The 57,671-nt window shown below is 73.6% G+C and carries 39 protein-coding genes (2 of these 39 cut by a window edge); 26 read left to right on the forward strand and 13 right to left on the reverse strand.

What is annotated here, in order from left to right; translation table 11 throughout:
* From CLV28_RS13145 to CLV28_RS13175, 7 genes are all read right to left on the reverse strand, one after another.
* Nucleotides 1–408, reverse strand: partial view of a CoA transferase subunit A gene (locus CLV28_RS13145; RefSeq protein WP_100423799.1) — the 5' portion only. It extends 339 nt beyond the left edge of the window; 408 of the gene's 747 nt are visible here — the first part of the coding sequence; its start codon is at nt 406–408; its stop codon lies off the left edge, out of view.
* A complete protein-coding gene (locus CLV28_RS13150; protein WP_100423800.1) occupies nt 405–1,424 on the reverse strand; it encodes a fumarylacetoacetate hydrolase family protein in 1,020 nt (339 codons plus the stop codon). The genes CLV28_RS13145 and CLV28_RS13150 overlap by 4 nt, the downstream gene beginning before the upstream one ends.
* Nucleotides 1,421–2,560, reverse strand: a complete 1,140-nt coding sequence (locus CLV28_RS13155) for an FAD-dependent monooxygenase (RefSeq protein WP_100423801.1) — start codon at nt 2,558–2,560, stop codon at nt 1,421–1,423. Before CLV28_RS13155 ends, CLV28_RS13150 begins: the two co-directional genes overlap by 4 nt.
* Nucleotides 2,561–2,634: 74 nt before the next feature.
* On the reverse strand, nt 2,635–3,630 hold the full coding sequence (locus CLV28_RS13160) for a cyclase family protein (protein ID WP_100423802.1): 996 nt from the start codon (nt 3,628–3,630) through the stop codon (nt 2,635–2,637).
* Entirely contained in the window at nt 3,627–4,799 is a 1,173-nt protein-coding gene (locus CLV28_RS13165; RefSeq protein WP_100423803.1) for an alpha/beta hydrolase family protein, read from the reverse strand. The genes CLV28_RS13160 and CLV28_RS13165 overlap by 4 nt, the downstream gene beginning before the upstream one ends.
* Before the next feature lie 5 nt (nt 4,800–4,804).
* The gene (locus CLV28_RS13170; RefSeq protein ID WP_100423804.1) at nt 4,805–5,830 is read right to left on the reverse strand and encodes a VOC family protein; all 1,026 of its coding nucleotides are present in this window, start codon (nt 5,828–5,830) and stop codon (nt 4,805–4,807) included.
* Between the two features lie 131 nt (nt 5,831–5,961).
* Nucleotides 5,962–6,774: an SDR family NAD(P)-dependent oxidoreductase gene (locus CLV28_RS13175; RefSeq protein ID WP_100423805.1), complete on the reverse strand. Its 813-nt coding sequence runs from the start codon at nt 6,772–6,774 to the stop codon at nt 5,962–5,964.
* Nucleotides 6,775–6,824: 50 nt separating this feature from the next.
* On the opposite strand from CLV28_RS13175, the gene CLV28_RS13180 reads away from it, so the two are divergent.
* Nucleotides 6,825–7,796: a LysR family transcriptional regulator gene (locus tag CLV28_RS13180; RefSeq protein WP_100423806.1), complete on the forward strand. Its 972-nt coding sequence runs from the start codon at nt 6,825–6,827 to the stop codon at nt 7,794–7,796.
* Here the strand turns inward: CLV28_RS13180 and CLV28_RS13185 are convergent.
* Nucleotides 7,793–8,584, reverse strand: a complete 792-nt coding sequence (locus CLV28_RS13185; protein WP_170062675.1) for an IclR family transcriptional regulator — start codon at nt 8,582–8,584, stop codon at nt 7,793–7,795. The two genes, CLV28_RS13180 and CLV28_RS13185, sit on opposite strands and share 4 nt — an antisense overlap.
* A gap of 49 nt (nt 8,585–8,633) precedes the next feature.
* Here CLV28_RS13185 and CLV28_RS13190 point away from each other — a divergent pair, with 49 nt between their 5' ends.
* Genes CLV28_RS13190 through CLV28_RS13205 form a run of 4 tightly spaced genes read left to right on the forward strand, consistent with a single transcriptional unit; the run spans nt 8,634 to nt 12,459 of the window.
* Nucleotides 8,634–9,872 (forward strand): FAD-dependent monooxygenase, encoded by a 1,239-nt coding sequence (locus CLV28_RS13190; RefSeq protein ID WP_100423808.1) that lies wholly within the window; start codon nt 8,634–8,636, stop codon nt 9,870–9,872.
* Nucleotides 9,873–9,903: 31 nt separating this feature from the next.
* Complete coding sequence (locus CLV28_RS13195; RefSeq protein ID WP_100423809.1) at nt 9,904–10,791, forward strand: fumarylacetoacetate hydrolase family protein; 888 nt, start codon at nt 9,904–9,906, stop codon at nt 10,789–10,791.
* On the forward strand, nt 10,788–11,915 hold the full coding sequence (locus CLV28_RS13200) for a cupin domain-containing protein (RefSeq protein WP_100423810.1): 1,128 nt from the start codon (nt 10,788–10,790) through the stop codon (nt 11,913–11,915). The genes CLV28_RS13195 and CLV28_RS13200 overlap by 4 nt, the downstream gene beginning before the upstream one ends.
* 40 nt (nt 11,916–11,955) lie before the next feature.
* A complete protein-coding gene (locus tag CLV28_RS13205; protein ID WP_239073169.1) occupies nt 11,956–12,459 on the forward strand; it encodes a maleylpyruvate isomerase N-terminal domain-containing protein in 504 nt (167 codons plus the stop codon).
* Here CLV28_RS13205 and CLV28_RS13210 read toward each other — a convergent pair.
* The gene (locus tag CLV28_RS13210) at nt 12,449–13,489 is read right to left on the reverse strand and encodes a LacI family DNA-binding transcriptional regulator (protein WP_100423812.1); all 1,041 of its coding nucleotides are present in this window, start codon (nt 13,487–13,489) and stop codon (nt 12,449–12,451) included. The two genes, CLV28_RS13205 and CLV28_RS13210, sit on opposite strands and share 11 nt — an antisense overlap.
* A 207-nt stretch (nt 13,490–13,696) precedes the next feature.
* On the opposite strand from CLV28_RS13210, the gene CLV28_RS13215 reads away from it, so the two are divergent.
* The 8 genes from CLV28_RS13215 (at nt 13,697) to CLV28_RS16230 (ending at nt 25,025) form a co-directional block, all read left to right on the forward strand.
* Nucleotides 13,697–14,998, forward strand: a complete 1,302-nt coding sequence (locus tag CLV28_RS13215; RefSeq protein ID WP_100423813.1) for an ABC transporter substrate-binding protein — start codon at nt 13,697–13,699, stop codon at nt 14,996–14,998.
* A 65-nt stretch (nt 14,999–15,063) separates the two neighbouring features.
* On the forward strand, nt 15,064–15,948 hold the full coding sequence (locus tag CLV28_RS13220) for a carbohydrate ABC transporter permease (protein WP_100423814.1): 885 nt from the start codon (nt 15,064–15,066) through the stop codon (nt 15,946–15,948).
* 3 nt (nt 15,949–15,951) lie between these two features.
* Nucleotides 15,952–16,863: a carbohydrate ABC transporter permease gene (locus CLV28_RS13225; protein ID WP_100423815.1), complete on the forward strand. Its 912-nt coding sequence runs from the start codon at nt 15,952–15,954 to the stop codon at nt 16,861–16,863.
* Entirely contained in the window at nt 16,863–19,520 is a 2,658-nt protein-coding gene (locus tag CLV28_RS13230; RefSeq protein ID WP_100423816.1) for a family 78 glycoside hydrolase catalytic domain, read from the forward strand. The genes CLV28_RS13225 and CLV28_RS13230 overlap by 1 nt, the downstream gene beginning before the upstream one ends.
* On the forward strand, nt 19,517–21,868 hold the full coding sequence (locus CLV28_RS13235) for a glycoside hydrolase family 3 C-terminal domain-containing protein (RefSeq protein ID WP_100423817.1): 2,352 nt from the start codon (nt 19,517–19,519) through the stop codon (nt 21,866–21,868). The genes CLV28_RS13230 and CLV28_RS13235 overlap by 4 nt, the downstream gene beginning before the upstream one ends.
* 2 nt (nt 21,869–21,870) lie before the next feature.
* Entirely contained in the window at nt 21,871–22,920 is a 1,050-nt protein-coding gene (locus CLV28_RS13240; RefSeq protein WP_100423818.1) for a LacI family DNA-binding transcriptional regulator, read from the forward strand.
* Nucleotides 22,917–24,035, forward strand: a complete 1,119-nt coding sequence (locus CLV28_RS13245) for an AI-2E family transporter (RefSeq protein WP_100423819.1) — start codon at nt 22,917–22,919, stop codon at nt 24,033–24,035. The genes CLV28_RS13240 and CLV28_RS13245 overlap by 4 nt, the downstream gene beginning before the upstream one ends.
* Before the next feature lie 33 nt (nt 24,036–24,068).
* Entirely contained in the window at nt 24,069–25,025 is a 957-nt protein-coding gene (locus CLV28_RS16230) for a diguanylate cyclase domain-containing protein (RefSeq protein WP_100423820.1), read from the forward strand.
* A gap of 13 nt (nt 25,026–25,038) precedes the next feature.
* On the opposite strand, the gene CLV28_RS13255 is transcribed toward CLV28_RS16230, so the two are convergent.
* Entirely contained in the window at nt 25,039–28,137 is a 3,099-nt protein-coding gene (locus tag CLV28_RS13255) for a DUF7927 domain-containing protein (RefSeq protein ID WP_170062676.1), read from the reverse strand.
* A gap of 141 nt (nt 28,138–28,278) precedes the next feature.
* Here CLV28_RS13255 and CLV28_RS13260 point away from each other — a divergent pair, with 141 nt between their 5' ends.
* The 8 genes from CLV28_RS13260 to CLV28_RS13295 all read left to right on the forward strand — a co-directional run bounded on the left by CLV28_RS13260 (nt 28,279) and on the right by CLV28_RS13295 (nt 35,448).
* On the forward strand, nt 28,279–28,656 hold the full coding sequence (locus tag CLV28_RS13260) for a PadR family transcriptional regulator (protein ID WP_100423907.1): 378 nt from the start codon (nt 28,279–28,281) through the stop codon (nt 28,654–28,656).
* Nucleotides 28,656–29,996, forward strand: a complete 1,341-nt coding sequence (locus CLV28_RS13265; RefSeq protein WP_100423822.1) for a permease prefix domain 1-containing protein — start codon at nt 28,656–28,658, stop codon at nt 29,994–29,996. Before CLV28_RS13260 ends, CLV28_RS13265 begins: the two co-directional genes overlap by 1 nt.
* Nucleotides 29,997–30,221: 225 nt before the next feature.
* Nucleotides 30,222–30,797: a SipW-dependent-type signal peptide-containing protein gene (locus CLV28_RS13270; protein WP_100423823.1), complete on the forward strand. Its 576-nt coding sequence runs from the start codon at nt 30,222–30,224 to the stop codon at nt 30,795–30,797.
* A 63-nt stretch (nt 30,798–30,860) separates the two neighbouring features.
* Nucleotides 30,861–31,367: a signal peptidase I gene (locus tag CLV28_RS13275; protein ID WP_100423824.1), complete on the forward strand. Its 507-nt coding sequence runs from the start codon at nt 30,861–30,863 to the stop codon at nt 31,365–31,367.
* Complete coding sequence (locus tag CLV28_RS13280) at nt 31,364–32,233, forward strand: hypothetical protein (protein ID WP_100423825.1); 870 nt, start codon at nt 31,364–31,366, stop codon at nt 32,231–32,233. Before CLV28_RS13275 ends, CLV28_RS13280 begins: the two co-directional genes overlap by 4 nt.
* A gap of 81 nt (nt 32,234–32,314) precedes the next feature.
* The gene (idi, locus tag CLV28_RS13285) at nt 32,315–32,917 is read left to right on the forward strand and encodes an isopentenyl-diphosphate Delta-isomerase (RefSeq protein WP_100423826.1); all 603 of its coding nucleotides are present in this window, start codon (nt 32,315–32,317) and stop codon (nt 32,915–32,917) included.
* A complete protein-coding gene (locus CLV28_RS13290) occupies nt 32,914–33,726 on the forward strand; it encodes a class I SAM-dependent methyltransferase (protein ID WP_100423827.1) in 813 nt (270 codons plus the stop codon). The genes idi and CLV28_RS13290 overlap by 4 nt, the downstream gene beginning before the upstream one ends.
* An 81-nt stretch (nt 33,727–33,807) precedes the next feature.
* Nucleotides 33,808–35,448, forward strand: a complete 1,641-nt coding sequence (locus CLV28_RS13295) for an HAD family hydrolase (protein ID WP_100423828.1) — start codon at nt 33,808–33,810, stop codon at nt 35,446–35,448.
* 317 nt (nt 35,449–35,765) lie between these two features.
* Here CLV28_RS13295 and CLV28_RS13300 read toward each other — a convergent pair whose 3' ends face one another.
* Complete coding sequence (locus CLV28_RS13300) at nt 35,766–36,038, reverse strand: DUF4190 domain-containing protein (protein WP_100423829.1); 273 nt, start codon at nt 36,036–36,038, stop codon at nt 35,766–35,768.
* 139 nt (nt 36,039–36,177) lie between these two features.
* Between CLV28_RS13300 and CLV28_RS13305 the strand changes: the two genes are divergently transcribed.
* Nucleotides 36,178–36,804 (forward strand): low molecular weight protein-tyrosine-phosphatase, encoded by a 627-nt coding sequence (locus tag CLV28_RS13305; RefSeq protein WP_308440379.1) that lies wholly within the window; start codon nt 36,178–36,180, stop codon nt 36,802–36,804.
* Here the strand turns inward: CLV28_RS13305 and CLV28_RS13310 are convergent.
* Nucleotides 36,762–38,186 carry a cation:proton antiporter gene (locus CLV28_RS13310; protein ID WP_100423830.1) on the reverse strand — a complete coding sequence of 475 codons (1,425 nt, stop codon included), beginning with the start codon at nt 38,184–38,186 and terminating at the stop codon, nt 36,762–36,764. The two genes, CLV28_RS13305 and CLV28_RS13310, sit on opposite strands and share 43 nt — an antisense overlap.
* Entirely contained in the window at nt 38,186–39,553 is a 1,368-nt protein-coding gene (locus CLV28_RS13315; protein ID WP_239073170.1) for an AI-2E family transporter, read from the reverse strand. Before CLV28_RS13315 ends, CLV28_RS13310 begins: the two co-directional genes overlap by 1 nt.
* Before the next feature lie 173 nt (nt 39,554–39,726).
* Here CLV28_RS13315 and CLV28_RS13320 point away from each other — a divergent pair, with 173 nt between their 5' ends.
* The 4 genes from CLV28_RS13320 to CLV28_RS15600 all read left to right on the forward strand — a co-directional run.
* Nucleotides 39,727–40,176: a DUF6325 family protein gene (locus CLV28_RS13320; protein ID WP_100423832.1), complete on the forward strand. Its 450-nt coding sequence runs from the start codon at nt 39,727–39,729 to the stop codon at nt 40,174–40,176.
* A complete protein-coding gene (locus CLV28_RS13325) occupies nt 40,173–40,547 on the forward strand; it encodes an SHOCT domain-containing protein (RefSeq protein WP_100423833.1) in 375 nt (124 codons plus the stop codon). Before CLV28_RS13320 ends, CLV28_RS13325 begins: the two co-directional genes overlap by 4 nt.
* A 424-nt stretch (nt 40,548–40,971) precedes the next feature.
* On the forward strand, nt 40,972–52,005 hold the full coding sequence (locus CLV28_RS13330; RefSeq protein ID WP_157802647.1) for a DUF7927 domain-containing protein: 11,034 nt from the start codon (nt 40,972–40,974) through the stop codon (nt 52,003–52,005).
* A 285-nt stretch (nt 52,006–52,290) separates the two neighbouring features.
* On the forward strand, nt 52,291–57,671 hold the 5' end (the start) of the coding sequence (locus CLV28_RS15600; protein WP_157802648.1) for a DUF7927 domain-containing protein. It continues 11,179 nt past the right edge of the window; 5,381 of the gene's 16,560 nt are visible here — the first part of the coding sequence; its start codon is at nt 52,291–52,293; its stop codon lies beyond the right edge, outside the window.

Here is a 57,671-nt window from a genome sequence, read left to right on the forward strand (position 1 = left end):
CGGCTTGCCGTCGGCGACGGGCGTGCCCACGCCGGTGGGCGTGCAGAACGCCGGGATCCCCGCGCCACCCGCCCGGAGCCGTTCGGCGAGCGTGCCCTGGGGGACGAGCTCGACCTCGAGGTCCCCGTCCAGGTATCGCCGGGCGAAGAGGCGGTTCTCCCCCACGTACGAGGCGACGACCTTGGCGACCTGGTCGTTCTCGAGCAGCAGGCCGAGGCCCTGGCCGTCGGTCCCCATGTTGTTCGACACCACGGTCAGACCGCGCACGCCCGTGTCCCGCAGCGCCTCGACGAGCGCGAAGGGCACGCCGCACAGGCCGAAGCCGCCGACGGCCACCGTCATGCCGTCGTGCACGACTCCTCGCAGCGCCTCGGCCGCCGTGTCGCGCAGCCGTCCCGCCGCGCTCATCGTCGGCTCCCGCCCGGCGTGCGGGGCTCGTCGACCGTCGCCCGGGCCCGGCGCCGGGCCGGAGGGACCACGGGGACGTCGGCGAGGGCCGGGCCGGCGACGACGCGGTTCTCGGTCGCCCCGATGCCCTCGACCGTGAGCCGCACGGTGCTCCCGGGGGTGAGCGGCGGCGGTTCGAGCGTGCCCGTGCGGCTCCAGATCTCGGCGAGGCAGCCGCCGTTGCCGCACGTGCCCGAGCCGAGCACGTCCCCGGGGCGCACCCAGGTGCCGCGCGACGCGTAGGCGATCATCTCCTCGAACGTCCAGGACGCGTTCGACAGCAGGTCGTGCCCGACGCGACGCCCGTCGACCTCGGCCGACAGCTCGAGCGCGAGGTGTCCGTCGGCGCCGCGGTGCTCCTCGAGCTCGTCCGCGGTCACGAGCCAGGGCCCGAGCGTCGTCGCGAAGTCCTTGCCCTTGGCGGGGCCCAGGTTGACCTGCATCTCGCGGGACTGGAGGTCGCGCGCCGACCAGTCGTTGAAGACCGTGTAGCCGAAGACGTGGTCGCGCGCCGCACGCGGGGAGAGGTTCGTCCCCGCCCCGGTCACCACCACGGCGACCTCGAGCTCGAAGTCGAGGCGCGACGACCCGGGCGGGACCGCGACGTCGTCGTGCGCACCGACGAGCGACGCCGGGTTCGTGAAGTAGAACGTCGGCGCCTCGTACCAGGCGTCGCCCACGCCGGCGTCGCCCACCATCGCCTCGACGTGCTCCTCGAACGCGACGAAGTCCCGGATCGAGCCGGGGAGCAGCGGCGGTGCGAGGCGGACGTCGGAGACGTCCGTGGCGGTGGACCATCGGCACGCCCAGTCCGCCGCCTCCCGGGCGGCGGCCAGCCCTGCGGCGGCGAGGCCGAGCACGGTCGTGCCGTCGCGCAGGTCGTGCAGCCGCTCCTGCCCGGGCGCGCCGACGACGACGGCGTCCCGGGCCTCGGCGTCGGTGCTCCCTGCGGCCGTGGTGTAGCGCGCGAACCTCATGCCCGCTCCGTGACGATGGTCGAGACGCGGCGCATGAGCCCGGGCACGTCCGCCTCGGCCGGCGGCGTGCGGTCGAGCATCCACTCCGCGATCTGCACCGACGCCTCGACGACCGCGCGGGCGCGCGGGGCGCGTCGCGTCGCGTACCGGGTCAGCAGCTCGTCGTCCAGGACGTCCGCCGCGACGAGGAGCTCGGCGAGCACGGCCGCGTCCTCGAGCGCGAGCGCGGCCCCCTGGGCGATGGTCGGCGGGCACGAGTGGGCGGCGTCGCCCACGAGGACGACGTTGCCGCGGTGCCAGGGGCCGTCGACGACGTGGTGCTCGAACCGGGCGTAGTTGACGTGCGTGTCGTCCCCGAGGCTCTCGCGGATCTCGTCCCACGGGCCGTGGTACGAGCTCGCGAGGTCGCGGAACGTCGCGACCTGCTCGCTCCGGGCGAGCCCGGACCGGTCCTGCGCGTCCTCGACGAGGTAGGCGTACATCTCGTCGGGGCCGGTGGGGCAGTACCCCGCGATGTAGCAGCGTCCTCCGTAGGTGAGGTCGGTGCGGACGACGTCGGCCGGGCGCGGGACGTAGGCGCGCCAGATGCCCATGCCGACGCTCCGGGGCTCGGTGTCGACGTCGATCGCGCGACGGGTCCACGAGTGGATGCCGTCCGCTCCGACCACGAGGTCGAACCGCCGGTCGGCCGCGCTCGAGAACGACACCACGACGCCGTCGGCGTCCTGCGTCAGGTGCGTCGGGCTCGTGTCGAAGGAGACCTTCGCGCCGACCGCGGTCGCCCTGTCGAGCAGGAGGCGGGCAAGGACGGGGCGGGGCACGCCGAGCGTGGCCGGCAGGTCGGGGCCGCCCGTGCGCACGTCGGGGATCTCGGCCACCACGGGTGCGTGCGGGCCCGGGGCGCGGATCCCGACCGAGTCGAAGGCGTACCCCGCCGCCTGGAGCGGTTCCCACACGCCGAGCTCGCGCAGCACGCGCAACGCGTTGCCCTGGAGCGTGATGCCGGACCCGGTCTCGGGGAACTCCGGGCGGGACTCGACGATCTCGACGTCGACACCTGCCTGGGCGAGCAGGATCGCGGTCGCGCAACCGGCAGCGCCGGCTCCGACGACGAGGACTGAACGGACTGCGGGCATCGTTGCCACACCTCCATGTCGGGCTGAAGAACGGACGGTCGATCTGTTGGTGGAACGGTCGGGCGGTCGGCGGGCTACTTCAGCGCGACCGGGTTGAGCGGCGCGCCGACGGCCCCCGTGACGGGCAGCGGTGCGGCGACGAGGAGGAACTCGTAGCGGCGGTCGGCGGCGCAGTCGGCCGCGAGCTCCTCGAGGTCCCACATCTCGCCGACGAACAGCCCCATGTTGGGGATGACCACCTGGTGCAGCGGCTGGAAGGCGACGTCGAACTCGTTGGGACGCACCTCGAAGCCCCACGTGTCCGTCGCGACGGCCGCGACGTCGTGCTCGTGCAGCCAGTCGGCGGTCGTGAATGACAGACCGGGGGCGGGTCCGCCGGCGTACTCGCCCCACCCCTCCCGCAGGGTCCGCCCGTACTGGCCCGTCCGGACGACGAGGATGTCCCCGGGGCCGACCGACGACGTCGGGCCCTGGGCCTCGACGGTCGCGTCGAGGTGCTCGGGGGTGATCGCGAAGCCGTCGGGCAGCTCGCCACCCTGCCCGGCGACGTCGACCCCGAGGGCCCTGCCGACGTCCAGGAGCACGGCGCGACCCACGAGGTCGGCGGCGACGGTCTCGATCCCCGTGACGCCGTCACCTGCGGACGTCACGACCTGTCCGGCCGGCCGGCCGTTCCAGGCGCGCCCGTGGTCGAAGATGTGCCCGAGCCCGTCCCACTGGGTCGAGCACTGCAGCGGCATGGCGATCACGTCGTCCGCGCCGCCGAGGCCGTGCGGGAACCCCTGGATGCCGAGCTCGGCCTCGGTCCCCGTGTCGAGCATGGTGTGCACCGGGTTGGTGCGACGCCGCCAGCCGCGCTGCGGCCCGTCCATGTCGAACGGTTGCGCCAGCGAGAACGTGGCGCCGCGGCGCACGAGCGCGGCGGCACGTCGTCGGTGCTCGTCCGTGATCAGGTTGAGCGTCCCCTTGACGTCGTCGGGGCCCCACCGGTCCCAGTTCGAGCAGCGGGCGGCGGCTGCGGCGATGGCGCCCTCCGGGTCCGACCGGTCGAGCGCGGCGGCCGCGCTCACGCGACCACCCCGCCGAGGCGTTCCGCGACCCAGTCCGCGATCAGGTCGGTCGCGACGGACCCGTTGTCGACGCTCGAGTGGGCCGACCCGCCGGTGCGCTCGGTGAAGACGACGAGCTCGCGGTCGGGCGACGCCGTGAGCTGGTCGTACGTGCGGTGGGCGTACTCGAGCGGGATCTGCCGGTCGTTCTCGCCGTGGGTCACGAGGAACGGCACCGTGATGCGGTCGAGGACGCCGTCGAGGTGGACGTGCTCGGCGATCTCGAAGAACTCCTCGACGTCGCCGGCGCCCCACACCCACTGCACGTGCTCCCAGTAGTGCGGGACGGGTCGCTCGCCCTCGCGGGCTCGCCGTGCCTTCTGGACGGCGCGCCAGTCGTGGTTCGCGCCCCAGGCGACGCCCAGGGCGAAGCGCGGCTCGAACGCCACGGCTCGCGGGGCGAAGTAGCCACCGAGGGACACGCCGAGCAGCCCGACCCGTTCCGCGTCGACGTCCTCGCGGGCGGCCATGTGCTCGTAGACGACCGAGGCCCACCGTTCGGCGTCCGCGACCGCATGGAGGTCGTGGAGGCGCAACGCCTCGCCCGTGCCGGGCTGGTCGATGCACAGGCTCGACACCCCGCGGGCGGCGAGCTTCGCCCCCGGACCGGTGCGGTAGAGCATCTCCTTGGTGCTGTCGAGGCCGTTGACCTGGACGAGCAGGGGCGCGGGCCCGTCGTGGCGCGACCCGTCGGGATCGAGCGCTCGGGTCAGGATCCCGGACAGGTGCCCGCCCTCATAGGGGATCTCGACGCGCTCGGCGTTCTCCTCGGCGAGCGCCACGCCCTGCGCGAACGTCGCGAGGAACTTGGCGTACAGCGCGACGCGGGGTGCGTGCCCGGCCGCCTGCATGCGTTCCGCCGTGAGGAAGTAGGTCGCGGCACGACCGAGCTTCTCGCCGGCCGAGAGCCTCCGCCCGCGGGACTCGTCCTCGGCCGCGAGCTCGACGAGGGTGTCGCCCTGACGCTCCCACGCCTCCATGAGCGCCGGGGTCCCGGCGTCGTCACCCTGCGCGGCGGCGTCGAGGAGGGGCCGGCAGACGGCGTCCACCTCGCCGATGCGGGCACCCATCTCCATCGCGAGGTTCACGGACAGGTTCCACACGTAGTTGCCGGGGAAGTACGCGAACACCGGGATCAGCCCTGTCCGTGGCGCGCGTAGGGGTTCACCAGGGCGTCCTCCGTGCCGGGCAGGATCCCCTCCTCGGTCGCCGAGGGCTTGCCCGCGTCGGGCGGGAAGCACTCGGTCATGGACATGGGCATGGCCGAGTTGCGGTAGATGCTGTTGGACCCGGTCGAGGGCTTCCAGGTGTTCGCCTGCCAGTCGGGCACGTAGTTGCGGTAGCCGCCGGTGTTGAGCTCGACGCGCATGCCGCCGGGCTCGCGGAAGTAGAGGAAGGACTGCTCGCCGATCCCGTGGATGGACGGGCCGTACTCGATCGCGGCGCCGTTCTCCATCAGGACGTCGGCCGAGACGAGGAGCTCCTGCACCGAGTCGGTCCAGAACGCGATGTGGTTGACGCGTCCGCCGAGCGTCGACGAGTCGAGGACCACGCCGAGGTCGTGCGACTTCTCGTTCGTGGTGAGCACGCTGAACACGGTGACCTCGGCGTGGTCGAGCTCGGTGAACGCCATGACGCGGAACCCGAGGACCTCGCTGTACCAGGCGGCGAACGCGCGGACGTCGGACGCCGCGATCGTGACGTGGTCGAGGAACCGCGGGGCGGCGGCGTGCGAGCTGCGACGCTCGGGGCGGTCGGGGAACACCGACGCGAGCTCGGCGGGGGCGGAGTGCCGGGGCAGGTCCCAGCAGAGCTCCATGGTGTGGCCGAACGGCCCGGTGAACTGGAACGACCGACCGTGGCCCTGGCGCTCGTCGTGCCAGACGCCCTCGACGCCCTTCGCCCGGACGCGGGTGGCGGCCTCGTCGAGCGCGTCCTCGCTCGCGGCGCGCCAGGCCATGTTGACCAGGGCGGGCTGCTCGCCCGGGGACACGACGAGGCTGTACGGGTAGTAGTCGCCCCAGCAGCGCAGGTACGTCGTGCCGTCGTCGTCGCGCCCGACGGGGCGCAGGCCGAACTGCTTCTCGAAGAACGCGGCGGTCGCGTCCACGTCGGGGGAGGCGATCTCCAGGTGGGAAAGGTGGGCCAGAAGGTTCGTCATTGAACTGTCCTCTCGGATCGGGTGCGTGCCCGCGCGACGCGTCCCGGAGGAGGTGCGCTGCGCCGCGCGGCCTGAGACCACTCTGGAACGCGGGCAAGCATCAGGGAAGACGGAGTTGCCTATGCACCGGATCAGTCCCGTGGATGACCGTCCGGCTGCTGCTGCACGGGCTCCCGCAGCGCGTCGGCGATCGACCTCACCCCGCCGTGGGACGTCATGCCGCCGTCCACGGTGATCTCCGCGCCGTCGACGAACGACGCCCCGTCGCTCAGCAGGAACGTGACGAGCGCTGCGACCTCGTCCGCCGTGCCCGTCCGGCCGAGAGGGGTCTCGGCGATGTTCGCGTCCCGGAACGAGGCCGGTGCCGACGCCGTCATCGGCGTCTCGACGTACCCCGGGTGGATCGTGTTGACGCGGATCCCGGCCGGCCCGAGCTCGAGGCAGGCGACCTTCGCGAGACCGCGCAGCGCCCACTTGCTGGTCGTGTACGCCACGGGGACGTGCCCGGTGAGGGCGGCGACGGACCCCACCATGACGATGGACGACCCGGGGGGCATGAGCGGCACGCAGTGCTGGATCCCGAGCAGCGGTCCCACGACGTTCACCTCGTGGACCTGCAGGAGGTCCCGGGGAGTGACGTCGAGGAGCCTGGCGCGCCAGGTGATCCCGGCGTTGTTGACCAGCCCGTCCACGCGCCCGTGGGTCGTCTCCAGGTCGGCCGCGAGCACTTCCCACGCGCCCGCGTCCGTGACGTCGTGACGACGATAGTCGGAGTTCCCGAGGTCCTCCGCGGGCGTGGCGGGCAGGTCGAGCGCGATCACGTCGGCCCCGGCGCGATCGAGTGCGCGTGCTGCCGCGGCGCCCTGGCCGCGCGAGGCTCCGGTCACGACGACGACCTTGTGCCGGAGGTCCGCCCCGGGGTTCCGTGCTGTCCGTGTGGTCATGCACCGACCTTCGGTGTCGGTGGCGTGGCATGACAATGCATGATGTCGATATGACATCCATCAGTCGCAATGATGCGGCCGCCTCGGATCCCCTCGGACGCGCACCGCGGACGGCGGCGCTCACCAACCTCGACCTGAACCTGCTCGTCGCCCTCGACGCGCTGCTGCAGAACCGCAGCGTCACCCGGGCCGCCGCCCAGATGGGTCTGAGCCAGCCGGCGCTGTCCGCCTCGCTCGCACGGCTCCGCCGGCACTTCGACGACCCGCTCCTGAGCCGTCGCGGGAACGAGTACCACCTCACGCCGCTCGCGCTGCTGCTCCGGGACCGGGCCCGCACCGTCCTGGCCGGCGTCGAGCGGGTGTTCGCCGCCGAGCCCGTGTTCGACCCGGCGACCTCGACCCGCGAGTTCACCGTCGTGGCGAGCGACTACAGCGTCGCGACGCTCGGGCCGCCGCTCGCCGCGCTGCTCGAGCGCGAGGCGCCGGGGGTCCGGCTGCGGTTCGTCGGCAACACGCCGTCGCTCATCGACGACGCCGCCCACGCGCTGCTCGGGTACGACCTCATCCTGCTTCCGCACGGCTTCATCGGCGAGCTGCCCCACGCCGACCTCCACGAGGACCGCTGGGTCTGCCTGGTCGCGACCGGCAACACCGCCGTCGGCGCCGCGCTGAGCGTCGACCAGCTGCGCGCGATGCCGTGGGTCATGACGTTCCACAGCCCGACCGCCTCGACCCCCGCGGCCCGCAGGTTGCGGATGGCCGGGATCGAGCCGCGGATCGAGGTCGTGACGGAGCAGTTCCTGACCGTCCCCGCCCTGGTCGCGGGGAGCGGACGCGTCGCGGTGCTCCAGGAGCGTCTCGCGGTCTCGCTGCCCGCCGACGTCGGCGTGCGGGTCGTCGAGGTGCCGGTGGACCTCGGCTCGCTCGTCGAGGCGATGTGGTGGCACCCGGTGAACGACCGTGACCCGGAGCACGAGTACCTGCGGGACGTCGTGCGCCGGGCCGCCGCCGTGGTGCGCTAGCCGAGGTCGGCGTCCGCGAGGTCGCGCTCGACCTGCGCCCGCGTCTCGAGCAGCAGCGGGAGCAGCACCGGGGTCAGGCGGCGGACGAACGTGTCGGCCCGGGTCGAGACCGTCACCGCCCCGACCGCCCGGCCCCACCGGTCGTGGACCGCGGTCCCGACGGCGGCGACGCCGCGCTCCGTCTCCTCGACGTTCACGGCGTACCCGAGCGTGCGTGCCGCGCGCACGTCCACCAGCAGTTTCGCCAGCGACTCCGCACCCGGCCCGGGGGGAGACCCGGCCGGGTAGAGCTGCCGGACCTCGTCGTCGGGGAGAGCGGCGAGCAGGGCCTTGCCGCCCGACGCCTCGTGGGCGGGCATCACGACCCCGTCCCGGTCGTGGGTCGCGTCCTGCGTGCTCGCCCGGACCGTCACGAGGAACCGGACGTTGCGGCCGACACGGATCATGAGGTTCGCGGACTCGCCGCTGCGACGCGACAGGACCTCGAGGTGCGGGAGGCACAGGCGTCGCAGGTCACGCGCCCGGTCGGCGCCCGCGGGCGCCGCACCCAGCGACGGCCCGGGGAGATAGGCGCGCGCGTCGTCCTGCACCGCGAAGCCCCGGAACACCAGGGTCTGCAGGAGGCGGTGCGCGCTCGAGCGCGAGACGCCGAGCTGCTCGGCGGCGTCGACCACACGGAGGCTGCCGTAGTCACGCAGCATCTGGAGCAGGCGCAGCCCACGGTCGAGCGACTCCACGGCGGTCGGCGGACGCTCCGGGAGCGGGGGATGGCGGCGATCGTTCCTCACAGCAGAACATCCTCGCTCATCGACCATCGGCCCTCCTAACGTCCCCGCCATGGTTCACGACGTGGTGGCACATCCAGAGGCAGTGGTCGTCGGCGGAGGCATCGGAGGGCTCGCGACAGCACTCGCGCTGCGGCGCCGCGGGAGAGCGGTGCGCCTCCTCGAGCAGGCGGACGAGTTTGGCGAGGTCGGCGCCGGCCTGCAGCTCGGCCCGAACGCGACACGGATCCTCGACTCGTGGGGACTGCTCGACGCGGTGCGCGCCGCGGGCGTCGAACCCGGGCGTCTCGTCCTGCGGGACGCGACGACCGACGCCGAGCTCGCCGCGCTCGACCTCCGGGGGACGTTCCGCGAGCGCTACGGCGCACCGTACGTCGTGATCCACCGCACCGACCTGCACCGGATCCTGCTCGAGGCGTGCGCCGACGCCGGCGTCGAGCTCGTGACCGGCGCGCAGGTCACGCACGCCACCCAGGACGCTCACGGGACGCGTGTGAGCACCGCCGACGGCCGCACCGTCGACGCCGACGTGACGTTCGGTGCCGACGGCCTGCGGTCGGCGCTGCGCGACTCGATCGTCGGCGACGACGTCGTCGCGTCCGGCTTCGTCGCGTTCCGCGGCACCGTCCCGATCGACGAGGCCCGCAGCGAGAGCGCGCTCGACGACGTCGTGTGCTGGGTCGCGCCGGACGCCCACGTGGTCCAGTACCGGCTTCGCGGCGGGAGCGTCCTGAACGTCGTCGCGACGTTCCGGTCACCCGGCTTCGACCGCGGGGACGCGGACTACGGGACGACCGCCGAGCTCGAGGACGCGTTCGCCGCGTGCCACCCTCGCGTCCGGGCGGCGGTCGCGCACGTGGGCCGGCAGCGGCGCTGGCCGCTGTTCGACCGCGAACCCGCCGACCGCTGGGGATCGGGGCGCACGGTCCTCGTCGGCGACGCAGCGCACCCGATGCTGCAGTACCTCGCCCAGGGCTGCTGCCAGGCGCTCGAGGACGCTCGGACGCTCGAGCTGATCCTCGGCGAGCAGGACGCCGCGGGCCCGACGACCGACTGGCCCGAGGTCGTCCGTCGACTCACGCAGGCCCGCATCCCGCGGGCCGCTCAGGTCCAGCGGCGTGCCCGCACGTTCGGGGAGGTCTGCCACGCCGGCGGTGCGGCGCGGCTGCTGCGCAACGAGCTCCTCGCCCTCGCACCGGACCTGACCGGCTACACGGACTGGCTCTACGCCGGGACGGTGGCCGACCGGCTCGGCGACCGCGCCCCGGCCGAACCCGCCCTGAACGCCTGAGCACCCGACCCTTCGACCGACGGAGAGACCCATGAGACTTGCAGTGCTGGACGAGAGGATCCCGGTCGTCGTCCGCCCGGGACGCGTGATCGACGTCAGCGACGTCGTCGGGACGACGACGAGCGTGGCGGGCCCCTGGGGCGCCTGGCTCGAGGCCGGGCACGGCCTCGCCGAGCTCCTGGCGCTCGACCTCGACGACCGACCGGGCGCACCGCTGGAGACGGCGCGCCTGTCCGCGCCCCTGGCCCGTCCCCGCAAGATCGTCGCCGCACCCGTCAACTACCTCGACCACAAGGTCGAGATGTCGGAGCAGCGGTCGATCGCCGACTACGGGGTGTTCCTCAAGGCGGGCACCTCGGTGGTGGGCCCGGGGGGCACCGTCGAGCTGCCGTACGACGACGTGCGCACGGACCAGGAGGGCGAGCTCGCGCTCGTGATCGGTCGGACGGCGCGCCACGTCGCTCCCGAGGACGCGCTCGGTCACGTCTTCGCGTACACGTGCGGGCTCGACGTCAGCCTGCGCTCGACCGAGGACCGCTCGACCAGGAAGTCCTTCGACACGTTCACGCCGCTGGGCCCGTGGCTCGTCACGGCGGACGAGGTGCCGGACCCGGACGACCTCGAGCTCCGGTGCTGGGTCGGCGACGTGCTCCGGCAGAGCACCAGCACCGCCGAGCTGATCTTCCCCGTCGCGGACCTCGTGGCGTACGCGTCCTCGGTCATGACCCTCGAGCCGGGGGACGTGGTCCTCACGGGGACCCCGGCGGGGGTCGGGGCGCTTGCGGACGGCGACCGGGTCCGGCTCGAGATCTCGTCGATCGGGACGCTCGAGGTGGGTGTCACGGCGGCGGCGGCGACCCCGTACGCGTCGCGTCCCCAGGGCCGCAGGCCCGTGGCGGGCGGGGGGAGCGGGCGATGAGCCACGACGACGGGACGGTCACGCCCGCGGCATCCGGGCAGCCCGAGCCGAGCCCCGCGCTCGACCGGTTGTACGAGGACTTCGCGCGCAACAGCACGGCACCCCTGTGGACGCAGACGAACGACCTCATGCCGCTCGTGCCGACGCCGGCCGCGATCCCGTTCGTCTGGCAATGGCGCGAGCTGGTCGACATCGCGCGGCGCGCGGGCGACCTCGTCCCCGTCGGGCGTGGTGGGGAGCGGCGAGCGATCGGTCTCGCGAACCCCGGTCTCGCGCCGACGGCGTACGCGACGCCAACCCTGTGGTGCGCGATCCAGTGGCTGGGGCCGTACGAGACGGCCCCCGAGCACCGCCACGCCCAGAACGCCTTCCGGTTCGTGGTCGAGGGCGAGGGCGTCTGGACGGTCGTGAACGGCGACCCGGTGCGCATGAGCCGTGGCGACCTGCTCCTCACCCCGGGGTGGAACTTCCACGGTCACCACAACGACACGGACAGCCCCATGGCCTGGATCGACGGCCTCGACGTCCCGTTCGCGCACGACATGGACCTGGGGTTCTTCGAGTTCGGGTCCGAGCGAGTCACGGACGAGGCGTCGCCGCCGTTCTCCCGGTCGGAGCGGCTCTGGGCCCACCCCGGCCTGACGCCCCTCTCCGCGCCCGGACCGCAGCACTCCACGCCGATCGCCGCCTACCGGTGGGAGCACACGGACGCCGCGCTGCGCGAGCAGCTCGCGCTCGAGGACGAGGGCCACCCGGCCACGGTCGACCAGGGGCACGCCGCGGTCCGCTACACGAACCCCACCAACGGTGGCGACGTGCTGCCCACGATCCGGTGCGAGTTCCACCGGCTGCGGGCGGGCGCCCGGACCCCGACGCGTCGCGAGGTCGGCTCGTCCGTGTGGCAGGTCTTCGACGGGTCGGGCACGGTCGTCCTCGACGGCGAGCGACGAGACCTCGTCAAGGGCGACCTCTTCGTCCTCCCCTCCTGGACGGCCTGGTCGCTCGAGGCCGAGGCCGAGTTCGACCTCTTCCGGTTCTCGGACGCCCCGATCGTCGAACGCCTCCACTTCCAGCGGGTGCACCTGCCCGACACGGACGGGCGCGTGCCCGGCCCGAGGGCCTGACGGCGTGGCCGCGCGGACGGTCCGGGCGACCGATCCCCGGGTGCTGGACGACCTCCTGCTGGCCCGGCGGGGGACGGCCTACTTCTCGCGCGTGCTCGGGAGGCTGAGCGACGCCGACCTCGAGGAGCCGTCGCTCGTGGACGGGTGGCGACGGCGGCACGTCGTCGCCCACGTCGGCTACCACGCCCGGGCGCTCGCGCGCGCGGTCGAGGAGCTTCGGACGGGCTCCCCGGCTCCGTCGGCGGAGGCGGACGAGGCGCGGGAGGTCGAGGTCGACCTCGGTGCGTCGCTCCCCGCGGTCGCGCTGCGGCACCTGCACGCGCACGCCGCGGTCCACCTGGACGTCGAGTGGCGCGACCTGGACGCCGACCGGTGGGGCGACGTGCTGACGCTCGGCGACGGGCGCCAGGTCCCCGTGGCACGGACCCCGCGCGAGCGCGCCGAGGTCGTCTGGCTCGGCGCCCTGCGGCTGGGGTCCGGGGCGCGGGCGGTGGACCTTCCCCCGGAGATCGCGCAGCGCGCGTCGACGTCGTTCAGCGCATGAGCGCCGTGGGTCCTGCGGTGCTCGCCCGGACGACCAGCGTGGGCTCGAGCACGACCGCCCGGTGCACGTGGTCGGCACCGGCCCGCGCCTCGGCGAGCACGAGCTCCGCCCCGGCGCGTCCCATGGCCTCGCCGGGCTGCGCGACCGTGCTGATCGGGATGGGGGAGTCCCACGCCGCCTGGTTGTTGTCGTAGCCGACGACCGAGACCTGGCCGGGCACCTCGACGTCCGCCGCGGTCAGCGCGTGGACGATCCCCGCCGCAAGGAGGTCGGTGGCCGCGACGACGCCGTCGACCCGACCCGCGCGCACGTCCTCGACGAGACCCGTGCCGACCGCCCACCCGTCGGACCTGTTGACCCCGTCGGGCGTGATCGTGCGCACGTGGGTCGCGCCCGACGCGCTGACGACGTCGGTGAAGCCCCGCTCGCGGTGCCGGATCGGGTCGAGCGTCGTGGGCCCGCCGACGAACACGAGACGGCGTCGGCCCGTGTCGACGAGGTGCTGGGTCGCGAGGCGTCCGCCGAGGGCGTTGTCGACCGACACGCTGCACGAGCGGGCGACGGGCACCGCGAGGTTGAGCATGACGGTCGGCGCCGACCGGGGCGTCCCGCCGGCGATGGCCGCGTAGTGCTCCTCGTCGTTGAGCGTCAGCAGGATGCCGGCGACGCGGGCCTGCGTGAACGTGCGCAGGTAGCGCGACTCGCGCTCGAGCCGGGTGTCGCTGTTCGCGATCATGAGCGTGTGGTCCGCCTCCTCGGCCGCGGCCTCGGCGCCGCGGGCGACGTCGACGAAGAGCGAGTTGGCGAGGTCGGGCAGGATGATCCCGACGGTCCGGCTCGACCCGGCGGCGAGGGTCCGGGCGTTGCCGTCGGGCAGGTACTCGAGCATCGCCATCGCGCGCGCGACCTTCTCGGCCGTCGCCGCGGAGACCCGGTCGGGGTGGTTGAGCACGTTCGAGACCGTGCCGAGCGACACGCCCGCGAGCGCGGCGACGTCACCGATCGATGGTCGGGACCGGGGGTTGCCCATGGCTGCACGCTCCTTCTCGCTGCGCTGGGCAGCATAACGCTGATTGATCCGCTTCATACGACGGTCGAATAGACCCACGTCAGCGAGCATCCCCGGCCATCGGCCGGATGTCGGGCGCCAGACCCGCTTGCCATCGACGTGTGCTGCACCATAGCCTCTCGGATTGAAGCGCTTCAATGGCGGAGCGACGACTTCAAGGAGGAAGTGATGAACTCTCAGACCCAGCGTCGCTCGACGCTCGCAGTCACGGCGGTCGCAGCACTCGTGCTCAGCCTCACCGCCTGCTCGTCCGGCGGATCGGACGAGGCCGGATCGAAGGCCTCGGGGGACTTCGAGTACCTGTCCCTCGCCGAGAACACCTCGGTCAAGGACGCGCTCACGACGCTCAGCACGGGGGCCTGCGCGGCGCCCGAGGCGACGTCGGCGCTCACCGTCACGACGCAGCCCCAGGCGAGCTTCGACCAGCAGCTCCAGCTCCTCGCCGGTCAGGGCGCGTTGCCGACCATCTTCGCCACGGGCAACTCGCCCGAGGTCATCAAGGACATCCACGGCGCCGGCCAGCTCGTCGACATCGGCGCCGAGCTCGACGAGCTCGGCAAGTCGGACGCGATCATCCCCGCGGCGCGCTCGACCATCGAGGCGCTCTACGACGGCGAGGACTACGTCCTGCCGACCGAGTTCAACGTCGAGGGCATCTGGTACAACAAGACGATCTTCGCCGACCAGGGCCTCACCGCCCCGACCACGTGGGACGAGCTCGTGTCCGACGCCGCGGCGCTCGCCGACGCCGGCGTGACGCCGCTCGCCGCGGCCGGCAAGGACGGCTGGCCGCTCACGCGTCTCGTCGGCAACTACATCTACCGCGAGCTCGGGCCGGACGCGCTGCAGAAGGTCGCCGACGGCGACGCGAAGCTCACCGACCCCGAGTACGTCGAGGCCGCGGCGAAGGTCGCCGAGCTCGGTGCCGCGGGCGGGTTCGGCCCGTCGGTCGGCTCGATCGACTACACGACCGCCATGAACCAGTTCCTCACCGGCAAGGCCGGCATGTACTACATGGGCAGCTGGGCGCTCGCGAACTTCAACGACGAGGCCCAGAACACGGTCGGCGCCGACAACATCGGCTTCGTGCCGTTCCCCGACGTCGAGGGCGGGGTCGGCGACTCGACCCAGCTCGCGGCGAACATCGGCGTGCCGCTCGCGATGTCCGAGAGCACGTTCGACGACGGCGCGGCCGACTGGCTCGGCTGCATCGCGGACAACTTCGGCACGACCTCCCTGCAGGACCAGGGCGTCGTGACCGGGTTCGCCGCCGAGAAGGGCGACGACCTGCCGGCGCTGACCTCGACGGTGCTCGACCAGATCGACCAGGCCGACACGACCGTCCTGTGGTTCGAGGCCCTGTTCAACCCCAAGGCGACCACGACGTCGACGTCGAACGCCCAGCTGCTCGTCACGGGGCAGATGAGCCCCGAGGACTTCATGGCGGCCGTCCAGGCCGACCTCGGCTGACCTGATCCACCGCGCGGGCGCCCGTCGGCGACGGGCGCCCGCGTACCCCGGAAAGTAGAGAACCCATGCGACACGTCCTCGGCGACAAGCGCGCCATCGCACTCCTGCTCGGCCCCGCGCTCCTGGTCTACACGCTGGTCATGCTCGTCCCCGTCGTGTGGTCGTTCGGCTACACGTTCTTCGAGGGCAACGCGATCACCGGGTTCGAGCCGGTCGGCCTGGACAACTTCACGCGCCTCCTGCACGACCCCGACGTCCGCACCGCGACGTGGTTCACGGTCCGGTTCGCCGTGCTGCTGACCCTCGTCCAGGTGATCGTCGGCTACCTGCTCGCGCTGTTCTACGTCTTCGTGCTGCGCAGGTCGTCGGGCATCGTGCGCACGCTCGTGTTCTTCCCCGTCGTGCTGCCCACGGTCGCGGTCGCGCTGCTGTTCCAGCAGCTCTTCGAGTCCGCCCCGCGCACGGGGCCGGTGAACGCGCTCCTCGAGGCGGTCGGCATCGGCAGCGTCGACTGGTTCGCGAGCGGGACGACGGCCTTCTGGGTCATCATCGCGATGGAGACCTGGCGCTCGATGGGCTTCTACGCCGTGCTGCTCTACGCCGGCCTCGTGGACATCCCCGAGGAGACGCTCGAGTCGGCCCGCCTCGACGGCGCCTCCGGGTTCCGCCTCGTGCGCCACATCGTCGTGCCGCTCTCGCTCCCCGTGCTGCTGTCCGCCGTGATCTTCTCGATCAACGGCACGCTCAAGGTCTTCGACTCCGTGCTCGCGCTGACCAACGGCGGCCCCGGCAACCAGACCACCCCGCTGACGCTGTACATGTACCAGACGTCGTTCACCTACGGCGAGTACGGCTACGGCAGCTCGATCGCGCTGCTGCTCACGATGTTCTGCCTCGTGGTGACCCTCGTGATCTTCCGTTCGAGCCGCCGCGACCTCACGAAGGCCTGACCCATGTCCCAGACCATGACCCCCGCCCGCGTCACCCCGCCCCCGGCGCCCACCGACCGTCGTCAGCGTCGTCGCCGCCCGCCGCACGTCGTCCGACGCTCGATCTGGACCGGCGCGCTGACGGCCTTCGTGCTCGTGATCGTCGTGTACCCGCTCGTGTGGCTCGTGCTCGGCTCGCTCAAGACCCAGTCGGAGTTCCTGAACAACCCGACGTTCGCGCTGCCCGAGAGCTGGACGAACTTCTCCAACTACGTCACCGCCGTGACGGACGGCAACCTCGGCACGTACGCCCGCAACAGCGTCCTCGCGGTGTTCCCGTCGCTCGCCATCACGATCCTGCTGGGCGTCGCCGCCGGCTTCGCGCTCGAGGTCATGGTCTGGAAGGGGCGCGGCACGACGCTGCTGCTGTTCCTCGCCGGGATCATGGTGCCCGGGCAGATGATCCTGCTCCCGCTGTTCACGATGTACTTCGAGGTCGGGATCACCGGCACGCTGTGGCCGCTGATCATCACCTACTCGGCGATCGGGCTGCCCCTGACGGTCTTCATGATGGCGACGTTCTTCCGCAACGTCCCGCGCGAGATCTTCGAGGCCGCGACGCTCGACGGCGCGAACATCTTCAGGACCTTCTTCTCGATCGGGCTGCCGCTCGTGCGCAACGCGATCTTCACGGTCGCGCTCGTGCAGTTCTTCTTCATCTGGAACGACCTGCTGATCGCCCTCACGTTCACCAACCGCGACGACCTGCGCACGATCCAGGTCGGTCTGCTGAACTTCCGCGGACAGTTCGGTCAGGTGGACTACGGGCCCACGTTCGCGGCGATCTGCCTCAACGTGTTCGGCACGCTCGCGATCTACCTGTTCCTCAACCAGCGGGTCATGAAGGGCATGACCGCCGGATCGGTGAAGGGCTGATGCCCGGCGCCGTCGACCTGCGCGTCGAGCACCGGCCCGACGGCCTCGGCGTCGGGGACCGCAGCCCGCGGCTGAGCTGGCGGCTCGAGGGCCTCCCGCACGGCGTCGAGCAGGTCGCGCACGAGATCGAGGTCGCCCGCGACGGGGACGAGACGTCCCGCACCACGGGGCACGGGTCCGGCACGTCGCTCGTGGACTGGCCCGGGGCGCCCCTGCGCAGCCGCGAGCGGTCGCACGTGCGCGTGCGCTCGACGCTCTCGGACGGCACGACGACGCCGTGGACCCCGCCGCTCGTGGTCGAGGCCGGACTCGACCCGCAGGACTGGGCCGAGCCGTTCGTCTCGCCCTCGACCGAGGCGTCGGCCGACGGTCCGCGGCCCGCGCACCTGCTGCGCGCCCGGCTCGACGTGCCCGCCTGGGCCGTCCGGGTGCGCGCCTACGTGACCGCGCACGGCGTGCACGAGCTCGAGGTCGACGGCGAGCGCCTGGGCGACGACGAGCTCGCACCGGGGTGGAGCAGCTTCGAGCACCGGCTGCGCTACCGGACGATCGACCTCGACGACGTCGTGCGTCCCGGCACCGGGTCGGTGCTCGGGGTGTGGCTCGCGGACGGCTGGTACCGCGGCCGCCTCGGGTTCAACGGCGGCCTGTGGGACGTCTACGGGCGCGACGTCGCCGTCCTCGTCCAGGTCGAGGCGCACCGGGCGGACGGCCGGGTCGAGCGGCTGCCGCTCGAGTGGCGCACCGCGCCGGCCCCGGTCGTGGCGACCGGGCTCTACGAGGGCGAGACGCACGACGCGCGGCTCGAGCAGCCCGGGTGGTCGCTCCCCGGGTTCGACGACTCGGCGTGGGAGGTACCCACGACCCTCCCGCGCGAGCTGTTCACGCACGCGCTCGAGGAGCCGCCCGGGCCGCCCGTGCGGGTCACCGAGGTGCTGCGCCCGGTCGCGGTCGAACGCCGCCCCGACGGCCGCGTGCGGCTCGACTTCGGCCAGAACGTCTCGGGCCGGCTGCGCGTGAGCGCCGCCGCGCCGCGGGGGCACGTGCTGCGCCTGCACCACGCCGAGGTGCTCGAGGGCGACGCGCTGGGAGTGCGTCCGCTGCGCTCGGCGACCTCGGTCGACACGTACGTGTTCGCCGGGACCGGCGAGGAGACCTGGACCCCGCGGTTCACGCTGCACGGGTTCCGGTACGCCGAGCTCGAGGGGTGGCCCGACGGCGCGGACCCCTCGACCGTCGAGGCGCTCGTCGTGCACTCCGCGATGACCCGCACCGGCTGGTTCGCGTCGTCCGACCCGCTGCTCGACCGGTTCCACGAGAACGTCGTGTGGAGCATGCGCGACAACTTCGTCGACCTGCCGACCGACTGCCCGCAGCGCGACGAGCGTCTCGGCTGGACCGGGGACATCCAGGTGTTCGCCCCCGCGGCGGCGTTCCTGCACGACAGCACGGGCGTGCTGCTGAGCTGGTTGCGTGACCTCGGGGCCGAGCAGCGCGCGCAGGGGACCGTGCGCAACTTCCACCCGTGGCTCGAGTGCGGGTTCCCGGCGGAGCCCGCGGCGGCCTGGGGGGACGCCGCGGTGATCGTCCCGTGGACGCTGTACGAGCGCACGGGCGACCTGCGGATCCTGCGCGACCACGTCGCCAGCATGGCCGCATGGGTCGACCAGGTGGACGCCCTCACGGGCGGCACGGGCCTGTGGGACTCGGGCTTCCAGCTCGGGGACTGGCTCGACCCGGCCGCCCCGCCCACGCGTCCCGGCGACTCCGCGACCGACGCGCACCTCGTCGCGACGGCGTACCACGCGCGGTCCGCCGCGCTCGTGGCCCGCACGTACGAGCTCCTCGACGAGCCCGCGCAGGCCGACCGGTGCGCCGCGATCGCGGACCGTGCGCGGGCCGCCTTCCGGTCGACGTTCGTCTCGCCCGCGGGCCGCGTGGTGAGCGACACGGTCACCGCGCTGTCGGTCGCGATCTGCTTCGACCTCCTCGACGAGCGGCAGCTCGCCGTCGCCGGGGCGCGGCTCGTCGAGAAGGTCGTCGAGAGCGACCACCGGATCAGCACGGGGTTCGTCGGGACGCCGCTCGTGTGCGACGCGCTCGCCCGCACCGGTTCCCCCGACACGGCCTACCACCTGCTCCTGCAGACGGCGTGCCCGTCGTGGCTGTACCCGGTCACCATGGGCGCGACCACCGTGTGGGAGCGCTGGGACTCGATGCTGCCGGACGGCACGATCAACCCCGGCGAGATGACGTCGTTCAACCACTACGCGCTCGGGGCCGTCGTCGACCACCTGCACCGCGTCGTGGGCGGCCTCGCGCCGGCCGCGCCCGGCTACCGGCACGTGCTGTTCGCGCCGGTCCCGGGGGGCGGGCTGACGCACGCGTCGGCCGAGCACCTCTCGCCCCAGGGGATGGTCCGCTCGGCCTGGCGCCGCGAGGGCGACGTCCTGCACCTGACCGTCGAGGTCCCGCCCGGGGCACGGGGAACGGTGCGCCTGCCCGACGGCTCGGCGCCCGTCGAGGTCGGCCCGGGGACCAGCACGCACGCGTGCCGCGTGCGGCCCGCGGTCGACGACCCGGTCGCGCCCCGGCGCTGGAACGTCCACGATCCGCAGGAGAGGCAGCAGATGATCCGCGAGGGGGTCGCGTCATGACCGCACAGGTGCCCGCCCCGGTGCCGGACGACGTCGCGGACGTCGCGCGGCCCGGCGACGTCCGCCCGGCCGCGGTCGCGCTGGTCGGTGCCGCGATGGCGAGCACCGTGCCGGGGGCCGACCGGCCGGAGCTCGTGCTCGCGGACGGACCGAGCGGCCTCGCGATGAACCTGCCCGACTTCTCGGGCAAGGTGCCGGCGACGAGCTTCCCCGCGCCCGTCGCGCTCGCCTCGACCTGGGACGTCGACCTCGTCCAGGAGGTCGCCGCGGCGATCGGCACCGAGGCGCGCGCCGCGGGCGCGCACGTGCTGCTCGGACCGTCGGTCAACATCAAGCGGTCGCCGCTCGGCGGGCGCAACTTCGAGTACTACGCGGAGGACCCGCACCTCGCGGGGCGCGTCGGCGCGGCGTTCGTGCGCGGCGTCCAGTCGGCCGGCGTCGGCGCGTGCGTCAAGCACTTCGCCGTCAACAGCCAGGAGACGGACCGCATGCGCGTGAGCGCCGAGCTCTCCGAGCGGGCGCTGCGCGAGATCTACCTGCCGGCGTTCGAGCAGGTCGTGACGACGTCGGCACCGGCCATGGTCATGGCCTCGTACAACCGGGTGGGGGGCGTGCACGCCGCCCAGCACCCCGGCCTGCTGACGGGCGTGCTGCGCGACGAGTGGGGCTTCGACGGCGTCGTCGTCTCCGACTGGGGCGCGGTCGACGACCCGGTCGCGGCCGTCGCCGCCGGCTGCGACCTGCAGATGCCCGGCCCCGCGCCCGCCGCCGTCGACGCGATCGTCACCGCGGTCGCCGACGGGGACCTCCCGCGCTCCGCGGTCGACACGGCCGTCGCGCGTCTCGACGCGGTCGCGCGCCGCTGGGGCGCCGGGTCCGCGCCCGCGGACGACGACGGGGACCGCGCGGCGCGGCACGTGGCACTCGCCCGCCGTGCGGCCGCCGCGTCGTTCGTGCTCCTGCGCAACGAGGGCGAGACGCTGCCGCTCACCGGGCAGGGCGAGCTGCTCGTCGTCGGCGCCCTGGCGCGCGCGCCGCGCCGCGAGGGCGGCGGCAGCGCCGAGGTCGTGGGCACGAGCGCCGACACCCCGTGGGACGCTCTCGAGGCGGCCTGGCCCGGACCGAGCGCGTTCGCGCCGGGCTACGGTCCCGCTGACGGCGCTGACGGCGCTGACGGCGCCGGTGGTCCGAAGACGGACGAGGACGCGGGCACGAACAGCGACACGAGCACCGACACCGCCGCACGGGCCGCACGGTTGCGCGACGAGGCCGTCGCGCGGGCGCGCGGGGCGAGCGCGGTCGTGCTCGTGGTCGGCACGCCGTCGGGCGAGGACAGCGAGGGCTCCGACCGCACGACGATCGACCTCCCGGCCGATCAGGTCGCGCTGATCGAGGCGCTCGCGGCGACCGGTACGCCGATGACGGTCGTGGTCAACGCGGGCGGCGTCGTCGCGATGCCGTGGCGCGAGAGCGTCGGCGCGGTCCTCGCCGCGTGGCTCCCGGGCTGCGCGGGCGGGGCGGCGCTCGCGGACGTCCTGCTCGGCGTGGTCGGCCCCTCGGGGCGCCTCGCGGAGACGGTGCCGCTCGCGATCGAGGACACGCCCGCCTGGCCGGGGTTCCCCGCGAGCGACGGGCGCGCGCTGCACGGCGAGGGGGTCCTCGTCGGGTACCGCTGGTACGACCGGGCCGACCGTGCCGTCGCCTACCCGTTCGGGCACGGGCTGACGTACACCCGGTTCGGGTACGGCGCACCGACCGTGACGGCGGCGGACGACGCGCACGTCGTCCTCGCGTTCGACCTGACCAACCGCGGCGACCGGGCCGGTGCCGAGGTCTGGCAGGTCTACGTGAGCGACCCCCAGGACGTCGCGGACCGTGAGGTCCGGCGCCTGGCGGCGTTCGGGCGCGTCGAGCTCGCACCCGGCGCGTCGCGCACGGTCGAGGTCGTGCTCGACCGGCGGGCGTTCGCGCGCTGGGACGACCGGACGCACGGCTGGGCGGTATCGGCGGGCGAGCACGTCGTCGCGGTCGGGGCGTCGTCGCGAGACCTGCGCGGCGAGGTGGGCGTCCACCGCGAGGGCGACCACGCGCGCCCCACGCTCACGGAGGGCTCGACGCTGCGGGAGTGGCTGACCGACGACCTCGCCGGGCCGCTGCTCCTCGCCGAGGCGGGCCGCCGCGACCCGAGCGGCGCGTCGGTCGGGTTCCTGAGCGACCCGACGGTGCGCCAGATGATCGGCGACATGCCCGTGCACCGGCTGTTCGACGGCCCGGCCCCCGCGCTGGGGCCCGCGCTGCTCGACGCGGTGCGCGACGGGATCGCCGCGGAGCCTCGCCCCGGGGGCTGAGCATGGTCTCGATCTCGGACGTCGCGCGCGCCTCGGGCGTCTCGGTCTCGACGGTGTCGAACTACCTGAACCAGCCGACCAAGGTCTCGCCGTCCACCGCGTCGCGGATCGCGCGCGCGGTGGACACGCTCGGCTACGTACCGCGGCTCTCGGCGCGCCAGCTGCGCTGGGGGCGGTCCGGGATCGTCGGCATCAGCGTCGTGAACGCGTCCAACCCGTGGTTCGCGCAGGTCGTCGAGGCCGCGGAGGCCGTCCTGGTCGAGGCGGGGCTCGCGGTCGTCGTCGGCAGCTCGCGCGAGTCCGCGAGCCGCCAGGAGAACCTCGTCGGGCTGTTCGAGCAGCTGCGGTTCGACGGCGTGCTCGTCGCACCCTCGGACGAGGACGTCGCGGGGCTCCAGGGCGTCGACCGTCGCGGGACCCCCGTGGTCCTGGTCGACCACGGCGACCCCGACGGGGTGCTGCGCGGCGTCGAGGTCGACCACCTCGCGGGCGGTCGTGCCGCGGCGGAGCACCTCGTGGGCCTCGGGCGCCGCCGGTTCGTGCTCGCCACCGGACCGACGGGCGTGCAGCAGACCGCACGACGCGAGCGCGGGTTCCGCGCCGTCGTCGAGGGCGTCGAGGGGGCGACGCTCCGCGTCGACCGGTCCGCCGACCTCGGGCTCGACGAGGGTGCGGCCGTCGCGCGGCACCTCCTCGCGCAGGGTGACCCGCCCGACGCGATCTTCGCGACCAACGACGTGCACGCGCTCGGGATCCAGCGCGCGCTCCTCGACGCAAGCGTGCGGGTGCCCGAGGACGTCGCGCTCGTGGGGTACGACGACGTCCCGTTCGCGCGCTACGCGGCCGTCCCGCTCACGTCGGTGCGCCAGCCGGCGGCCGAGATCGGCGGCACCGCGGCCCGTGCGCTCCTCGCGCGGCTCGACGCGCACCCGCCCGCCGAGGTGCCCGGGCCCGGGTCGGTGATCGCCCCGCACCTCGTGGCGCGCGCGAGCACGCTCGGGGGCGCCCCCGGTTCGCGCCCGCCCGCGATCGGTGGTCCTCTGGACCCGTGAGCAGCAGCGACGACGACCGACCCGTCCTCCGCGCCGGCCGAACCGCGTGGGCGGTCGTCGGCATCATCGTGGTCGGGCTGATCGCGTGGACGGCGCTCGCGGCGGTCTCGGGCCTCGTGATCCCGCTCGTCGTGGCGACCGTCATCGGGGTGCTGCTGCACCCGCTCGTCGACCGCATGGCGGGGTGGGGCGTACCGCGCGCGGTGGGTGCGGTGCTCGTGCTGCTGGGCCTCGGGGCGATCCTCGTCGGGGCGGTGTGGCTCACGGTCGTGGGCGTGATCGACCAGGGTTCGGAGATCGCCGCGAAGATCACGGCGGCGTTCGGCGTGCTGGAGGACCAGTTCGCGAGCCTCGACCTCGCGTCGGTCGACCTCGACGAGACGAGCCTGGGCGACGGCGTGACGCAGATGCTCGGCGGGCTCGCCGGGTTCTTCGGGTCCGCGTTCTCGAGCGTCGCGGCGTTCCTCGCGGGCACGCTCGTCGCGGTGTTCTTCCTGTACTTCCTGCTCGTCGACTGGGCCCGGTTCGAGTCGTGGGTCGCGACCAAGTCCGCGGTCGGCAGGACGTCGGGCGAGGCGGTCGTCGAGGAGTCGGTGACGACGCTGCGCCGGTACTTCGGGGCGTTGACGACGACGAGCGCGCTGACCGCCGTCATCATCGGGATCGGTGCGGCCGTGCTCGACGTGCCGCTCGTCATGGCGATCGCGCTCGTGACGTTCGTGACCTCGTACATCCCGTACCTCGGGGCGATCTTCTCGGGCGCGTTCGCGGTGCTCATCGCGCTCGGCTCGCAGGGCACCACGGCGGCGATCGTGCTGCTCGTGATCATCCTGGTCGCGCAGAACGTGGTGCAGACGCTGCTGCTGACCAAGCTCACGAGCGACCGCCTGCGGCTGCACCCGATCGTGAGCCTCGGCTCGACGATCGTGGGCGCGGCGGTCGCGGGCGTGCTCGGCGCGATGCTCTCGGCGCCCGTCACGGTGATCGTGCTCGACCTCGTCGCCCACCTGCGTGGACGGCCCACGCGGGCGGCGTCCGAGGCCCTGGACGAACTGCCGGGGGACGGCGGGCGACCGTCCGACGAACCCCCGGGGAACATCGTCGCGGAACCCTGACGAGAGGGCCGAACCGGCGCAAGACTGCGGTTCGTGTACGACGACATCGCGACCATGGCCCGCTACGTCACCCCGCGCGGGGGCCCGCGCACGGGCACCGTCGCCGACCTCGCGCACCCGGTGGTCGTGGTCGGGGCGGCCATGCCCGTGGGCGAGCTCGAGGTCCTGTTCCGGGCCCCCGAGGTGCGCTGCGTCGCGGTCCAGGAGGAGGACGGCCCGCGCACGGGCGTCGTGTCGCGCGCGGGGCTCGCGACCGCGCTCACGGGGCGGCTCGGGTACGGGCGCGCGGTGCTCGAGCGCAAGCCCACGGGCAGCGTGACGCACTGGTCGCCGCTCGTGGTGCGGCCCGGGACGCCGGTCGCGGAGGTCGCGACGCTCGCGATGGCGCGCGGTGACCAGCACCGGTACGAGGACGTGCTGGTCGCGGGGTCGTCGTGGGCGTCGGCGAGCACGTCCGACGTGATGCGTTCGCTCGTCGCGTCGCTCGCGGAGCGCACGACGCACGACCCCGCGACGCGGCTCGCGACGCGCGGCGCGACGTGGCAGGCGCTCGCGCACCGGTGCTCGATGGTCGGCGCGAGCGGCACGCGCGTCGTGCTCGTGCTTCTCGACGTGCAGGGCATGGCGCACGTCAACGCGGCCCACGGCGAGCGCACGGGCGACGCGGTGCTCGCCGAGGTGGCCGCGCGGCTCACCGCCGCGCTGCCCCGCGGCTGCGAGGCCGGCCGCGTCGACGGCGACCGGTTCGCGGTGCTCGCGACCCTCCCGGCGATGGACGACGTCCAGGCCGCGGCGTCGGCCGAGAGCCTGCGCCGGCACCTCGTGGCCGGGGCGCAGGGTGCGGTGCGGTGCGCCCCCGGGCTCGTGGTCGCGCTGCACTCGTCGGTCGTGTGGTCGGTCGCCGCGGGCGCGAGCGCCGAGGACCTCATCCACGAGGGCGAGCGGCGCCTCGTGCTCGGTGCGCGCCCCGCGGGGCTCGCGGCGTCCTGACGCGCGGCGCGCCTCAGGACCGCCGGCGCCTGCGGGCCACGACCGCGAGCAGTGCCCCGCCCGCGAGCAGCGCGGCGGCCACGGCTGCGAGCGCCTCGGTGTCGCTCCCCGTGCGGGGGAGTCCGCCGCCGGTGCCGCTCGGCGGCGGAGCGTCCGTCCCGGGGACGGACGTCGGGGGGACGTCCGTCGGAGGAACTGTGGTCGGCGGGGCCGGGGTGGGAGGCATCGTGGTCGGGTCGTCCGTGGGCGTGGGCGTGGGCGTGGGCGTGGGGGTGGGCGTGGGCGTGGGGGTCACGACGGGCGTGTCGGTCGTGCACGCGTCGTCCGCGACGCACGAGCCGCCGGACCCGGGCGTCACGACGTTCACGAGGGTCCCGTCCCCGCCGTCGGGGTCGTCGACCACGGCCGTGTAGGTCACGGTCGCGGTGCCGCCCACGTCGAGCGGCCCGTCCCAGCGCAGCACGGGGGCGGCGTAGGACGTCGTCCCCGCGGTCGTGTCGACCGCGCCGAGGGTCGCGTCGTCGAGGACGTCGGTCAGGTCGTCCTCGAACGACGCCGGGTCGTCCGCGGTGTACGGGGCGTCGCCCGCGTTGGTCACGGTCACGGTGTAGGTGACCGTCCCGCCGGGCTCGACCTGCGCGGGGGCGGCGGTCTTCTCGACCGTGAAGCCGCGCACGGGCGTGACCGTGGCGCACGACGGCTGGTCGTCGGGCACGCAGCGCGACTCGGGCGGTCCCGCGGCCGTGTTGACGAGGTTCCCGTCCCCGGCGTCCGGGTCGCCGACGACCACCTGGTACGTGATCGTCGCGGACGCACCGACGTCGAGCGGTCCGGTCCAGCGCAGCTCGGGCGCCTCGTAGCCGACGGCCCCGCTGGTCGCGTCCGCGCCCGCGTACGTCGCGTCGTCGAGCACGTCGCTCAGGTCGTCCGTCACGACGGCGGGCCGTGCGGGCCCGTAGGCGACCAGGCCGGTGTTGGTCACGGTCAGGGTGTACGTCACGGTGTCGCCCGGGTCGGCGTAGGCCACGTCGGCGACCTTGGTGAGCTCGAGCGCGCGGGGCGGGATCGCGACCCGGCAGCCGTCCTCGAGGCCCGTGCGGCAGGTCGACCCGGCGGGCCCCGTCACGGTGTTGACGGCCGTGCCGTCGCCGTCGCCCGGGTCGTCGACGACGACCGTGTACGTGACGGTCGCGGTCGCCCCCACGGCGAGCGCGCCCTCCCAGTGCAGCACGGGCGCCGCGTAGGTCGCGGTGCCGGAGGTCGCGGTCGCGGTGCCGTCGAACGTCGCGTCGTCGAGCACGTCGCCCAGGTCGTCGTCGAACGTCGCGGGGTCGTCGGCGGTGTAGGCGGCCGTCCCCGTGTTCTCGACGGTCACGGTGTACGTGACCTCCTCGCCCGGCACGAGGTCCTGCGTCGGCCCGGCCGACTTGAGGATGCGGAGCGAGCGCACGAGCGTGGTCGTGGTGCAGCGGTCGTCGTCGCCCCCGGCCGCGCAGTTCGACTCGTCGGGGCCGGTGACGACGTTGGTGAGCGTCGCGTCACCGCCCGGCGGGTCGTCGACCGTGACCGAGTACGTGACGGTCGCGGTCGCGCCCACGGCGAGCGGGCCCGACCACGCGAGCTCGGGCAGCCCGGTGACGTCGACCGTGCCGGCGTCCGCGGTCGCGCCGTCGAACGTCGCGTCGTCGAGCACCGCGCCCAGGTCGTCGGTGAAGGTCGCGGGGTCGTCGTCGGTGTACGGGACGGTCCCGGTGTTCTCGACGGTCACGACGTAGTCGACCGTGCCGCCGGGGACGACCGTCGCGGGGGACGACGACTTGGTGATCTCGAGCGCGCGCACGTCGCTGCCGTCGGTGAACTCGACGGTCGCGTCGGCGGGGGGCAGCAGGCCCGTGAGGTCGCTGATCTGCCCGGGGCCGTTGGTGTAGCCGGCCGCGGTCGCGGAGGTGACGTCGACCGTGAGGGTGCACGAGACGAACCCGTCGTCGAGCCCGGGCCCGGAGACGGTGAGCGACGTCGCGCCGGGCGACGGTCCCCAGAAGAACGTGCCGCACGTGTCGCTCGCGTTCGCCGGGTCGGCGACGACGAGCCCGTCGGGCAGGGTGTCGGTGAACGAGTAGGGGGGCTTCGCGCCGAGGTCCGACGTGTTGGTGATCGTGAACGTCAGCGTCGAGGAGGTCCCGACCGGCGTCACGGTCGGCGAGAACGCCTTGTCGAGCTGGGGCGTGACCTCCTCGACCACGATGTCGTCGATCGCGAAGTCGTTGCCCTGGCTCGCACCGACGCCGTCGCGCAGGCGCAGCGAGTAGGTCTCGCCGGGGACGAGCGTGCCGATCAGCGCCGACGTGAACGTCGCGACGGCGACGGTGATCTCCTCGCCGTCGGGCGTCGTGACCGTCCGGGTCGGCCCGTCGCACGGTGTCACGGTCGGCACGTACGACGCGTCGGGCACCACGGTCTCGGTGCCGGACGAGTCGACGAGCGAGACCTGGAGCTCGGCGGTCGACGACCCGCAGTTCATGCCGGCGGCCACGGCCGAGATCCGCACCAGGCCGCCTTCGGGGGGCATCGTGAAGATCGGCGCGGTCTCGGAGACCACGAGGTTCGGGTCGGCGACCGTCGCGGCCGTGTAGCTCGCCTGGACGGCGTTGGTCGTCGGGTCGGCGACGCCCTGGCTCTCGCCGATCGCGATGGCCATGCCCTGCATGTGGTCGAAGCTCTGCTCGGGGGTCTCGACCACGGGGCTCGCCTCGGAGCAGTCCTCCGCGCCCTGCACCGTGGTCGCGTCGAGCACGAACCCGTTGCAGTTGGCGCGGTCGGCCCAGGCGGGGTCGGCCGCGTAGGTCGTCGCCCCCACGTAGTCGGGCAGCAGGAGGTTCGGCCCGTCGCCCGCGGCCTCGAAGTCCTCGCCGAACAGCAGGATCGGGTCGTCGGGGGTGCCGGGGCTCCCGGCGGCCGCGAGCGCTGGCAGGGGGGTGGTGGCGCCGAGCGTGCCGGCGAGGAGCGTGCCGGCCAGCACGGTCAGCGCGGTGGCGGCGGCCGTCGTGCGGCGGGCGGCGGAGGGCTGGGGCGCGGTCGGGCGGGGCCCGGGGGTGCGTCGCAGGACGGACATCGTCACCTCGTTCGTTCGGTCTGCTCGCACCCACCCTGGCACCGACCGCGGTTCGCGCCACCGGAAGCCGTTCCGACGACGCCCCATACCTTGTGCTGCTAGGGTAGTGATCCCTAGCAGCACAAGGTATGGGAGTGCGTGGTGCACATCGACAAGGACCTCGTCGCCGCCTCGGCGACGCCGCTCGTGCTCGGCATCCTCGCCGACGGCGAGTCGTACGGCTACGCGATCGTCAAGCGCGTGCACGAGCTCTCGGGCGGCCGCATGCAGTGGACCGACGGCATGCTCTACCCCCTGCTCCACCGCCTCGAAAGGCTGGGCCTGGTCGAGGCGACGTGGGGGGTGTCGGACGTCGGTCGGCGGCGCAAGCACTACGCGATCACGCCCGCGGGGCGGGCCGCGCTCGTCGAGCGCCAGGAGCAGTGGGCCGTCGTCGCCGACGCGCTGCGCCAGGTGTGGGACGCGACCGTCGCGGCGCCCGTGCGCCCCTCGGCCCGGACCGCGCAGGGACTCGCCTGATGGACGCCGGCCTCGAGGCGCAGATCGACCAGTGGCGCGGCTACGTGCGGCGGCACCGCGCGATCGCGGCGTCCGACGTCGACGAGATGGAGGACCACCTGCGGGGCCAGGTCGACGACCTGCGGGCCACGGGCCTCGACGACGACGAGGCGTTCCTCGTCGCGGTGCGCCGCATGGGCGCGCTCGACGCGGTCTCGCGCGAGTTCGCGCGCGAGCACTCGGAGCGGCTGTGGAAGCAGCTCGTCCTGGTCCCGGGGGCGGACGACGCGGGCGACGGCCCGCGGTGGCGTGAGCTCGCGGTCGTGCTGGGGTTCGCGGTCGGGGCGGGCGTCGCGGTGCGCCTCGGCCTGACGCTGCTGCCCGAGGACGTGCTCGCGCGGTTCGTCACGTTCCTCGTGCTGCCGTTCCTCGGCGGCTACCTGGGCTGGAAGCGGCGGATCGGCGTGCGCACGGTGCTCGCGGTCGTCGCGCCCGCCGTGGTGCTCGCGCTCGTGCTCGCGCTGTACCCCTTCGCGGCGGGCGGCTCGACCGAGGTGATCGCGGCGCTGCACGCGCCCGTGGTGCTGTGGGGGCTGCTCGGCGTGGTCTACGTGGGCGGGCGCTGGAGGTCGCACCCGGGACGCATGGACTTCGTGCGGTTCACGGGCGAGCTCGCGGTGTACGTCGCGCTGCTCGCGCTCGGCGGGGGAGTGCTCGTGGGGCTCACGGCCGCGACGGTCTCGCTCGCGGGCGGCGACCTCGAGACCGTGATGGGCGAGTGGATCATGCCGTTCGCCGTCCCGGGGGCCGTGGTCGTCGCGGCCTGGCTCGTCGAGGCCAAGCAGGCGGTCGTCGAGAACATCGCGCCCGTGCTCACCCGCGTCTTCACGCCGCTGACGATCGTGATGCTCGTCGGCCTGGCCGTGGTGCTGCTCGGCGCGGGCGACCTCGCGGACGTCGAGCGCGAGCTGCTGATCCTGCTCGACGCGATCCTCGTGCTCGTGCTGTGCCTGCTGCTGTACTCGATCTCGGCGCGCGACCCGCTCGCCCCGCCCGGCGTCTCGGACCGCCTGCAGCTCGTGCTCGTGGGCGTCGCGCTCGTGGTCGACGCGGTCGCGCTGACCGCGATGGCGAGCCGCATCGCGGAGTTCGGCGCGAGCCCCAACAAGGTCGTCGCGCTCGGCCTCAACCTCCTGCTGCTCGTGCACCTCGTGCGCGCGGGATGGCTCGGCCTCGGGTTCGTGCGCGGCCGGCGCCCGTTCGACGACGCGTCGCGCTGGCAGACGACGTACCTACCCGTGTACGCGGTGTGGGCCGCGGGCGTGGTGCTGGTGCTGCCGCCGGTGGTCGGATTCGTCTGAGCCAGGCTCGTCTGATCCCCACGATCTCGCGGCTCCGGCGGTGCGCGGGGTGGTGAGCGCCACAGGGTTGTGCATTGATTCACAAACTCTGTTGCCATATCGTTATCTCCATAGCCCGACGAATGGCCGGCCGCTCCATGGCCGTGTGCTAATGGGCACGAGGTGCGGAATGCGGTGTCGGCCCCCGCCTCGACAGCTTGCCGAACCCCCGAGACTCCGGGCGGCGTGACGGACACCCTCGCCGCGCCCGGCCACGAGAGCGAGAGCACCATGACTGCTGAGACCCCGACCGTCGAGACCACCCAGGACCGCCGCCGCAAGGCCGCCAAGATCTCCCTCGCCGCGATCGCCCTGCTGGGCATCGGCGCCGCCGCGACGTCGGCCGCGTGGAGCGACGACGTGTGGTTCGGCGGCACCGCGAACGCCGGCACCTTCGAGGTGCAGGGCTCGCTCGACGGCACCACCTGGACCGACGCCGACGACGAGGCGACCTCGATCGCGATCCCCGACAGCGAGCTCGAGGGCCTCGTGCCGGGCGAGACCCGCACCGTGACCCTGTACCTGAAGAACGCGAGCGACGTGACCGCGACCCTCGCCCCCGACGCGGCCGTGACCACCGCGGGCGACGTCTTCGCCGGCAGCAACCCCGCGCTCGTCGACGTCGAGACGATCGCCGACCCGGAGCTCGACGCCGACGAGGAGACCTCGGTCGACCTCACCGTCACGACCCCCGAGAACTGGGGCGACACCTACCAGGGCACCGACGGCACGATCGTCGTGACCTTCCAGGCCCAGTCCTGACCCCGGCCCTCGGCCGGACGGCGCCCCGCGCCGTCGTGAACCCCCGGCCGTAGGCTCGCACCGATGCGCAGAGCACTCCGAGTCGTCGGCAACGTGACCCTCTGGGTCGTGGCCGTCCTCGGGGTGCTCTCGGGCGTGGTGTGGGCCGCGACCGCGGCCGGCTGGATCCAGCCCCTCGTCGTGATCTCCGGCTCGATGGAACCCACGATCAGCACGGGCGACCTGCTGATCGACCGCCCCACCGACACCGACGGCGTCGAGGTCGGCGACGTCGTCTCGCTCCCGAGCGACCTCACCGGCGAGATCGTCACGCACCGCGTCGTCGAGATCGACCACCACGACGACGGCGGCGCCGAGATCCGCATGCAGGGCGACGCCAACCCGGCCGAGGACATCGCCCCGTACGAGGTCGGCGACGAGGTGCTGCACCCCGTGTGGCAGATCGACGGCGCAGGCTACTGGGTCGTGCGCATCCAGCAGCCGTCCGTCGCGATCCCGCTGCTCGTGACCGTGCTCGCGCTCGTCGGCCTGTCCCTGATCGGCCCCGCCCGGAAGGAGGACCCCGCATGACCGACCGCACCGCGCGTCGTCCCGCGTTCGTCGCGGCCCTCCTCGCCTTGCTCGCGCTCCTGGGCCTCGCCGTGGCGCAGCCCATCGCGACCACGGACGCCGCATGGAGCGACGACGCGGTCGTCGCTGGCGCGGCGAGCGCCGGCACGTGGGGCGGCGGGGGCGGTGAGGGGCCGATCACCCCCGGCGACGACGCCACGATCGTCTCGAACGAGGCGTGGACGGTGTCGTCGGAGCAGCAGTTCTGCGTCGCCTTCGACGTCACGACCGAGAGCACCACGCCCGTCGAGTGGAGCGTGCTGCTCGCCACGTCGCTCGCACCGTTCAACGGCGCGCACCAGGGCGACCTCACCGGGGCCACGCTCGCGTCCGAGCCCGACGCCGAGGGCGTCGCTCGTCTCGTCGGGACCGTGGGCTGGGAGGGCCAGGCCTGGCACGCCGTCCAGAACAACCACAGCATCGTCGCGGGACAGACGGCCTCCGTGAAGGTGTGCGTCTACGACGCGGGCACCCCGGAGATCGTGCAGCCCGGCGACGACACCTACACGTACACGACCGTCCTCCAGGAGAACGGCGTCAACAACCAGGCGTGCGCCGTGACCACCGTGACGGGGCACTCGCAGTTCTACGTGGGCGTCGAGGTCGTCGTCGACTGGTCCGACCTGCTCGACGCGGCGCTCGCGGCCGGGCAGATCACGCCGGCCGAGTACGAGTACCTCCTCCCGCTCGATCTCACCGTCTGGGACTCGGGCGGCATCTGGGACGCGACCGTCGACGGCGACACCTACACCGCACGCCCCGAGACCGGGTCGGCGGGCTCGGTCATGGACGGGAAGACGCTCACCGTCAAGGGCTGCACGGGCTGACGCGTCCGGGCCACCCGAGGCCTGTGGAACGATGGGACCCCGACGTGCGGCGTCCGCCGCAGGACCGACCCCGAGGACCCGATGACCGAGCACGAGCCCGTGACGGGCGACCACGTCGTGACCGTCGACGACGCCGGCCACCGGACCGGCACGTTCGCGCGCTCCGCGGTCCACACGACCGAGACCCCGCTGCACCTCGCGTTCTCGTGCTACCTGCTCGACGACGCCGACCGCGTGCTCATGACGCGCCGCGCGCTCGTCAAGCGCACCTGGCCGGGCGTGTGGACCAACTCGTTCTGCGGCCACCCCCGGTGGACCGAGACGACCGCCGAGTCGATCGACCGGCACGCGAGCCACGAGCTCGGCGTCGCGGTGCGCGACGTCCAGGTCGCGCTGCCCGACTTCCGGTACCGCGCGGTCGACGCCTCGGGCGTCGTCGAGAACGAGGTCTGCCCGGTCTACGTCGCGCGCGTCGTCGGCGACGTCGCCGCGAACCCGGACGAGGTCGCCGAGCACCACTGGGTCGACGCGCGCGACCTCGCCGCCGCGACGGCCGCGACCCCGTGGGCGTTCAGCCCCTGGATGATCTGGCAGCTCGACGCGCTCCGTGCTGCGGTCGCCGACGCCCCCCTCACGGCCCCCGCGCCGGGCGCGCGGACGCTCGCCCGGGTGCTCGGCCTGTGACCGAGGAGCTCCCCCTCCCCGATCGCGACGCCCCGTTCGAGGACCACCTGGCCTGGGCGCGCGCGACCCCCGCGGACGTCGCCCCCGACCTCGTCGCCCGACGCTGCACCACGTCGTCCACCCGCTGGGACTACGCGGACGTCGCGGCCGACGCGGTCCGGTACGCGACCGGGCCCGTGCTCGACCTCGGCACCGGCACGGGCGACCTCTTCTCGACGCTCGCACCGTTCCCCGAGGGCTCGGCCGCGACCGAGGCGTGGCACCCGCACCTCGCGCTCGCCCGACGCCGGCTCGAACCCCTCGGCGTCGAGGTGCGTCCCGTCGGCCCCGGCGTCGACGACGGCCTCATGCTGCCGTTCCTCAGCGCCCGGTTCTCGGTCGTGCTCGACCGGCACGAGGCGTTCGACCCCGACGAGGTCGCGCGCGTGCTCGCGCCCGGCGGCACGTTCGTGACCGAGCAGGTCGACTCGCGCGACGGGATCCGCATCAACACCGCGCTCGGGGCGCCCCTGCCCTGGGGGCCCGACGACGTGACCCTCGAGGGCGTGGTCGCCGACGTCGAGAGCGCCGGCCTCGTGGTCGACGACGTCGACGAGCACGACGGCACCCGCACGTTCCGCGACCTCGCGACGTTCTGCTGGTACCTGCGCGCGGCCCCCTGGCAGGTGCCGGCGCTCGCGGACCTCTCGCCCGCGGGCGTGGCCCGGTTCGAGGCGCCGCTGCGCGCGCTGCACCTGCACTTCGCCTCGGGCCGGGACTTCGTCGACGAGGCGCCCCGGTTCGTGGTGCGCGCCCACCGGCGCGGCTGACCCGGCCGTTCGGCCAGCGTTCACCCGGTCGTCGTTCGGGCGTCCGCGCCCGGTCGCGCCCGCTGCCTAGCGTGGGGTCCCATGACCACCACGGACCCGCGGCGGGTCGTCGACGCCGCGGGACCGGGCGTCGGCGCGGTCGGGACGCGCCCCGCCGCGCTCGTGCTCGACGCGCTCGGCGTCGTGCTGCACCCCACGCCCCGCCCCGACGCGCTCGACGCGCTGACCCCCGTGGTGCGCGACGTGCTCGACCGGGCCGGGCACCGGATCGACCCGGCCGTGCTCGCGGGGGTGCTCGCCGAGGGCCTGCACGCGCTCGACCAGTGGGAGGCCGCCGCGGGCCACGCGCCGACGCCGCCCGCGCTCGGTGCGCGCGGGACCGTCGAGCTGCTCTCCGGGCCGCTGCCGCCCGGCGCGCGGGCCGCGCTCGTCGCGGCGTCCGACGACCTGCTCGCCGCACTCGTGCCGATCCTGCACGACCACGCGCCCGACCCGGGCGCGCACGCGCTGCTCGACCTCGCGGGCACGCTCGACGTGCGCGTGGGCCTCGTCGCTGGCACCCGCTCGGGGCGGGCGCTGCGCGCGGTGCTCGGCGCGCACGGGCTGTCGGGCGCGCACGTCGCGGTCGAGGTCTGCTCGGACGAGACGGGCCTGCACCCCGCCGACCCGGCCGCGCTGCGGCTCGCGACGCAGGCGCTGGGCGCCGCGCCCCGGCGCACCTGGTACGTCGGGGGAGCGGGACGCGCGTCGGTGCGCGCCGGCCGTGGCGCCGAGATGGGCGCGGTGCTCCTGCTCGGCGTCCAGGAGGGCCCGCTCGCCGGCGTCCGCCCGGCCGACCTGCGGGTCGCGTCGCTCGCGGACGTCGCGCTGGCCCTCGACCGGGCGCTGCCCCCCGTGAGCGCCCCGGGACGCGCCGTGCCGGGCGTGCCGCGCGGACGGCGCGCGCCGCTGCGGGTCGAGCACCCGCCGTCGGCCGTGGTGCTCGACCACGTCGGCGTGACCGTGACGACCGTGCCCGACCGTGGCGCGGCGCAGGAGCGGGCGCGGTGCGTCGCGGACCGGCTCGCGGCCGTGGGCGTCGTGGTCGACGGCCCCGCGGTCGCCCGGGCCGTCGCGCGCGCGACCGAGGCCGCAGGGTCCGCGCCCTACGACGGGGCCGTGACGCCCGTCGAGTTCTGGAGCGAGCTCGTCGCCGACGAGCTCGACGCGTGCGTCGCACCCCCCGCGCGCGAGACCGTGCGGGCGTGGCTGCGCGCCGAGGCCGTGGCGCTCACGGCCGAGCACGAGAGCACCGCGCTGCGCGCCGAGCTGCGCCCCGGGGTACGCGCCGTGCTGCAGCACGCGCGCGACGTCGGCGTGCCCGTCGCGGTCGTCTCGGGGACGCTCGGCGCGTCCGCGCTGCGGGCCCAGCTCGCCGACCTGGGCGTCGACCACCTCGTCGCGACGGTCGCGTGCGCGCGCGAGCTCGCACGCCGCAAGCCCGACCCGGCGGTCGTCGTCGAGGTGCTGCGCGTCATGGGCGCCGACCCGGCGACCGCCTGGTTCGTCGGGGACGAGCCCGCCCGTGACGTGCCCGCCGCGCGCGGGGCCGGGGTGCGCAACGTCGTCCTCGTCCGGGGCGGGGAGACGGCCGACCTCGCGCTCGGGGCTGCGCGGGGCGCGCATGCGCCCGACCACGTGCTGACCGAGGTCAGCGAGCTCATCGACCTCTGGCCGCGGTGACACGACCGTTACGGCACGACCGCTATGGCACGACCGGTACGACATGGCCGCGGGCAGGGAAGAGCCCGCGGGTCGGTGGTCTCCCACCTGTCGTGCTGGACGAGTGCACGACCCCCGCGGGCCCCGGTGGCTGCGTCGGTCTCGCCGGTCAGGGGTCCGGCTGGACCGGCTCAGCGGCCGTCCTGCGGACTGCGACTAGCGCGCAGCCACCTCGAAAGTCCCGAGCTTGATCATTCCTCGGACCACCTCCTTTCCTTCGTGACGACGACGCTACGCCGCGTCCCGGAGGGGCACCAGGGAATTTCCGCGCGGCGTCGTCAGCCCAGGCGGGAGAACACGCCGCCGACGATGACGACCGCGGAGATCACGATGCCGGCGACCGCGAGACCGTTCGAGTAGCCCGCCGCGCGCGACTTGTTGAGCGCGACGATCGACAGGATCAGGCCCACGAGGGCGAACAGGAACGAGAACACGAACCCGACGATGCCGAGGGTCTTGCCGGGGTTCTTCTCGGGGGCGCCCTGGGGCCCCGGGTATGCGACGGGCGCCTGCGGTGCGGCGCCGTAGGGGGACTTCTGGTCGTAGCTCATGAGTGCTCCATCGTCGACTCGGTGCGCCGACCGGGCGTCGCCGCGCGCGTAGTCTCTCGACGATCGGGCGCGACGTCACGGCCGTCCTGTGGGCGAGACGCCCCGCGCGCCCCGGGGCCGCCCACGAGACAATGGCGCGATGTTCCGCATCATGACCGTCTGCACGGGCAACATCTGCCGCTCCCCGATGGCCGAGGTCGTGCTGCGCGCACGCTTCGCCGAGGCCGGGCTCGGCGACGTCGTCGTGGTCGACTCGACGGGGGTCAGCGACGAGGAGGCCGGGAACCCGATCGACCCGCGCGCCCGGGCAGTGCTCGCCGAGCGCGGGTACGCCGTGCCCGAGCACACCGCGCGGCAGGTGCTCTCGACGGACCTGCCGGCGCGCGACCTCGTGCTGCCCATGACGGCCCGCCACGCACGCGCCCTCGACCGGCTCGTGCGCGCGGCGGGCAACGACGGCGCGCACGTGCGCATGTACCGGACGTTCGACCCGACCGCGCCGCGCCTCGGCCCGGACGACCCCGCCGACCTGCTCGACATCGAGGACCCGTGGTTCGGGGGCGTCGAGGACTTCGTGACGTGCCTCGACCAGGTCGAGGCGGGCGCCGAGGGCGTCGTCGCCGCCGTGGTCGAGCTGCTCGCCGCGGGCCAGGGCAGTATCGGCCAGGGCGGTGCCGGCCAGCGCGGTGCCGGCCAGCGCGGTGCAGATCAAGGCGCTGCAGGTCAGCGCGGCTCGGGTCCTGCGCTCGGGTCCTCGGGCGCCTGACGGTCGGCTCGGGTCCGCGACCCCGGGTCCCGGTGCCACGTCGCGGCCCGCGGCGGGTCGACCCGGATCGCGGTCGTGTCGGCGACGGTCCCGGCACGCTCGGCCGCGGCCTTCGCGTCGGCCCGCTCGCGCGCGCCGCGCAGCCGCACGACCGTGCGCCGCGGCGTCGACTCGCCCGGCACGGACACGGGCACGCCGTCCGCGTCGAGCTGCTCCGCGTCGTCCGCCCGCACGCCGAGCCGGCCCGCGACCGCGGAGCCCGTGAGGCCGTACACGATCGCGGTGAGCAGCACGACGCCGAACACCACGGGCACGAGCTGCGGGAACGGGTCGCCCGCGGCCTCGAACTCGAGCGCGAACACCGAGGCCGTCGACGCGGCGACGATGCCGCGCGGCGCCATCCAGGCGACGAGCCCCTTCTCGTTGCGCGTCAGGTCGGAGCCCACGGTCGCGACCGACGTGACGAGCGGCCGCAGCACGAGCACGAGGATCGCGACGATGATCAGCGTCCCGCCCGCGTAGCGCACGAGCGCGTCGAGCTCGACGCGCGCCGAGAGCAGGATGAACAGCGACCCGACGAGCAGCATGCCCAGGTGCCCGCCGAACTCGTGCAGGGGCTCGATGTCGACGAACCGCTGGTTCGCGAGCGCGACCCCGAGGAACGTCGTCGCCCACAGGCCGGCCTCCTCGTGGATCCCCTCTGCGATCGAGAACGCGACGAACGCGAACGCGATCGCGAGGATCACCTCGGTGCCGGGCGGGATGCGCCCCCACCGCACGACCACGACGTAGACCGCGGCGACGACGACGCCCGTGCCGATCCCTGTCAGCCCCGTCTGGAACAGCCGGGGCGCGGCCTCGTGCAGGACGACGTTCGCGACCGTGAGCGCGATCGTGGCCCCGATGGGGTCGATGAAGATCCCCTCGAACGCGAGGACCGAACTCACGCGCTCGCGCGGCCGGATGATCTGCAGCAGCGGGCCGACGACGGTCGGCCCGGACACGATGAGGATCGCCCCGATCACGGCCGCCTTGCCGATCGAGAGGTCGAGCACGAGCCAGGCCGCGAGTGTCGCCCCGATCCCCGTGAGGATCGCGCCGATCGTGACGAGGCCGAGCACCGGGCGGCGCGCACCCCCGCGCAGGCGGCGGAAGTCGAGCTTGAGGCTCTCCTCGAAGAGCAGGAGCGCCACGCCGAGCGACACGAGCGGGAAGAGCCCGCTGCCGAACACCGCGTCGGGGTCGAGGATCCCGGTCACGGGCCCGACGAGGAGGCCGAGCGCGAGCAGCACGAGGATCGACGGCAGGTGCACCCGACGCGCGACGACCTGGCCGAGCACGCCGAGCACGACGACGATCGCGATGCCGGTGGTGAGGTCCATCAGCCGGCCTCGTCGCGGCGGCGGCGGTCGGCCTCGGCCGCGGCGTCCTGGGCTGCGCGGATGTTGCGCTGGCGGCGCTTCTCGGACGCGCTGCGCCCGCGGAACAGCAGGCCGTGGCCGTCGCCCGCGCGCGCGGCGTCCTCGGCGTCCTTCGCCGCCGCGGCGCGCGCGGCGGCCGCAGCACCCCGCTCGTCCGTGCCCTCAGCACCCTCGGTGTCCTTGCGCAGCGGCTCGCCGCCCTCCTCGCCCGGGTCGTGCAGCATGTGCGACTCGACGAGGTCGTGGCGCGTGAACCACGTGTTGGCCGCGGCCTGGAAGGTCGCGACCACGGGCAGCGCGAGGAACGCGCCGAGCGCGCCGAACACGGCCCCGAACGCAAGCACCGACACGAACGACACGGCCGGGTTCATCGATAGCGCGCGTGCGGTGATGCGGGGCGAGATCAGGTAGTTCTCGACCTGCTGGTAGACCAGGATGAAACCGAGCACGAGCAGCGCCTCGGTCGTGCCCTGCGAGGTCAGCGCGATCGCGACGGGCAGCGCGCCGCCGATGTACGTGCCGATGGTCGGCACGAACTGCGACACGACGCCCGTGAACAGCCCGAGCGGCAGCGCGTAGGGGGTGTCGATCACGAACAGGAAGATCGACGTCGCGACGCTGCAGAACATCGCGAGCACGACGCGCGAGCTGATGAAGTCGGAGACCTTGATCTGGGTGATCTCCCACAGCCGGAGCACCTCGGTCTGGCGGCGGGGAGTGAGCCACGAGCAGATCGACGACCGGAAGCGCGGGCCGGCGGCCATGAGGTAGTACGTCACGAGCCCGATCGTCAGCGCCGAGAAGAACACGCCGAGCACCGAGGTGCCGATGCCCGCGAGGATCCCGGCGAGGTCGTCGCCGTACTGCCCGAGCGCACGCTTGAGCAGCTCGTCGCTCGGGGGCAGGTCGAGCTCGAAGCTGTCGTGCGCCCAGGTCGCGACGTCCGCGTAGAGGTCCGGGACGGACTTGATGAGCTGCACGAGCTGCTGCACGAACAGGTTGCCGAACAGCGCGATCACGGCGCACGCGGCGAGGATCGACCCGACGAACACGACGCCGGTCGCGGCACCTCGACGCCAGCGCCGGCGCACGAGCCACACGACCATCGGCTCGAGCATGAGCGAGATGAAGAACGCGATGAGCAGGTTGACGATCAGCCCGTTGAGCTGGCCCAGCGCCGTCCACGCGAAGATCGCGAGGAACACCGCGATCGCGCCGATGAACAGGCTGCGGGGCAGCCACGCCGGGGGGCGGCGCGAGTCGTGCAGCAGCGGTCGTTCCCCGCCGTCCGCCGCTCCTGGCCCCACGGGGCCCATTGGGGTCGTCATGCGCGCGACGATACCGGGCCGTTGCGCGCGGCGCGCCGCCGTCGGGCACCCCGCGGGCGTGGCCGCCTCGCCCAGGATCCTCCCGGGATGCCGTGCGACGATCGAGGTGCGAGCATCGCACCGCGTGAGTCGACGATCCCGGGCGCGCGGCGCCCGGACGAAGGAGAGCGAGCATGTCAGCAGAAGCAGGGTTCGGGCCCGTCGAGTTCATCGTCGTCGGGCTGCCCGGCGGCGGTGTGCCGGACGCCGTGACCGCGGAGATCCGTCGTCTGGTCGAGGCCGACGTGGTGGACCTCCTCGACGTCGCGTACGTGTCGGCGTCGGTCGACGGCGAGCTCACGACCAAGGAGCTCGAGGACCTCGAGGAGTACCCGGCGCTCGCCGAGGTCGGCCTCGACATGCCGGGTCTCGCGGGCGAGGAGGACCTCCAGGAGGTCGCCGAGTCGCTCGAGCCGGGAACCTCGGCGCTCGTGCTCGTGGTCGAGCACACGTGGTCGCGCGGGTTCGTCGGCGCGGTCACCGCCTCGGGCGCGGCCGTGCTGCAGAGCACGCGCATCCCGGCGGACGTGGTCAACGAGGTCGCGGCGCTCGCCGGGGCCGAGAACGAGGGAGAGGGACGATGAGGGGACGCGTGGGACGGGTCGGCCGTCCGGGGCTCATCGGCACGATGGCGCGCACCGCGGTGATCGCGGGCACCGCGAACGCCGTGACGGGCGCTCAGAACCGCCGCCAGGCGGGCCGGCAGCAGGAGCAGTACGCCGCGCAGCAGTACGAGGCGGAGCAGCAGCAGGCGCAGATGCAGGCCGCGGCCCAGCAGGCGGCGGCCCAGCAGGCCGCGCTGCAGGCGCAGGCCGCGCCGCAGCAGGTCGCCGCGACGCCCGTGGGCGGCGGCGACGACCTCATGGCGCAGCTCGAGAAGCTCGGCCAGATGAAGCAGGCCGGGATCCTCGACGACGCCGAGTTCGCGGCGGCCAAGGCCAAGCTGCTCGGCTGAGCGTGCCGGGCCGAGCCGGCCCGGCGGCGTCCGACACCATGCGGCGCCCGACACCATGCGGCGTCCGATGCGACGTCCGATGCGGCGTCACCCCTCGGGGTGGCGCCGCATCGTCGTTCCCAGAGCGCGTCCAGGAACTCGCAAGATAACGAACTGGTGACGACCGGCGGGTGAGATTGACCGTCCATGTCCTGACACGGCCGGACGCATCGGGCATCGCGACGCCGGACGGCCCCGATGCGCGATTGCAGTACCCCGACACCCGTGTGGCAATGGAGAAGCCGACCCGGGCGGGTTCGACGACGTCCCCGCCCTCGCGACATCCATCGGGGGTTCCATCATGGTCAAGGCTTCGACGTGGGCGACGGGCGCCCAGGCACCACGCGGACGAGTGGGCCGCACGCGCAGCAGGGCGGTCGCCTCGGTGGCCTCGACCTCGCTCGTGCTGACGCTCGGTCTGGTCGCGGTGCCGGTGCTCGACGTCGCGACCGCGCCCGAGGCTGCCGCGGTGCCGGGGCAGCCGGGCGTCATGGAGTCCCCGAGCTTCTTCTACTTCGAGAACTTCGAGAACATCACCTGGCAGGAGCCCGACGAGGCCGGCACGGGGTCGAACGAGAACGACTGGGACGCGGGCGACTTCGTCCAGACCCTGACCGACTTCCCGTACGGCGCGGCCGGGACCGAGGCGAACTACCAGCCCGGCTACACCAACGTGGACGGCCTGACGTACTCGGCCGACCAGGACTGGGCGGCGGGCAACTTCTGCAACGGCATCATCGTCGCGGCGCACGGCACCATCTCGTACCAGGCGAACACGTTCGACTCGCCGCGGCCGCAGTCGTGGCCCGACCCGCTGCTCAACCCCACGGACGGCTGCATCCCCACCGGGGCGCAGGCCGACAACACCTGGTTCAACCGGCTGCGCTCGATGGCCCGCGCGATGGGTGAGTGGCACCAGAACGCCAAGTACCCGTACCTCGGGATCGTGCCCGCGGACACGCCCGACGACAACCACATCGTCTCGTCGTACACGAACGTCGGGACGGGGCAGACCATCGAGCCCGGGTCGATGCTCGAGTTCGATCAGCCGCTCCCGGTCGACCCCGGGCGGTACTACCAGTTCTCGGTCGACGTGGCGAGCCAGAGCTGCAACGTCTCGGGGGCCGTGGGCGCCGAGCCGCAGTTCCTCGTGACGCAGGCGGACGGCACGTCGATCTCGGCGTTCAGCGAACCCGTCGACACGTGCGTCGTGGCACGCGACGCCGAGTACGGCATGGTCGTGCCGGGCGTCGGCGCGACCAACCAGTCGCGCCAGACGCGCATCGGCACCTGGCTCGGGGACACTGCGCTGCGCTCGACGGGCGACTCGATCGGCATCCAGATCCTCAACGAGCAGGAGTCCGGTGCCGGCAACGACACCGCGTTCGACAACATCACGATCCTCGACACGACCCCCAAGCTCGACAAGCAGTTCTCGGCGAGCCCGCTCCCGGTGGGCGCCGACGCGACCCTCACCTACACGGTGACCAACACGTACGACCCGCTGGTCGACGAGAACACGCCGTCGGGGCCCAAGGAGGACTTCTCGTTCACGGACGTCTTCAACGACGGCGACCTCCAGCTGACCGGCACGTCGTCGACGACGTGCGGCGACGGCACCGTCACGACCGACGTCGCGACCGGGACGGTCTCGCTCACCGGGGGCGACCTCGTGGGCACGAACCTCGTGACCTGCACCGTCACGGTCGGGGTCACCTCGGACGTCGCGGGCACCTACACCAACGGGCCCGACGACTTCACCGACCTGTTCGGGCTCGCGGAGCCCGGGTCGACCGACATCACGTTCGAGGAGCGTCCGGCGGTGCAGTGCCCCGCGGCCGCCCAGCTCTGGCAGTTCGTGACCGAGCCGCCGACGACGGTGTACGACGTCGACCTCGTCACGGGCGACTTCGTCGACCGCGGGCACGTGCCGCAGTTCGGCGTCAACGGGGTCGGCTTCAACGCGCTCGACGGGCAGAACTACGGGGCGCTGGTCCCGGGGCAGTCGACGAACCCGCCCGAGCTCATCCGGACCTCGGTCGACCTCCAGACCCAGGAGAACCTCGGTCAGCCCGACTTCTCGGGCGTGGACTTCGACGTCGACGACCTCGTCTCGACCGCGTTCAACATCGGGGACGTCTCGCCCGACGGCATCTGGTACGGCTCGACCACGCAGGGCGGGCTCGCGTCGTGGATCGCGGTCGACGTCGACCCCCTGTCACCGACGTTCATGGACGTCGTCGCCGGCGACCCGTCGTACGGCACGACCGCGGCGAACCTGGTCTCGGGCGCCGACTGGTCGTGGCACGACGGTCTGCTCTACTCGGTCGGGTACAACACGAACCAGAACCCGCGCACGACGGTCCTGTTCTCGCTCGACCCGAGCACGGGCACGGCCAGCACGCAGGTCGTCGCGCCCTACGGGATCATCACGGCGCCGGACGGCGTCAACCCGTCCAACTCGGCGGGCATCGGTGCCCAGTGGGGCGCGACGTACATGGACGACGCGGGGTACATGTACGCGTCGAACAACGGCACGGGCCAGATCTGGCGGTTCAACCTGAACGCGCCGGCGCAGCCGCCGACGTTCTTCTCCTACGGCCCCGCCTCGACCGGCAACGACGGCTCGCGCTGCCCGAGCCCCGTCCCGGTCGACCTCGGTGACGCCCCGACGGGCTACGGCACGACCTACGACGCCGACGGCGCCCGGCACGGCATCGTGTCGTTCGACTCGACCGCGGGAACCGCGCCGCTCATGCTGGGCTCGCGCGTCGACGCCGAGACCGACGGCGCGCCGTCGGCCGGTGCCGACGGTGACGACACGGCCGACGTCGCGGACGAGGACGGCGTCGCCGTCCCGCTGAGCGTGCTCGTGGGCGAGGCCCCGAGCATCCCGGTGACGGCGACCAACGACTCGACCGAGGACGCGACCCTCGTCGCCTGGTTCGACGCGGACCTCGACGGCACGTTCGACCCGGGCGAGGCGAGCACCGCGATCACGGTGCCGGCCGGGTCGGGCTCGGCGGCGTACACGGTCGAGCTCCCCGCCGCGGACTCGGTGGGGACGACCTACCTGCGCGTCCGGCTCTTCGCGGGCGCCAACGCCGCGCCCGAGCCCACGGGCACGTGGAGCGGCGGCGAGGTCGAGGACTACCTGGTCGAGGTCGTCGACCTGCCGCTCGACCTCGGTGACGCGCCCGACACCTACGGGACGACGATCGCGGCGGACGGCGCGCGGCACGGCGTCGTCGACTACGACGAGGACACGAACACCGCACCCCTGATGCTCGGCGACAGCGACACGGTCGACGTCGAGGACGACGGTGCGCCGTCGGCCGGGGCCGACGGTGACGACTCCGCCGACGTGGACGACGAGGGCGGCGTCAGCGAGCCCGTCACGGCGCTGCTCGGTCAGGACCTCACGCTCGACGTGACGGCGACCAACGACTCGACGACGGACGCGACGCTCGTCGCGTGGCTCGACGCGGACCTTGACGGCGTCTTCGACGCGGGCGAGGCGAGCACGGCGGTGACGGTCCCGGCCGGGTCGGGCGTCGCGACGTACCCGGTCACGGTGCCCGGGCCGGAGGTCGGCGGCGAGACGTACCTGCGCGTGCGGCTCTTCGCCGGCGCGAACGCGGCCCCGCTGCCCACGGGCCTGTGGGTCGGCGGCGAGGTCGAGGACTACCAGGTCACGGTGCTCGAGCCCGAGCTCACGATCGTCAAGTCCGCGGGCGACCTGACCGAGGTGATCCCCGGCCAGGAGGTCGAGTACACCATCACGGTCGAGAACACCGGCGACATCGCCTACACGGACGAGAACCCGGCCGCGATCTCCGACGAGCTCTCCGACGTGCTCGACGACGCGGTGCTCGACGAGTCGTCGATCGCGGTCACGCCCGACGTGGGCGAGCTCGACTACACCGAGCCCGACCTGACGTGGTCCGGCCCGCTCGCGGTCGGCGAGACCGTGACGATCACCTACACCGTCACGGTGCTCGACCCCGACACGACGGACGGCAACCGCGACCTGTACAACACGGTCGTCGGCCCGCCCGAGTCGAACTGCGACCCGAACAGCGTCCCGGCCGACCCGCGATGCACGGTCGAGCTGCCGGACCGCGCGCTGCACATCGAGAAGTCGGCCGCGCCCGAGGGCCCGGTCGCTCCCGGCGACGTCGTGACGTACACGATCACCGCCGAGAACACGGGCTTCGTGGACTACGAGGCGCCCGAGCTCGCGTCGTTCGAGGACGACCTGACGGACGTGCTCGACGACGCCGCGTTCGGCACGTCGAGCGCGCAGGTCGACGGCGTGGACCGCGGCGAGCTCACGCTCGACGGCTCGACGCTCTCGTGGGAGGGCGAGCTCGCGCCGGGCGAGGTCGTCACGGTGACCTACACGGTCACGGTCGCCGACCCGGTCTCGGGCGACGGCGTGCTCGACAACGTGGTGACCGGCCCGACCGAGTCGAACTGCGACCCGCTGAGCGACCCGGCCGACCCGCTGTGCTCGACGTCGACCCCGGTCGCGGACTACGAGGTCGTCAAGACGGTCTCGTCGCCCGAGGGCGTCGCGGTGGGCGACCAGGTCGAGTACACGCTCGTCGTGACCAACACGGGCGGCGCCGCGTACACCGCGGACGAGCCCGCGACGGTCGAGGACGACCTGACCGGCGTGCTCGACGACGCGACGTGGGACGACGCGCTCGTCGTCACGCCCGACCAGGGCACTGCGGCGTTCGACGGCACGACGCTCACCTGGGCCGGCCCGCTCGGGGTCGGCGAGAGCGTGACGATCACGTACTCGCTCACGGTCGCCGAGCCGGGCGACGGGGACGGCGTCATGGTCAACGCGGTCACGGGCGGGCAGTGCCCCGACCCCGCCGTGACCGACGAGGACGACCCCGCGTTCGACCCCGACTGCGTGACGCGCACGCCCGTGCTCGTGCCGGGCCTCGACATCACCAAGACCTCGGACGCCGGGGCGACGGTGCTGCCGGGCGACACGGTCTCGTACACGATCACGGTCGAGAACACGGGTGACGTCGCGTACACCGCCGAGAACCCGGCGACGCTGACGGACGACCTGACCGGCGTCCTCGACGACGCAGCCTTCGGGGGTGACGCGGTCGCCTCGGCGGGTACTGCGACGTTCACCGCACCGAACCTCACCTGGACCGGGCCGATCCCGGTCGGGGGGACCGTGACCATCACCTACACCGTGACGATCGACGAGGCCGTCACGGGCGACGCGGTGGTCGAGAACGTCGTGACCGGCCCGCCCGGGTCCAACTGCGACCCCGAGGCCGACCCGTCCGACCCGGACTGCTCGACCTCGACCCCGGTGCGCTCGCTGCGCATCGTCAAGTCGTCGTCGGGCGTCGACCCGAGCGTCCCGGTGTCCGCGGGTGACGTGGTGGCCTACACGATCACGGTCGAGAACACGGGCGCCGTGGCGTACGCGGCCCCCGACCTCGCGTCCATGGTCGACGACATGACCTCGGTGCTCGACGACGCCGAGTACCAGCTCGACGCGGCCGTGACCTCCGACAACGCGGACGTCGGCACGCTGTCCTACACGGCGCCCGAGCTCACGTGGTCCGGCCCGCTCGAGCCGGGCGAGGTCGCGACCATCACCTACACCGTCGTCGTCGACGACCCGATCACGGGTGACGGGATCCTGACGAACACCGTCACGGGCCCGCCCGAGTCGAACTGCGACCCCGAGCAGGACCCGGCCGACCCGGCCTGCACGGTCACGATCCCCGCGCCGATCGCGGACCTGACGGTCCTCAAGGAGGTCGACGTCAGCCAGGCCGAGCCGGGCGACGTCGTGACCTACTCGGTCGTGGTGACCAACACGGGCGAGGTGCCCTACTCCGCGTCCAACCCGGTCGTGCTCGCGGACGACCTGACCGACGTGCTCGACGACGCCGACTACCTCGGCGGGGCCGTGACGTCCCCGGCCGGGGTCGGGGAGTTCGAGTTCGCGTCGCCGACGCTGACCTGGACCGGCCCGCTCGACGTGGGCGACTCGGTCACGCTGACCTACGCCGTCACGGTGCACGACCCGGCCGACGGCGACGGGGTCATGGACAACGTCGTGACCGGCCCGCCCGAGTCCAACTGCGACCCCGAGGCCGACCCGTCCGACCCCGACTGCGCCACGAGCACCCCGGTCCGCTCGGTCGCGCTGTCCAAGTCGACGACGTCGGACGACGACCCCGTCGTCCCGGGCAGCGTCGTGACCTACACGGTCGTGGTCGAGAACACGGGCGCCGTCGCGTACGAGGCGCCGGACCTGCTCGAGGTCTCGGACGACCTCGCCGCGGTGCTCGACGACGCGACGCTCGACGAGACCTCGTTCGCGGTCACGTCGTCGGCCGGCGGGACACCTCCCGTCCCGGTCCTCGACGGCACGAGCTGGACCTGGAGCGGCCCGCTCGCGGTCGACGAGATCGTGACGATCACCTACCAGGTCGAGGTCGACGACCCGTCCGACGGCGACCTGTCGCTCGTCAACGTGGTGACCGGTCCGCCCGAGTCCAACTGCGACCCCGAGCAGGACCCCGCCGACCCGGAGTGCACCACGACGACGCCCGTCCAGGCGGCGTCCGTGGTCAAGACGTCGGACGCCGAGGGCTCGGTCGTCCCCGGCCAGGTCGTCGAGTACTCGGTCACGATCACGAGCACCGGCACCGCGCCGTACACCGAGGACTCCCCGGCGTCGTTCGAGGACGACCTCTCGGGCGTGCTCGACGACGCGACGCTCGACGAGGCCTCGGTGACCGTCACGCCCGACCAGGGCGAGGCCACGGTCTCGGGCACGACCCTCACGTGGTCGGGCCCGCTCGAGGCCGGCACGCCGGTCACGGTGACCTACACGGTCACGGTCGACGACCCGCCCGAGGGCGACGGCGTGCTCCTCAACGCGGTCACGGGCGCCCAGTGCCCCGACCCGGCGGTCACCGACCCCGAGGCCGAGGGCTACGACCCCGACTGCGTGGTCGAGCTGCCCGTCCGGGCCCTCGAGATCGTCAAGACCTCCGACCCGACCGACGCCGTCGTGGTCGGTGAGGTGGTCACCTACACCGTGACCGTCACGAACACGGGCGGCTTCGCGTACGTCGACCCCGACCTCGCGACCTTCGAGGACGACCTGTCCGAGGTGCTCGACGACGCGCAGTACGGGAACGACGCGGCCGCGTCGACCGGCGCGGTCGTGTACGACGAACCGTTCCTGTCCTGGAGCGGCGAGCTCGCCCCGGGCGCGGTCGCGACCATCACGTACTCGGTCACCGTGGACGACCCGGTCACGGGCGACGGGACCCTGACGAACGCCGTCACGGGCCCGCCCGAGGCGAACTGCCCCGACCCCGCGATCACCGACCCCGAGGCCGAGGGCTACGACCCCGACTGCTCGACGCAGGTGCCGACCCTCACGCCGGCGCTCGCGATCGCGAAGTCGGCCGACACGGCCGGACCGGTCCTGCCGGGCGACGTCGTGACCTACACGGTCACGGTCGAGAACACCGGCCAGGTCGCCTACACCGAGCTCGCCCCGGCCTCGTTCCAGGACGACCTGTCCGAGGTGCTCGACGACGCGACGGCCGACCCGACGTCGGTGGCGGTCACGCCCGACCAGGGCACGGCGCTGCTCGTGGGCTCGACGCTCACGTGGTCGGGCCCGCTCGCGGTCGGCGAGAGCGTCGCGGTGACCTACACCGTGACGGTCGACGACCCGCTCACGGGTGACGGCTCGCTCGTCAACGTGGTGACCGGCCCGCCCGAGTCCAACTGCGACCCGGAGCAGGACCCGGCCGACCCCGACTGCACGGTCACCGTGCCGGTGCGCTCGCTCGCGATCGCCAAGACCTCGGACGCCCCGGGCCAGGTGCTGCCGGGCGGCGACGTCACGTACACCGTGACGGTCACGAACACGGGCGGCGCGGCGTACACCGCGGACGACCCGGCGACGATCGAGGACGACCTGTCCGCGGTGCTGGACGACGCGGTGCTCGACGAGTCGTCGGTCGCGGTCGATCCCGACCAGGGCGAGGCGACGGTCGACGGCACGACCCTCACGTGGTCGGGCCCGCTCGACCCGGGTGACGCGGTCGAGATCACCTACACCGTGACGGTCGCCGACCCGGTCTCGGGCGACGGCGTGCTCGACAACGTGGTGACCGGCCCGCCCGAGTCCAACTGCGACCCCGAGCAGGACCCGGCCGACCCGGACTGCACGGTCACCGTGCCCGTGCGTTCGCTCGCGGTCGCCAAGGCCGCGGACGTCGCGGTGGCGGACCTCGGCGACACCGTGACGTACACGCTGACCGTGACGAACACGGGCGGCGTCGCGTACACCGAGGGCGACCCGGCGGCGATCTTCGACGACCTCGCCGAGGTGCTCGACGACGCGGCGTTCGGGACGATCTCCACGACGGCGACCCCGCCGACGCCGGCGACCTCCGACGCGGAGTTCGACGGCGACTCGGTCCAGTGGTCCGGCCCGCTCGCGGTCGGCCAGACGGTCGAGATCGTCTACACCGTGGTCGTCGCCGACCCGGCGACGGGCGACCAGGTGCTCGACAACACGGTCGTCGGGCCGCCCGAGTCGCCGTGCGACCCGGCGCAGGACCCGGCCGACCCGGAGTGCACGGTCACGGTGCCGGTCCGGTCGCTCGAGATCGTCAAGACCTCGGACGCGCAGGACGGCGTCGAGCTGGGTGACCAGATCGGGTACACGATCACGATCACGAACACGGGCGAGGGCGCGTACACCGAGGACGACCCGGCGTCGTTCGCGGACGACCTGTCCGAGGTGCTCGACGACGCGACGTTCGACGAGGACTCAATCGTGGTCTCGCCCGACCAGGGCGCGGCCGCGTTCGACGGGACGTCGCTCGCGTGGTCGGGCCCGCTCGACCCTGACGCGACGGTGACCGTGACCTACTCGTTCACGGTGAACGACCCCGCGTCCGGCGACCGCGTGCTCACCAACGCGGTGACCGGCCCGCCCGAGGCGAACTGCCCCGACCCCGCGGTCACCGACCCCGAGGCCGAGGGCTACGACCCCGACTGCTCGACCCAGGTGCCGACGCTCGAGCGCGAGCTGCGGATCGCCAAGGCCGTCGACGTCGACGAGGCGCTCCCGGGCGACGTCGTGACGTACACGGTCACGGTCGAGAACACGGGCGAGGTCGCCTACACGGCGACCGACCCGGCGTCGTTCACGGACGACCTGTCGGCGGTGCTCGACGACGCGACGCTCGACGGGACGTCGATCACGACCACGCCCCCGCAGGGCTCGGTCACGGTCCTGGCCACGACCCTCTCGTGGTCCGGCCCGCTCGCGGTCGGCGAGAGCGTCGAGGTCTCCTACGCCGTGACGGTCGACGCGCCGCCCACGGGTGACGGGCTCCTCGACAACGTCGTGACCGGCCCGCCCGAGTCGAACTGCGACCCGGAGGCCGACCCGAGCGACCCGGAGTGCTCGACGAGCACCCCGGTGCGGGCCCTGACGATCGTCAAGACGGGCGAGGAGCTCGAAGGACCTCTCGAGCCCGGGCAGACGGTCGACTACCAGATCGTCGTGACCAACAGCGGTCAGGTGGACTACACCGAGGACGCGCCGGCCTGGCTCGACGACGACCTCACCGAGGTGCTCGACGACGCGACGTTCGACGAGTCGTCGGTCGCGCTCTCGCCCGACCAGGGCAGCACGACGTACACCGAGCCCGTGCTGCGGTGGGAGGGTCCGCTCGCCGTCGGCGAGTCGGTCACGATCACGTACAGCGTCACGGTGTCGTCGCCCATCACGGGTGACGCGGAGCTGCTCAACACCGTGCAGGGCCCGCCCGAGTCGACGTGTGCCGACCCGACCGCCCCGGGCTGCTTCGTGATCGAGCCCGAGCGCACGCTCGAGCTCACCAAGACGGCCGATCCCGACGGGGCCGTGCGCCCCGGCGAGACGGTCACCTACACGATCACGATCACCAACCCCGGCCAGGCGGCGTACACCGACGAGTTCCCGGCGGTCGTCGTCGACGACCTCGCCGCGGTGCTCGACGACGCGGTCTACAACGACGACGGCGCGGTCGACCCGGACGCGGGCGAGGTCGTCTTCGCCCCGGACTACGACGCGCTCGTGTGGGTCGGTCCGCTCGCGGGCGGTGCGACCGTGACGCTCACGTACTCGGTGACGGTCGACGACCCGCTCACGGGCGACGGGATCCTCACCAACGTGGTCTTCGACCCGACCGAGCCGCCCGAGTGCACGGAGGGCGTGTGCGGCCCGGTGCCGAAGGGCCCGCCGGAGTGCGTCGACGGCGTCGACCCGGCGACGGGCGGCCCGTGCGGCACGACCGAGACCCCGGTCAAGGGTCTCGGCATCGAGAAGACGGCGTCCACGCCCGACGAGCAGGGCTGGGCGGGCGCGACCCAGGACGTGACCTACGAGGTCACGGTCACCAACACGGGGGCGTTCGCCTACACCGACGACGAGCCGGCGGTCGTCACGGACGACATGTCCGACGTGCTCGACGACGCGACGCTCGACGCGGCGTCGGTCGCGGTCGACCCCGACCAGGGCGAGGCCACGGTCGACGGGACGACGCTCACGTGGTCGGGCCCGCTGGGCCTGGGCGAGTCGGTCACGATCACCTACACGGTGACCGTCGACGACCCGCCCTCGGGTGACGGCTCGCTCGTCAACACGGTCACGGGCCCGCCCGAGTCGAACTGCCTCGAGGGCGGCGAGGACGGCTGCACCACGACCACACCGGTCCGGGCGCTCGACATCGTCAAGACGTCGGACGCCGGGGACGAGGTCTCGCCGGGCGACACCGTGGGCTACACGGTCGTCGTGACCAACACCGGGACGTTCGTCTACACCGACGACGAGCCGGCGGTCATCACCGACGACATGTCCGACGTCCTCGACGACGCGACGTACCGCGACGACGTCGCGGTGAGCCCCGACCAGGGCGCGGCGTCGTTCGACGACCCGGAGCTCACGTGGTCCGGGCCGCTCGCGCCGGGCGAGTCCGTGACCCTGACCTACTCGGTCACGGTCACGGGCGACGGGGACGCGAACCTGCTCAACGTGGTCACGGGCCCGCCCGAGTCCACGTGCGCGGCGGACCCGAGCATGAGCGCCCCGTTCGGGGCCGGTCCGCAGGTCGGGACGCTCACGCTCCCGGCGCTGCTGGCCGAGAACAACCCGAACTGCTCGACCGAGGTGCCCGTGGTCGACCCGCCCGTGCCGGCCCCGCCGACCGCGGCGCCGCCGACGACCCCGCTCCCGCGCACGGGTGCCGAGGTGCTCGGGCTCGTCGGCCTCGCGGCCGCGATGCTGCTCGTCGGCGCGGTCATCACCGCGGGCGTGCGGCGCATGCGGGGACGGGAGACCCCGTGACCCGAGCGCAGGTCGCATGACGGCGGACGCCGCCGGGCACCGGCCCGGCGGCGTCCGCCGTGCGACGGGTGAAAGCACGCGCGCGCGACGTCTCGGGTTGCCGTCGAATCGCCCGTGTGTGACAAAGGATGCACTTGTCGGTACTCGGTCGGATCGTCCAGCACCACCGACGGCCCGCACGCACCCGGCACCGCACGGCCGAGGAGCGACGTGACGAGACGGAGCACACGCTGGGCAGGACGGCGCGCGCCGTCCGCTCGCGTGCGGGACGCCGTGGCTCCCCGCGTGAGCCGGTCCGTCGCGGGAGCGGTCGCCGGGGCGCTCGTGCTGACGTCGGGCCTCGTGGTCGCCCCCGTGCTCGCGCCCGCCGCGCTCGCCCCCACCGTGGTCCCGAGCGCCGACGCCGCACCCGGGTCGCCCGGCACCATGGCCGCGCCCGAGATCGTGTTCTACGAGGGCTTCCAGGCCACGACGCCCAACGGCCCGAACACCTCGACGTTCGTGCAGACGGTCGCCGACTACACGCTGTCGAACGGCGCCGTGCAGCCCGGATTCGTCGGCACCGACGGCATGACCTACACCGCGGGAGCGTCGTGGAACGGACCGTTCTGCAACGGGGCGATCCTGAGCGCCGACACCACGGTCACCAACTCGTTCTCGCAGGTCGCGATCCCGAACGCGCAGACCGTCGCGAGCTGCCGGGGGACCGCTGCCGGGACCGGGGCGAACAGCGCGAGCGCGTACTGGAACCAGCTCCGCTCGCTCGTGCAGGACCTCGGCCGCTGGCAGAACCAGCCGGACCACCCGTACGCCGCGGCGCTCGCGGCGGCGGGGTACCCGACGCCGTCCGCGGTCGCGAACCGGGGTGTCGCCGCACTGACGTTCGGCAACGCGGGAGCGGGGACACAGCTGCGCACGACCCGGCCGATCGACGTCGTCCCCGGGCACTTCTACCAGGCGTCGGTCGACGAGGCCGTGAAGTCGTGCACCATCGCCGGCACGAGCGTCGCGAACCCGCAGCTCTACCTCGTGCAGTCGACCGGGGTCGCGGCGCCCCTGTTCTCGGGGGCGGTCAGCACGTGCACCCAGTACGGCGTCCAGTACGGCGCCGACACGAACACCAGCTGGATGTCGCGCGTGGGCACGTTCGTGGGCGACCTGCCCGTGCGGGCCACGGGCAGCACCCTGGGCCTGCGCCTCGACAACCGGCAGGGCAACGGCACGGGCAACGACGCGGCGTTCGACAACCTCCTGCTGCAGGACCAGACGCCGCAGCTCGACAAGACGTTCGCGCCGGGCCCGGCCGCGGACGGCGCGTGGTACGCCGGGTCGACCGCGCGCGTCGTGTTCACGGTGACCAACACGTACGACCTCGCGGACCCGACGCAGCCCTCCGGGCCCAAGCCGGGCTGGAGCTTCTCCGACGCGATGCCGGGCGGTCTCGAGGTCGTCACGGACGGCGGGTCGCCGCGCTTCACCACGACCTGCGGGGCGGTCGACGTGGTCGCGGACGGCGCGGGCGGCATCGACGTCTCGGGCGACCTGGGCGACGTCGCGTCGTGCACCGTGACGGTCGACGTGACCTCGCCCGTCGCGGGCACGTTCGTCAACCAGGTCGACGACGTCACGGTCGACGGCCTGCTCGCGCCGGCCGACGCCGAGATCACGTTCGTCGACCTCGAGCCGTCGACGTGCCCCGCGGCGGTCACGCGCTGGGACTCCTCGGCGGCCACCGGGACGCCCACCGGACCGACGTCGGTGCAGGGCGTCGACCTGCCCGTCGGGGCCGTCGACGCGCTCGGGTCGGTGCCCGCGGGCGTCGACGCGCTCGGGTTCAACCCGGTCGACGGCAGCTTCTACGGGCTCCGGATGGATGGGAGCCCCGCGCCGCAGGTCGTGCGCATCTCGGCCGACCTCGCGACCGTGACCCCGCTCGGCGTGCCCACCAACCCGACGGGCATCTCGACCACGGGCTTCACGGTCCTGCTGCGCGCGGGTGACGTGAGCCCCGACGGCGTGCTGTACGTGCGCTCCGCCGCGCAGGGCGCGGGCTGGTTCTACGGGATCGACGTCGACCCGACGTCCGCCACCTACCTGCAGCTCGTCGCGGGCGGTCCGCTCTCGGGCGTCAACGCGAACGTCCAGATCGGGGAGGACCTCTCGTACGACCCCGCGGCGGGCCTGCTGCGCTCGTTCGGCGCGCACACGTCCAACCAGTCCGTGTACCTGAACACGGTCGACCCGGCGTCGGGGGCGCTGACCGGGCGGAACCTCGGCCTGCTGACGGCGCCGAACGGGAACCCCGCCGTGGTCAACAACGCGGGGCGGCAGTTCAGCGCGACCTGGATCGACCGCGACGGGTACCTGTACGGGCAGGCGTCGTTCTCGGGGCAGGTGTGGCGCGTCGCCCTGGACGACGCCACGGCACCCGCGGAGTTCGTCGCGTACGGCGCGTCGCTGGGCCAGACCGCGAACCACGACGGGACCGCGTGCGCGTTCACGCTCCCGACCGACCTCGGCGACGCCCCCGACTCGTACGGGACCGCGTTCGGCACCGACGGGGCGCGGCACTGGGTGCCCGACTACGACGCCGTCGCGCACACCGCCCCGCTCATGCTCGGCGCGACGATCGACGTCGAGCCCGAGGGCGTCCCCGGCGCCGACGCGCTGGGCGACGACGCGCGCGACGCCGACGTCGACGGCGGGATCGACGACGAGGACGCGCTCGCGGCGCCGCTCGCGATCGTGCCCGGCGAGGCGACGACCGTGCCCGTCACGGTCACGAACGACACCGACCAGCCCGCGACCCTCGCGGTGTGGCTCGACGCGACGGGCACGGGGACGTTCGGGGCCGCCCCCGTCGTGGTCACGGTCCCCGCGTCGTCGGGCACCGCGACCTACGACGTGACCCTGCCCGCGACCGCGGTCTCCGACGGCGCGTACGCGCGCGTCCGGCTCTTCGCCGGCACGGTCGCGTCGCCCTCGCCGACGGGCGACGGGGGGCAGGGCGAGGTCGAGGACTACGCCGTGACGGTCGCGAACCCGTACCTCGCGATCTCCAAGACCGTCGACCCGTCCGACGAGGTGCTCGCGGGCGAGACCGCGACCTACACCGTCACGGTCACGAACGACGGCGACACCGCGTGGACGGCGCAGGACCCGGCCTGGTTCGAGGACGACCTCTCGGCGGTGCTCGACGACGCCGACTACGTCGAGGGCTCCGCGACCGCGACCGTGGGGACGGTCGACGACGCGGCGCTCCCGGGGCTGCGCTGGGAGGGCCCGCTCGACGTCGGCGAGAGCGCGGTCATCACGTACCAGGTCGTCGCGGGCACCCCGCCGGGCGGCGACGCGTCGCTCGACAACGCGGTGACCGGTCCCACCGCGTCGAGCTGCAGCGCCGACGAGGGCGCGCCCGACCCGATCCGCATCCACGACCTCGCGGCGGCTCCCGGCGGCACGCTCAGCGTCGCCGGGGTCCGGGTCTCGTACACCGCGGGAGCGGTGCGGTCGACGAGTCCCGTCGCGGTGCTCGACCCGCTCACCGGGACCACGTGGGACGACGGCGGGCCGGGCACCCCGCTCGCGGACGGCACGACGCTCGGCACGACGACCTCGGCGCGCATGATCGAGAACTTCTCGACGACGGGGCCGAGGAACTACCTGTACGTCCAGCTCACGTTCTCGCAGCCCTTCCGCCCCGGCGACGGGTTCGGCATGGGCGACCTCGACGGGACCGTGGGGCAACCCGGCAACCGCGAGTTCGGGTTCGTCGCGGGCTCGCTCGACGGCGCCGACGTGCGACCGGTCTCGCTGTCGACCGGGAACCGCGTCTCGCCGATCGACTTCACGGGAGGCGTCTCGCCCGACGGCCAGTCGCTCGGCAGCGGGACGTTCGCGGTCGCGAACGGCGACCTGGCGAACGCGACCGGGAACGACGCGCGCACCCGGTTCACCGCCGACTTCGGCGACCAGCTCGTCGACACGCTCTACTTCGCCTACGGCATCGTCAACAACTCGACGACGAACACGACGCAGCGCGCGTACGTGATCGACCCGGGCATCACGCTCGACGCCCCCGAGTGCGCGACCTCCGTGCCGGTGCGCGCGCTCGAGGTCACCAAGACCTCCGACCCGGTCGACGGCAGCACGGTCGAGCCCGGCGACGACGTCACGTACACGGTCACGGTGCAGAACGTCGGGGCCGTGCCGTACACGGTCGACGACCCGGCGCAGCTCGTGGACGACCTGACGGACGTGCTCGACGACGCGACGGTCGACGAGGACTCGTACGTCGTGACGTCGTCCGACCCGGGCGTGACCCCGCCGGACCCGGTGCTCGACGGGAGCTCGCTCGGCTGGGAGGGCCTGCTCGCGGCGCCCGTGCGTGACGCCACGGGCGCGGTCACGACCCCGGGCGAGACCGTGACGATCACGTACACGGTCACGGTCGACGACGCGACCACGGGCGACGGCACGCTCACGAACTCCGTGACGGCACCCGGGTCGACGTGCGCGACGGGCGACGAGGAGGGCTGCACGACGACGCTCCGGCTCCCCGCGCCGCGGCTCGAGATCTCGAAGGCGGTGAACGCGCCGACCCCCGTGGTCCCGGGCAGCGTGGTCGAGTACGTGCTCACGGTCCGCAACGTCGGCGGTCTGCCGTACACGGCCGCGGTGCCGGCCGAGGTCGCGGACGACCTGCGCGCAGTCGTCGACGACGCGGCGCTCGGGTCCGTCACGGCCGTGGTCGACGGCACCACGCCCGCCGAGGAGGGGCTGTCGGTCTCGACCGACGGGATCGAGTGGTCGGGCGCGCTCGCCGCCGGGTCGACGCTCGTGATCACGTACGGCGTGACCGTCGGCGAGGACGGTGCGGGCGACGGGTCGATGCGCAACGTCGTGACGGGCCCGGTCGGGTCGTCCTGCCCGCCCGTGTCGAGCGGCGAGCCCCGGGACGACGCGTGCACGACGCTCACGGGCATCTCCGAGCTCACGCTGGAGAAGTCCGCGAACCCCGCCGACGGGAGCGTCGTCGCGCCGGGCGACACGATCCGGTACCGGATCATCATCACCAACACGGGCGGGACCGAGTACACGTCGTCCGCGCCTGCGGTGGTCAACGACCTGCTGGCCGACGTGCTCGACGACGCGACGCTCGACGAGTCGTCGCTCGGCATGTCGCCCACGCAAGGGACGTTGTCGTACGACGAGGGGCCCCAGCAGATCTCGTGGGCGGGAGAGCTCGGCGTCGGGCAGACGATCGTGGTCACGTACGAGGTCACGGTCGACGACCCGCCGACGGGTGACGGGACGCTCACGAACTCGCTCGTCGGGCCTCCGGGGTCGAACTGCGAGTTCTCGGGCGCCGAGCGCGACGAGGACTGCGACACGGTGCACACGATCGCGCCGACCGCAGCCCTGGCGATCGAGAAGTCCTCGTCTCCCGCGGGGCCGGTCGCTCCCGGCAACGAGGTCACCTACACGGTCACGGTCGAGAACACGGGCGGCGTGGCGTACGAGGGCCCGGACGCCCTCGCGGTGGTGACCGACGACCTCTCGGCGGTGGTCGACGACGCGACGTTCGGCAGCGCGGCCGCGGTCGACGAGGACGGCGCGGACGCGGGGATCCTCGCGGGCCCGGACGCCGACGGGGTGCTCACGTG

Source organism: Sediminihabitans luteus, from assembly GCF_002797595.1.
In the GTDB taxonomy this organism is placed as follows: Bacteria; Actinomycetota; Actinomycetes; order Actinomycetales; family Cellulomonadaceae; genus Paraoerskovia; species Paraoerskovia lutea.

Excerpts from the sequence above, each read along its gene's own strand:
- CLV28_RS13215 (WP_100423813.1), top strand. The coding sequence starts at position 13,697 with ATGAACTCTCAGACCCAGCGTCGCTCGACGCTCGCAGTCACGGCGGTC.
- CLV28_RS13315 (WP_239073170.1), bottom strand. The coding sequence starts at position 39,553 with ATGACGACCCCAATGGGCCCCGTGGGGCCAGGAGCGGCGGACGGCGGG.
- CLV28_RS13190 (WP_100423808.1), top strand. The coding sequence starts at position 8,634 with ATGGTTCACGACGTGGTGGCACATCCAGAGGCAGTGGTCGTCGGCGGA.
- CLV28_RS13310 (WP_100423830.1), bottom strand. The coding sequence starts at position 38,186 with ATGGACCTCACCACCGGCATCGCGATCGTCGTCGTGCTCGGCGTGCTC.
- CLV28_RS13275 (WP_100423824.1), top strand. The coding sequence starts at position 30,861 with ATGCGCAGAGCACTCCGAGTCGTCGGCAACGTGACCCTCTGGGTCGTG.
- CLV28_RS13305 (WP_308440379.1), top strand. The coding sequence starts at position 36,178 with ATGTTCCGCATCATGACCGTCTGCACGGGCAACATCTGCCGCTCCCCG.
- idi (WP_100423826.1), top strand. The coding sequence starts at position 32,315 with ATGACCGAGCACGAGCCCGTGACGGGCGACCACGTCGTGACCGTCGAC.
- CLV28_RS13170 (WP_100423804.1), bottom strand. The coding sequence starts at position 5,830 with ATGACGAACCTTCTGGCCCACCTTTCCCACCTGGAGATCGCCTCCCCC.
- CLV28_RS13300 (WP_100423829.1), bottom strand. The coding sequence starts at position 36,038 with ATGAGCTACGACCAGAAGTCCCCCTACGGCGCCGCACCGCAGGCGCCC.
- CLV28_RS13255 (WP_170062676.1), bottom strand. The coding sequence starts at position 28,137 with ATGTCCGTCCTGCGACGCACCCCCGGGCCCCGCCCGACCGCGCCCCAG.
- CLV28_RS13320 (WP_100423832.1), top strand. The coding sequence starts at position 39,727 with ATGTCAGCAGAAGCAGGGTTCGGGCCCGTCGAGTTCATCGTCGTCGGG.
- CLV28_RS13210 (WP_100423812.1), bottom strand. The coding sequence starts at position 13,489 with ATGGGCAACCCCCGGTCCCGACCATCGATCGGTGACGTCGCCGCGCTC.
- CLV28_RS13180 (WP_100423806.1), top strand. The coding sequence starts at position 6,825 with ATGACATCCATCAGTCGCAATGATGCGGCCGCCTCGGATCCCCTCGGA.
- CLV28_RS13295 (WP_100423828.1), top strand. The coding sequence starts at position 33,808 with ATGACCACCACGGACCCGCGGCGGGTCGTCGACGCCGCGGGACCGGGC.
- CLV28_RS13235 (WP_100423817.1), top strand. The coding sequence starts at position 19,517 with ATGACCGCACAGGTGCCCGCCCCGGTGCCGGACGACGTCGCGGACGTC.
- CLV28_RS13280 (WP_100423825.1), top strand. The coding sequence starts at position 31,364 with ATGACCGACCGCACCGCGCGTCGTCCCGCGTTCGTCGCGGCCCTCCTC.
- CLV28_RS13265 (WP_100423822.1), top strand. The coding sequence starts at position 28,656 with ATGGACGCCGGCCTCGAGGCGCAGATCGACCAGTGGCGCGGCTACGTG.
- CLV28_RS13325 (WP_100423833.1), top strand. The coding sequence starts at position 40,173 with ATGAGGGGACGCGTGGGACGGGTCGGCCGTCCGGGGCTCATCGGCACG.
- CLV28_RS13200 (WP_100423810.1), top strand. The coding sequence starts at position 10,788 with ATGAGCCACGACGACGGGACGGTCACGCCCGCGGCATCCGGGCAGCCC.
- CLV28_RS13230 (WP_100423816.1), top strand. The coding sequence starts at position 16,863 with ATGCCCGGCGCCGTCGACCTGCGCGTCGAGCACCGGCCCGACGGCCTC.
- CLV28_RS13240 (WP_100423818.1), top strand. The coding sequence starts at position 21,871 with ATGGTCTCGATCTCGGACGTCGCGCGCGCCTCGGGCGTCTCGGTCTCG.
- CLV28_RS13195 (WP_100423809.1), top strand. The coding sequence starts at position 9,904 with ATGAGACTTGCAGTGCTGGACGAGAGGATCCCGGTCGTCGTCCGCCCG.
- CLV28_RS13155 (WP_100423801.1), bottom strand. The coding sequence starts at position 2,560 with ATGCCCGCAGTCCGTTCAGTCCTCGTCGTCGGAGCCGGCGCTGCCGGT.
- CLV28_RS13225 (WP_100423815.1), top strand. The coding sequence starts at position 15,952 with ATGTCCCAGACCATGACCCCCGCCCGCGTCACCCCGCCCCCGGCGCCC.
- CLV28_RS13175 (WP_100423805.1), bottom strand. The coding sequence starts at position 6,774 with ATGACCACACGGACAGCACGGAACCCCGGGGCGGACCTCCGGCACAAG.
- CLV28_RS13220 (WP_100423814.1), top strand. The coding sequence starts at position 15,064 with ATGCGACACGTCCTCGGCGACAAGCGCGCCATCGCACTCCTGCTCGGC.
- CLV28_RS13150 (WP_100423800.1), bottom strand. The coding sequence starts at position 1,424 with ATGAGGTTCGCGCGCTACACCACGGCCGCAGGGAGCACCGACGCCGAG.